Raw genomic sequence first — 43,929 nt, 5'->3', positions numbered from 1 at the left:
CTGTGGGTTATTGGTGTGGATTGATGGCCTGGTTGTGCCCTGATGTTGGTCGACGCTCCCTGGTGCGATCAGTCTGCTTCCAGTCTCATGTAAATTAAAATAACTATTCTTTGTACTTGACTTGTAGTGTGCGCTCGCGCTACATTAACTGTGTGTGAAGTTGATTGCCTCCCCCGCAGACCCCGGTAGCGTGCCAGCTCCGGGGTTTTTTAATGTCCATGATTTGGCAATGCTTTGTGGCTGTAAAATTCATGTACGCATCAGCCGCCCCATAATGCCCTCAATGCTCGATGGCCATCACCAGGTGGAAAGCTCTCCCCTTCTCTCGCTCTCGATCCTCATCGATCGCGGCGAGCCTCCAGCACCATTGGCCGGGTGCTCCTGGTGACAACTCAATCTGTCGCGCCTTTATGCTTGGCTATCCTGCCGGCACTTTCTTGGTCAGGCTGGCCACCTCGAAAATCACCCTCTCATGAAGGCCCCTGCAAGCCCATCCTGATCGCGATGATCTTTGCCCCACCAACCCCCTGAAAATTCACCAGCCCTTCAGCCTGAGCTTTCCAGCCATGATCCTGGGCATGATTCTTTGGTGCGATCCCGCCAGAAATTCCACCCTGAAACACTCGGCCTGCAGCACCTGGTCATCAACACCTGGTCAGATCCGCGAGGTGATGGCCACCACCTCGGCCTCCCCAGAAAGCCCTGCAGCCCCAGCACCTCAAAAGCCTTATTTGATCTCAAGCCCCTGCCCTCCCTCGCCTTCGCTCGATCGGGGTCAGGGTGAGGCGCCCAGGCTTGTTCCGCCTTCGCTCCACCTGCTGGCCACCTCGAAGAGCACCAGGCTCCTCGCTTCACTCGTCGACCTGGCCAGGCGCTTTGCACCTGGTGAGGCACCTGGTCTACGCCTTCGCTCCGACCAGATCCGCCTCGGCATCGCGGCCTCACTCGCAGTCGCTCGCTCAGCTGCTCGCAGCGCCATGTGTTTCGCCTTCGCTCACACAGGCCCAGCTCACCCGCGACGCCTGCAGTTGTTTGAGATCAAGAGCCTTCGGCTTTGACCCCAAGTGCCGGCGCGGCCTCGCCCTTGCTTGCCTGCCGGCATGACCAGGCTGGCCCCGCTTCGCTGGCCAGCCTGGTCGACCCGAGGCACCGGGACTCCGCATTCGCTCCGCCCCTGGCCCCGGATCAGGTTTGGGGGCAAGAGCTTTCTCTTTGCGATCAACCCCTGGTGGCCCCCCACTCCCAGTCCTGATCTCAGGATCGAGGAGGCTCGGCCCCCGGCCCTGTGCATCACCCCTCTCGACCCGGCATGACCTGGTCTGAAGAGCGAAGAGCGATTTGGTTTGGGTTCAAAATCAAAAGCAAAAATCTTCCGGGGTTTCCGGGGTTTGTGTTCTTGCCTAAAAATTCAGGAGAAAAACTTTCGAATTTTTATGTGAAATTTCCTTTAAATTATTTAAAAGAAATTTGCAAATATTTATTGATCCGAATTTAGCACATTGGTATATTAGAAGTATGGAGAGACAAGAAAGTCCTTCATAATAATAAGAAGAGAGGCAATGCCATGAACACTTTCAACACCCAAACCTCCGCCATTTCGAACGAAGAAATTCAGGCTGGTATCAACGCCATGCTCATCGAACTTCGCGATGAAGCTCGCGCCCTGAATGTAAGGGTTGGTAAATACTTGGAAGAATCTCGCCACGTTTCGCTGGCGCTGATCGATGAAGTAAAAACCCTGCGCGCCGAGGTGCTGAGTGAATCAGAGTTCGCTCTGCGCAACCGTTTCCTGGAGTGGGAGTCACCCGTTCTCCAGACCCTGGTGGCCCGCATCCGCAAAGGTGGGTTCGAGGTTCACACTCGTGGCCAGAGCGCCGGCAACAACGGCGTGTACCGCGTCTACTTCTACAAGCCTGACGACTTCGCCAAGCTTTCTCAGCGCAACAACCCTGCCCTGGCTGTAAGCGACTTTGGCGTGCGCTACATGAAGGGCAAGTGGTTCTGCCCTTCGACTGAGAGCGAGATGCTGCTCGAAGGCCTGCGCGACTTCATCAAGGAACAAGGGCTGTAAGGCCATCAGGGGCAAGGATGCCTCGCTTCACAACCCACCACTAACTAGAAGACCAAAGGTGACCGACATGAGCAATTCAAAACCCAACATAGGCTTTCTGGCTGACCTTGATGGTGCCTTGGTCACGATGATGATTGATGCGTGCAAGGCTATGGCGCTTCGCCAGAAGTGGCCAAAAACAGTCGATGAGTATCTAGAATGGTCAGGCGATGACAGCATGTACACCCTCAATCACAAGCAGTGCTGTCCTGAGGATTGTATCGACGAAATGGTGCGCGATGATTTCGATCAGTATTCGCCCAAGGATGCGGCTTTCTTTGTGCGAGTAATCCAGTGCCATAAAACACTGCACCACATCTCGAAAGAGTTTGGTCTGGAGGCTCACAGCGTAGCGCTGGCGACCCTTTATGACGTCATTCAGTTGATTGGCCTGCCTGCTCTCTATCAGACCCTGGAAGACTCTGGGCAAAACTACTTTCGCGACAGGCGATTCGCAGCTGATCTGGGCTTGTAACCCTGCAATACCCACCACCAACAACAAAAAAAAACAAAGGTGACCAACATGACCACGTTCCCAATCCTCACTCCTGCTGACCTCGCCTCGATCCCGGTGCGTCAGTTCCTGCTCTACCGCCACGGCCTTGCTACTCCTGACCTGGTCAGGGACGAGCGCGGTGTTCCCAGGATCGCCACCAGGTGCGAGTGCTGCGATGCCGTCTGCAGCTCTTCGATGCTGCGCCTGACGCTCGATGAGCAGCATGCCCGCACCCTGACGCACCTGTGCCACTCCATGGGTCTGCAGGACTACCTGCGCGAGGCCAAGCGCATGTCGAACCTGCTTATGCGCCGTCACACGCTTCAGGAAGCCATGGAGATCCTGGGCGACCCGACCGCCAGGGCGGAGCTGCTCGCTCCTACCAGGCACTGATCTGATCGGCCTGGGGAGGCACGACAATGATCACAGTGAAAAAACTCAGCCCCCGGAGAGTTTCAGTCCGGGCCCCGGAGTGGCTGGCACCGCTCCTGGTACAGGCAATTCCTGGAGCAACGCCGGCTGGCGCCGGCATGCACCTGGTGCCCGCGAGGGCATGCGTGCTGGAGCAGCTCGACCAGCTGGTGCTGATGGCCAGCCCCGTCGACCAGGCTCACCCCGACCTCGATCGGAGGCTGCGCTTGGCTCGCCGGCACGAGCAGCTGGTGCACGTGATGCCCAGCCCGCTGACTCCCGGCCTCGCTCCGCCCTCGATCCCGTCGCTCCCGCGAGCTCCAGGATTGGCCCCCGCGCCTGGCCGGGGTGAGTTCAGCCTGCAGGAGCTCGTGGGGATTCAGCAGTACCTGGACGGCGTCAGAGCGATCGGCGCCCGCCTGGCCAACCTCGACCTGGCCGCGATCGAGGCCGAGATCCTGGAGCACCAGGAACGGGCCTGGTACCGCTTCGCCGCGCAGCGGGGCTTGTCGACCGCGACCACCCTCCATTGAGCCACCAGGAACGCCCAGCAGGCCCTTCAGCCCGCTGGCGCTCCCATTCAATCCCCAAACCCCAAACACCCCTCAGAAACGCAAACAACCACGCTCCCGGCCCCGCAGGGGTGCCAGTGTCGGACAACATTCAGCAAAAAATTCGCTCGCTCGCTCGCCCGCGCAGCGGGTTTGATCGCAAAAGCCGGCGGTGCCTGCTGCATTGGTGTCGTACATGAAATATAGTTGTACGCCGTACACCGTTATAAGAGCGGCAGAGCAGCCGCCCGCTTCGCGGTCGAAGGTGCGATTCCCCCATCTGCGGAGGCAGCATGATCTGGTTTGCTGGAGACCCCCACGGTCGTTTTGAGCACATCATTCGAGCAGTAAAGGCTGACCCGCCTGCTGCAGTGGTGCTGCTTGGCGACATGGAGTGCAGCCTTCCCCTGGAGCGGATATTGAGCCCAATCCTTGACCTCACAGAGGTCTGGTTCATCCCTGGGAATCATGACTGTGATGAGCAGAGGTACTGGGACAACCTGGTCAACTCAGGATTGTGTCATCGGAATCTGCATGGCCAGGTGGCCATGATCGATGGTCTGCGGGTGGCTGGTCTGGGAGGCACGTTCGAGCAGGCGGTCTGGCTGCCTGGCTATACGGCTGGAAGTGGCCATCAAAACTACCAGGCAATGGTCGAGAGTTTCGCTGCTCGCAATGAGAGCGCTGAGATCTTTGACTCTCGCTGCCTGCGGTACCGAGCAAGCATCTTTCCTGACGACTACTTCGCTTTGGCCATGGAGAGTGCCGACATCCTGGTGACTCACCAGGCGCCGAGCTTCCATGACTACGGATACCCTGAGATCAACGAGCTTGCTGAGTTCATGGGGGTGCAGCACCTGTTCCATGGTCATTACCATGAGGATCTCAGGTACCAGGCCAGCCTGAAAGAATCCGGCTTTGATGGGTACAGCGTAGGGTTCAGGTCGATCGTGGATCTGACCGGCAGAGTGATCTACCGGCCAGAGTAGGTGCCTAGAACGGGATCATCCCTTCGTGAGCTGAGCGCACTGCCTCAGCGCGCTGAACCGACGTGACAGCCCGTTTCCCCTGTTCGACCTCCAGGCCCTTGAAGCTGTCGATCATGTCCTGCACCCATCCGTCGGTCATCTCTTCAAGGGTGAACAGGCGCTCCGTACCAGCCTTGCTGAAGATCTCGTCGACCCGGTCGATATGCTCTTGCCCGTAGACCAGAACAGTCTTGCCCTGCAGGTTGGAGTTCAGCATGAAGGCAGCACCTGGGATCTCGCAGCCGAATTCGAGCTCTGCGTCAGCAAGCTTCTGATCAGCAGCGCGCACCAAAAACCGCATTGAGTCATAGGGGCGCAGCACGGCAAGGTCAAACAGGAACTGGCTGCCAGGCTGGACGTAGAGATACGTGAATGGGTTTCCGTCAGGAAAATTGCTCATGCCGATGCTCCGTGGCAGTCTTGGGTTTTTAGTTTCACATGCTTGACATTAAACTTCAAGTACATTGACGGTGAATTTTTGATTTACACAAATAACCGAGACGAACAATTCGTCCTGGTCAGCCGCGATGGCGTTGAACTGTATGTGCGCGAAGATGATATCCCCGGTGGTGTCGATTGTGCCCAGGCTTTCGTGGATGGCCTTATGCAGCTGGAGCTGCACGAGATGCTCGATGACCTGCTCACAAGCCGGCACGACGGCGGCTACTCGGCTACGTCCGAGCCAGAGAGCTTCCTCGACGAGTTCTTCCTATCCGGTAAGGAGAAGTACGGATCGCGCTTGCGGTTCGACTACTTCGAGATCGAGCGCCTCCAGGATGGCGACCCTCGCCAGGGCACGCTTGCGATCAACTTCTCAAGGCGCTGGCTGAAAGGCAGCAGGGAGACCCCAGCAGAGCTCTCGATCGCTATCGAGCTGCGCTACCCCTCTGTCGCCCTGTACATGCCCAGGGCATACCCCTCGCCCTGGCTGATGGAGTTCTTCCGCGAGCTTGAGGCCTGTGACGATAGCTTTGATGCGATCCAAGTGGCATTCAATTATTCGGAAACCGAAGATACGGTCTGGCGCGTTGGCCTGCCCAAGCGAGACTACGAAGAAATCTCCATGACTTCGTGCATGGGTACGCTGTTTCTGCAGAATTGCTTCACCGAATCCCACTTGAACTACTTCAAGAAAATTCGCAAAGCCGATGAGGTCGGTCAGGAAGTAGAGAAATTCAGCTGGGGAAACCAGTTAAATCCAGTGAGCATTGCCATTGAAATTCAAGAAAGCCAGAGCCTGATTCCTCACCTCTGGTTTAAAGAGCGCATGGAAATTCTTGGTGAGGCTGCACAAGATATTTCTTTTGCTGGAGATTTAGGTCTTTAAAAGAAAATGTTTGCACCACCCCTTTCTCCATTCGTAAAATAAAATCATGGAAAAGAGGATATAAAAATGAAAACAGAATCCAACATCCTTTCACTCGAAAATTTCTTTGAGCATTTCAGCGTTGTGGTTGATGTGATCAAGAACCAGCAGGATCAGATCAACTCTCTCCAGGATGCCATCCAGGCACTCACTCGCGAGAACGAAGCCCTGCGTGACAAGGACGCTTCGCTTGATCGCAAGATCGACCAAGCCATAGACGATGTGAGCCACCTCACTTACATGCGCTGAATCCCCAAGAAACCTTGTTGATCTATCATCTGTGCTGCTAAAATTAATGTACAACGTAAGGGACATTAAATGCACGAGATCAACTGGTTTCCAGCTATTCGTCCAGCAGGGTTTACTCCCACTGCTGATGACGCGCTGCGGCCCCTCTCCTGCATCACTGGCTGGGGTCATCACTCCCGCCGCCTTACCAATCGAATCGCTTCCCTCAATCGAGCTTCTGCTGAACACGCAACCGTCATCGGTGTAGCCGCGATGCTCGATGGGATCTACTGCGCTATTGCGTATGTTCAAGCAGGTTCGCCGGCAACTGCCGAGCACCTGGCCAAAGCCCTGGAGGCTTTCCGCTCCAGATGCCTCACCACTTGCGAGATCTGCGGCAAGCCGGCCAGGCCATTGGTTGTTGGTGGCGTTCGTTGCCCTGGGCACGAGCACCCGAACTTCCGTCATGAGGCCGTGTTTGATCCCCGCCAGATCGCCCGGTACCGGCGCTCCTGGATGGTCTGTGCTGAGGCAAACTTTACAGGGCGCTTGATGAAACATGGTCAATGGCCTGCAATCCCAGTGTACGATCACGCCGGCGCGTGTTACGTACGCGCAAATGATGCGCCACCAGGCCAAAGGCAGATGTTCTTTGAAGCCCTGGTAGACGATGGATTCAAGCCCGAAATGCTCGGCAATAGCTGGGTTTTTCGCATTTATGGAGCACAACATGACTAAGCCGGTTGTCGTTGCTGTCGCAAACCGCAAAGGAGGTGTTGGTAAGTCCGCAACAGCTGAGTCGATCGCCCTGATCCTCGCTGAGCTGGCCCCTACCCTGATTATCGACCTCGATCAGCAAGGCACTGTCTCTTCGATCCTGTGCCCTGAGCACAAGGACGAAAACACTTCGGCGTCCCTCTACAAGAAGCCGGCGTTTCTCTCAGCTTATCCAGCCACTCAGCGTGCTGCCCTGGATACAGCTGATCGCGTGATGATCGAAAATCTGCATGTGTCGACCGCCAACAAAGAGCTGGAGGGCATCCAAAAGATGGCCACGGGGATCTCGATCTTCGGGCTGCAGAAGGCTATCTCTGCGATCAAAGACGAATACAAGTACATCGTCATCGACTGCCCGCCAAACGGCTCGGACGCTCAGTCTATGGCCCTGATGGTTGCCGACTACCTGCTTGTCCCTGTCACGCACGACATGAGCAGTATGGAAGGCGCTGATGAGCTCTTCACTGACCTCAACGTGGTGATCGAGAACAGAGACTCGGCCCCTACCATCGGGATCTTCCTGAACATTGTTTCGCACCAATCCCGCTCTGCATATGCAATTGCCCGGACAGTCGTTGAGCAGAAATACCCGCAGTACCTCCTAGATATCGAGGTGCCGCACCAGGGCACAGCAGCGACTGCTCGCTCCGCATATTTCACGACAGCAGCATACGCAAAGCTTTCTGGCCGCAAGTCGAAGCCAGTCGAAGCCCTGAAAGAAATCGTTCAAAAACTAAAAATTACTGGTGAATAAAATGGCCAAGAAACCTGCAATGGTTGTACCCGATTCTTTACTCAACAAGCGTGTAGAGATCAAAGCTCCTGAAGCTGCCACCGAAGAAAAACCTTCGATGTCTGAAGCTGAGCTGATCGATCTGCGTACGATCAACGTTTTCACACTGCGCGTGAACGATGACTTCCGCAATGACCTGAACGCCATTAAGGGTGACCTGGCCGCGTTCCGCTTTACTGCTGTTGAGTGCGTGCGTCACATAGCCTTGCACACCGTCCTGACCCCAGTGGATCAGCGATTCGCTATGGCCACGGCGGTTTACAAAGAAAGCGAAGGCCTGAAGAAGAGCAGCACGACCTTCGGCTTCAACAAATTCACCAAACTCAAGCTCGAAGAGTGCCTGGCTGAGCTCACTTCTTACAGCAAGCAGAAGGTCAACATGAACCTCAAGTTCGATGTGACTGGCCTGCTCACACAAGCGGTATACAACTTCGCCATGCTGAGCCGTGACGACAAGGTCAAGGCCATCAAAGAAGTGAAGGCGCAGTACGGTGACATGCTTCACTACCTCACACCGGCCCAGGCCGAGGCTGCTAAGCAACTGCTGTAACGAAAAAGGGGCCTTGCGGCCCCCTTTCATATCTCCTCGATCTTCACTCCGTCCTCGCCGTCCTCAGCCAGCCATGCTTTCACATCCTTGTTCGGGTTTTTGCCCTCATGGACTTCGCCGGTCTTGATCCGGGTAAAGCGTCGAATTGAGCGCACGATCTGTTTTCGACCCTGCTGCGCTGGTTCCGATGCCAGGCCGCGAGCAACCATCAGATCTGCGTCGGTAACCTGGTACTCGGCCATCAATGCAGCAAGCTTCTCCTTGAACTCCTCGATCCGCTGGACAGCCTTGTCTTCTTTCAGCTTGTTGAATTTAGCCATCGCGGCTTGAAGTTCGGCTTCTGCCCTTTGAAATTCTGCGTATTTTGACATCGAAAATTCTCCTTTAGATTTCAGGCTATCATAAAAAAACCCCGCAAAGCGGGGTCTTTATTGGCCACAAAATTTCTTAGGAGTTTGCAGCCCAGCTTCCGAACACCGGCTTGCAGCTGGTGGTGTTTGCAGTCTGGGTTTGGCCATTGGCGTCTTTCAGGTCGGCCTTGAGCTCGCGGCACGTGCTGGACGAAACAGCCGGGGTCTCGACGACTTTCTGTGCCAGCGGGTTTGCTTCGACATCCTCGATCTTGGCCAGGGCCAAGGGATTACTGGTGATCGGGGCATTGGCCTTGGCGACAGCCTTTGCAGGCGCACTGGCTTGCTTCTTCGGCGTCGATGGCAGTGCTGCATACTCAGCCACTGGCATCACGAGCTGCTTGTGGATGTAGCCAATCTGAACGCCCTTGCGACCGACCAGCACCCACTCACCAGCCTGACCGATCGCGTTGAACTGAACACCTGGTTGCAGGCCAGTGATCTTCTCGCCATTCAGGCGCGGCGCAGCGCGAACATTCGCGCTTTTCAGGGTGACGTAGGGCTGATTGATCATGCTCATGTTGCTCACCGGCTCGATCGACGCCAGGCGCTTCACTGTGACGTTTTCGGTCTTGCTGTAGGCCTTGCCGACTGTGATGTTGGCAGTTGCCCCGCTGTGCGAAGAGCGCCAGGTGGTGGTCGAGCCCGCCTTGCCATTGTCCAGGGCGTGTCGAGTGGCAGCTTCCAGCTCAGCTTGATCAGACTCATCGAGCGACTTGCCGATCATGTTGCCGGCGACACCCCCGAGGACGGAGCCGACCAGGACTGCCGCGATCTTTCCGCTGCCTTTCCCGAACAGACTGCCTACAGCAGCTCCTGCACCGGCACCGAGCATGGTGCCCATGTTTTGCTTGTTCATGTTCGCGCAGCCCGAGGTCACGGACAGGGCGATGGCCAGGGCCAGGGTGGTCAGAGTTTTAGCGGTTTTCATGCTGCTGCACCTACGTTGAGTTGAACTGTAGGAGAAATTTACGACGTACTTGAAATAACGTCAAGCACTGCGTACATGAAAATTACTTGCCTAGAGAAATGACGCCGGCTGCAGAGGCTCTCAGCTGGCTCCAGCGCTCCATATCCGCTCGCAGTGCAGCCCTGTACCTGGCGTCCTGGATCAGCTTTTCTTGCAGCAGTAGAAGATCAGTTGGGCAGTCACCAGCCTTGCTGCAGATCTCTGGCATGACCATGGCCACATGGGGTGCTTCAACCCATCGCTTGTCTTTCTTCGCGTCGTCCAGCTCGTACTTGAAGCCGTACCGGGAAGCTTCGGAGATGAAGCCGCTGTCGAATGAGAGAGCCCGCTGCATAGCCGTTGGTAGAGATTCTGCGTAGACCGTATCGATCACCCCATACTTCAAGTCACCACCGATCTCCTCTGCCAAATCCTGGACTTTTCTCTGCCGCTCGCGCTGAGTTTTGAGCAAGAACTGCTGGCCACAGTGAGTTAGCTCATGGATCACCACGGAGCTCTTGAAGAGATCGCTGTTGTCGTGGAAATGCTCTGTGAAGACGAGTGCGCAAGCGTTCGTGTTCGGCAGTCTCACGGAGTACGCGATGACCTTTCCGTTACTTGCCTGCTCTTCCCGGAGGCGTGCCTTTTCGATCGTTGCCACTGCTCCCCAGCTGACACCCAGGGCACCTGAGATCTCCTTGCCATAGCCATTGAGGTCATCCAGATAGCGTTTCGAATCCCTGGAGTCGAAGATGAAAACAGGGGCTCCAACACCAAGCTTTGACGCTATTGTGTTGACGTAAAAGCCTGCAGTGTCAGGCTTGTAGAGCGATGACTGCTGGCCACGGACGTCAAAGAACTCAGGTTTCAGGGCCAGGCCAGCAAGCACAAGCAGCAGCGGTAAGCTCACTACCAAGATGGCGAGCCATTTCAGGGTCGATTTCAGGCGGTTCATGGTCTGATCCTCAATGTACATGAAATTAAATGTACGACCATGTTTGCGATTGGTCAAGCACTGCGTACTTTGCGCTATATTGACAGTGTAAATTTATATGGTATATGGGCAGTGAATGCTGCCGCGAGAGGCCGTCCGCAGGCACCTATGACGAGATTCGATGTCAAGAGTTTTGTGATAGAATTGCCCCAAACGAGGTGATCACATGAATGAAAAGACGAAGTCCCACAAACCAACCGCCAAAGGCCAGCCCCTACTCAGGGAAGCTGGGAGCGGTCGTTTTGTGACGCTCGCATTTTCGGGTGATCCAGCGCAGTTCGAGCAGATCGAAAAGCCCGTCAACAACCGGGTAAAGGTGAAGGTGTTTCACCGTCTGGGCGGTAAGTCGCTCAGGATTCACACCGTGCGCTCTGACAAGCTCTCGATGAACTCCATGCAGAAGCAGATCCAGGAGTTGCAAGAGCATGTCCAGGCACTGCTTGATCATGACGCTGAGCGCGCCCAGGAGGCTGTTGTAGTCGACTTGGTCGACCTGGAAGGCCTGACAGTCATGAACTCGGATGTCGCCCGCGAGATGCTCGACAACCCTCCTCCGCCGAACGCCAAACTCCAGGCCTTGCTCGCACTTCGATAAGTAAGGCTGGTAAATGGAATTCAGCACCATCCCCTTCGACAAGTCGGTAGACCGCAAGGCTTTTGATTGCGGTCTTCACCCTGCCCTCAACACGTACATCGCTCAGCAGGCTGGCCAGGACGAAAAGCGCAACGTCTCCCGCACGTTCATGCTCGTCGAAGACGGCCAGCTTGTCGGCTATTACACGCTGGCCAACGCCTCGGTCGTCGAATCTGATCTCAGCGAAGAGCAGATGAAGAAGATGCCCCGGTACCCAATGCCGGCAGTGCTGCTGAGCCGTCTCGCTGTCGACAAGAGCCAGCAAGGCAAAGGAGTCGGCAAGCGACTAATGGCCGATTTCTTCCGTCGCGTGTATGCCATCTCCAAGCACTCCGGCGCAGCTTTCATCATCGTCGATGCAAAAGACGAGGCCGCAGCTGCGTACTACATAAGCCTTGAGTTCGTTGAAACAAAGACCAGCCCGCTGCGCCTGGCCCTCTCTACAGGCACTATCATTCAAGGCTTCAAAGCCCTTGAGGCTCAGCAAGCCCTGTAGCCGTAGTCGCCCTGGAGGTGCCGCGTGATCACTTCTGACAAGCCCGAGATCCTTGCACCTTGCACATCCCTGCAGCTTGGCTGCTGGAGTGCTGAGCACTGCTGCTTTACCAGCAGATTCAGGCAGATTGAGCGGCTCACCGTGGATGTGCTTGGTGATCGAGAGGTCGCCCAGGAATGGTTGCTGAAGCCCTTGCGCGGTCACAGCAATCAACCGCCATGCTGCCTGATCTACACCCGAGCTGGATATGATGCGGTCTTTACCTTGCTGATGCGTCTGCAGCATGGAATGTGCTGCTAGCAGCTCCCAGGAACCCTCAAGCCAAAAAGCCCAGCAAGCCTGACTGCTTTGCAGTCAAACCCACCAGGCTCTCTTCAACAGGGTCTTTCAGAACAGGTCGGGACTGATCGCTAGGGCGGTCTCAGCTGGGCCAGCATAGTCGCTGTCAGCAGACAGTTTCTCGCCGTACTCGGCGTTGAACGTGTCCTTCAGCGGCGCGATCGTGACCGCCTCCAGCGTGCGCACATCGCTAAAGCCGTGGTCGACCTGTTGGACGATCTTGGTTGCTGGGTCGTGCTGTTGCAGCAGCTTGATGAGGTCGCCTACGTTCATGGGAGCTTCCAGGGCTTGAGGGGTTTATCGCCAGGGCGTTTGGCGAGATGCGCGTCGATCACAACATTGGCGAAGTTTCGCAGCTCTTCGCCGGAAAGTGGATCGGCTCGATGGATGTGCGCGGGTCGCATGATTCGACCGCCATCCTGCCCGATCCAATCAAGCAGCATGAAGTGTGTGCCATCGACTTCGTTGAGGGGCCTCAGGATGCTCCAGGTCTGTGTGTTGCAAGCGTAAAAGCCTGCGTACAAGGCCAGCGCCTGGCGGAGCTCTTCGGTCTGCCGGCCCTCCTCGGTGGCCAGGTCGAACATCTTGATAGCCTCGGCCACGGCCACCCAGTACTCAGGGAAAGCTTTATGCAGGTCGGCGACCTGCCCGGTCTTGCTGACCATCTCACGCAGGAATTCGGCGCCGATCGCGCATGTCATGCGTGGGCCGTGCTCCAGGGACATCGAGTAGATCCAGAACCTGGTTGGGTTGGTGGCAATGCCCTCGACGTTAGGCTTCCAGCCGGCAAGCTCCAAGGTCTTGCTGAGTTTCTTGCTGCGCTGCTTGCTGATGTCATCCATGAGATTTTTCCAAATCTGCAATGAGGAGATCCGTTAGTGAGCTTGCCATGTTGCTGCCAATAGGCCCCGTCGTCATGCAGCTTTCAAGTTCCTCATTGCTAAATTTAATGCAGGTGAGCACTTCGAGCTTTTGGTCTGGCTGAGGCTCGTTTGCATTGGCTTTTCTGGGCATGGCAGCTCTCCGTGATTAAGTACATTTAATTTAATGTACATTGCACTTCATTGCAACCCTGGCTTACGCCCTGCTCAAAAACGACGCCCTATCTCACCTGCAGGAGATCCTCAAGCCTGGTAGTGAAATGAGGGCTAGGAAACTGAGCTCGCATCTTCCATGCCGGATCTGCCACCACCCTGGCTGTGTGCAGCGTGTTGCGACCAAAGCGCTTGTTGATCGTGTCCAGGGCTTCCATAGCCCTGCTCTGCTGCTCAGCTGTCTCGGCGCATGCAAACAGGTCTGCAGGGGTTTGTGAGGTGTGCTCCAGGTGTGTGAATACGATCCCTACGCGGCAGTAATCCCGGTCAGGGACGAAAGCCCCCTCCAGGGCCATGCAAGCAGCCTCAACCAAGATCCTGGTGTCATCGCTGGCCACCGCGAGCTTCACACCCACCTGGCCGTGGTGAGCGGGCCCGGAGTCATGCGGTGAAGTGCTGAGCGACACGCTCATGGCTTTGCACCTGGCACCTTGAGCCCGGAGCTTTTCGGCGCAGCGCGACGTGTAGGTGGCCAAGGCCTGCTGCAGCAGGTGCAGCTCTCTCACGCGGCACCCGAACATCTTTGAGCTGCCGATCATCTTTGAGGGCTCGGGACTGAGCTCCAGATCAAAGCATTGCTCGCCATCGAGCTCGCGGGATGTGCGAACCATTACGACCCCGTATTGATCCTGCAGCACGCCGCGATCGGCCCTGGACAGCCCTAGAGCAGTCTCAATCCCCAGGTCGGTCTTCAGTCGCTCCGAGAGCTTGCGACCGACCCCCCAGACTTCGTCGATCGGCGTGTGTGCGAGCAGCAGCTGCTGCCGGTCACGTGCCACCAGGTCGAGCACGCCGGCAGCCCGAGGCGAGTTCTTTGCGCGCCAGTTGGCCACCTTGCTCAAGGTCTTGGTTGTAGAGATCCCGATGCCCACAGGCATGCTGTGCCGCTGCCATAGCATGGCCTTCAGGCGCCGGCAGAACCCATCAACATCAGGCACCCCGGAGAGGTCTACAAAGCACTCGTCGACACTGTAAATTTCCTGGGAGACCACCTCGCTGGCTATCGTGCGCATGACGCGGTCACTTATGTCGCCGTACAAGGCGTAGTTGCTGCTGAAGTAAACGACGCCGAGCTCGTCGTACCGCTTTCTGTTGAGATGGAACACCTCCCCCATCTTTATGCCCAGCAGCTTGGCTTCCTTTGATCTGGCCACGACCGCCCCGTCGTTGTTGCTCAAAACGACCACTGGCCGGCCCCTCAGGCGCGGGTCAAAAATCTGATGGCAGCTGCAGTAAAAGCTGTTGCAGTCGATCAAGCCGATGACTTGCATGGCTCAAACCTCGAAATACTGTAATTATATACAGCATAAGAGGAGTCCATACATGCCTTCGTTCATACAACCCATCAAACTTGCTCCGTCGACCACCCTGCTCCCGCTGTACGGCGTGAAAATCCCTGCGGGCTTCCCATCTCCCGCCCAGGACTTCATTGAGCCCTCAATCAGCCTGGACGAACTCATGTCGATCCGTGCGCCGCACGTGTATTTGATGCGCTGCTGCGGCATGAGCATGCGCGATGCCGGCATCCTGGATGGTGACATCCTGGTAGTTGATCGAGCAGCTGTCGCAATGCCAGGCGATGTCGTCGTTGCGTCGTTTAACAACGATCCGATCGTCAAGCACGTGGAGGTTAATCAGGGGGTGATCGTTGCCTTGCGGTCTGCAAACCCTGAATACCCGGACATCGAGCCAAGGGAGGGGGATGTCGTAGAAATATGGGGAGTCGTGACTTCAAGCGTCCGGCTGCACCGACGCTAGCTGCTGTGAAAAAGCTTGGTGGTATACCTCATTTTCAGGAGGTGAACAGATTGTTGAGCCTAATCCTCATCGGGGATACTGAGATCAAGACAACAAGAGGAGTAAATCCCATGCACACCCAGACCCTGAAAACCCCCGAGCAGTACGCCAAAATCGCCCAGGATTACGCGGACACTGACCTTGAAATCTCTCGCCGGCACTTTGAAAAATCTCTGCAATTTCTGACTGATGGCGAGCCACATACCCGGCGCCGTGGCATCAAGCATCCGATCATGATCGGGGTGTACTTGAACGACGATTTCATTTACATGATCGACAAATTCACTGAGTGGGCAAAGGCTTCCGGTCGCCTCAATCCATATGCCAAGCGGCAAGATTTCATCCGCAAGGGCATCATCGAGCTGATGCTCAAAGAGCTTGATGAGAGCACCATCGCCTAACACCAAGCCTCCCAAATTGGCCCTCCCAACGCACATCACATCTCATGTACGATGAGCATTGAAATCAAGAGGGCCTGCACATGCGCATCCACATTCTTTCCGATCTTCACAACGAGTTTGAGCAGTACCAGCCTGCCCAGGTGGAAGCCGATGTGGTGATCCTGGCCGGCGATATCGACCTGCGAGAGCGTGGTGTGAAGTGGGCTGCAGACGCCTTCCCCAGCATCAAGCACATCATCTACACACCTGGTAATCACGAGTTCTACGGCGGCTCGCTTGGCCACACCCTCAACAAGATGCGCGCTGCTGCAGGCCGCGTTCATGTGCTCGATCTCGACGAGCTAGTGATCGAAGGCGTGAGGTTTCTTGGCGCTACGTCGTTCACAAACTATCGCGTCACTGGCAATCCAGCGGCTGCAGCTCGGGTTGCTCAGATGCAGATGACCGACTTTAAAAAGATTCGTAACGAGCGCTTCGGGCGCGTGCATCCCAGCGACTTCATCAGCATCGCTGACCAAAGCCATGCCTGGCTCGCAGCGAAGCTGCAGGAGGCCTTCCAGGGCCCCACAGTGGTTATCACCCACCATGCACCTGCCTTAGTTTGCCTGCAGCATGGCGGCACCTATGGAAGTGAGCTTGACGGGTCTTACAGCAACGACTGGAATGATCTGCTCGATAGCAAAGCTGACCTGTGGGTATACGGCCACACTCACGAAAGCGTTGACTTTCAGATCGGCTCAACAAGGATCGTGAGTAATCAGCGGGGCTATCCTGGTGAGCAAGCCGGGTTTCAGCCTGACATGGTTGTGACATTGGAGTATGTGAAGTGATGGAGCTTGCAAAGGTAAAAAAGCCAGGATCGTGTAAACCTGTTTTTTGACGTGTAAAGCACGTCGATTTACAAGTCAAAAAACAGGTTTACAAGCCTGCTACCTGGCTTCCAAGAATGCCCTGTCTGCTTCCTCGATCGAATCAGGGGCTATCGAAACATCTCGACCATGCAAATCAGCTTTGATCGACAGCAGCGTCAGCCCGAGCGGATCTTCCATTAACGCCCATTCGCGATCCGGGTTGAGGGAATCATGCTTGCTCAGCAGGCTACTAGCGAGCGTGTAGATCGAGTAGCCAAGCGCCGTGGCCATCGAGAGCAACTCTTGCCAGAGCCCCCAGCTCATGCCAGTCCGCGTGATCAGCACATGACCTTCGTTCAGCAGCTGTATCAGCATCAGCTGGCCAACGTGGAGCCTCCCATCCGTGCCTCTGGCACCACGCCAAAGCTCGGGATCTGCTTTGCGCCGGCACACGAAGTGGATCACTGGCAGCATCCCAATATCTGCTCCTGGGCAGATCTGCACCTGTGCCCAGAACACCACGCTTTTGCTTTCAGTGTGGATCAGGCCAACACCGTACTGCGAGTCGTCAGCAGAGCTGCGAATGAGGCGATTCCCCCTTTGCGGGCTAAACCCACCCAAACCATAGTCTGCTGCCCCCGAGTACGTCACCAGGCGCTCAAAAAGCGCTTGCTCATGCACCAGGTGGCTCATGCTGCTGTCAGCATCCGCTGAACAACAGAGGCCAAATTCCGGGCGTCATCAATGCCCCGGTGATGAGTGCCAAGCCACTGCAATCCCAATGCCCCTGCAGCGGACTTGAGCCCCATTGCGCGGCAGGCATAGACCTTTGCGTGCCAGCGCTTCAAGCTCGCATGAGCAGAAGGATCGAGCATTGCTTCGCAGCCGAGCCTCTCGGCGTCCGCGAGGAGCTGCTTGCGATCGTAGTCACCCCAGGAGCACCACTGAACACCCTCCTCGACGTACGGAGCCAGGAACGCCCGTAGCTGGCCAGCAACTTCGACATACCCAGAAGCACCGTCGATGTCGGCCTGCTCGATGGTGGTCAACTGACTGCAGAACGTGGTCAGCCGTGGATGCAGGACTGGCTTCACAAAGCTACCGAACTCCCCTACCAGCTGGCCACCAGCCTGGAGGTCGATCAGGACGGCACCGACCTCGATCGTTTCCATCTCGTCGCGTGGCACCTGCAGCTGATACAGATCTCTCTCATGCTCGATCAGGCCCTCGGGAAAGTCGTCGCAGGTGGCTTCCAAGTCAACGCACAGCAAGTACCTGGCCCCACTGACCCACTGCTGCAGTGCAGCAAGCCGGGTTGGCTTTTTCACTTCCATGTCAGCTCCGGTTCTGCTCGATCAAGTGTCGTGCGAAGGTGGCCAGGTCACTGCAATCGCCCTGCCCCTCCCGCCCGAGGTAAAAGCCTTTGATACCAAAGCTGGCAGGCCCATCACGATCGCAGCGCTGGCTGTCGCCGATCATTGCGCAGTCGGATAGGTCGAGGCTCATCTGATCGACCGTAGCTTGGTAGATGGCCTTCTCTGGCTTCATGGCACCCACTTCAAAGCTCAGGCCATAAGCGTCGAGGTCAGGTAGGAGGCGATCTACAGCTGCCCCGTAGGGCTTTGCGAGGTTGCTGCACACCGAGACCTTGATGCCGGCTTCGCGCAGCAGTTGCAGGGCTTCCAGGCCATCTGGGTAGGCCTTGATGCTGACCAGCTCTGCTTTGAGTGATTGTTCAAGCACCTGGAGCTGTTGGGCTTCCAGGGTGATCCCGAAATGCTTGGCAGCCCCCTTGAGATCGAGGTGCCGGCTCATTAGCGTGCGGATGTCATCTGCCTGCGGACGTCGGCCCTGGGCGATGCCAAGCTTGAGGATCTGCCTGAAGGGGTGAGTCGGCTGCTGGATCTGCAACAGAGTGCCAAAGGCATCGAAAATCACACCGCGAATGCGCTGGGTCATAGTCCTAGATCTCCGCTTACGAAAGCGTCTCTGATTGCGCCGCTGCAGTGCTGGAGGTCTTCGCGCTTGACGATTCCCAGCTTCACGAGTGCTGTTGCACCCTGGATTGTCTCGATGCCCTGGTAGTCCTTCAGTGACCAGGTGCTGATCTCCTGAGTGAAGATGTGATCCGCCTCAACTGAAGTGCACTTGACTGCTTCGACCTTGCCAAGCCTGGGGTTTTCGTTCCGATCGTTCTCGTCGACAACCAGCAGATAGCCCTCCTCCCCCCTGATAACGTGCGCAGAGGGCCGCAGCTGAAAGTGGCTGCGCAGCAGATCCAGGGGGAAACCCTTGCCCCTGACGGCGATCGCCGCTTCGATGAGCTCCGGCTTGCACAAATACAGGTACTGCCATTCCGTTTCGTCAGCCATGACACACCTCGGATGTACGATAGACTTGAAATTTAATGTACACATACGCGAGTGTCAATATTTGCCTAAATCCCCACCGAAATTTGGCATTCCTAGATTTATCAGGTAGATAAATTTTCGTTGTATACCTCAACTTTCTACTTGCGGAAGATTTATCAGCTTAATGCTCATAGTCGATACTTAAATTGCCAAACAAAAACAAAAGGGGAATGGCAATGAGCATCGAAAATAAAACTGAAAACCTGAACACCAAAAGCATCAATGATCAGCTGATGGCCTTGATGGTTCTTCAGGAAGCTGAGGATCGGAACGAGCTTGATCCGATTCTCGCAACTATCAGCGAGACGATGGATAAAGACGGCAGCGCACCGTTTCATCTGGTCAACAGCGTTTTCTCTCCAGCATCGATTGCAGAAATCAAAACTGCTTACGGTGATATCTGGAAGGAAATCTTCGAAAGCATCGAAGCAAAAAACAAAGAGCAAGGCGATACGCTAACTGCTGCCGGATACAGCGATGAAGAGCGCGAAAACTTTTCGCCTGAGCTTCAAGATCACTTCAACATTGTTCGTGAATTTGAGGGTCGATTCCCCACTGCAGACAACCAGAATCGCGGCGTTGTGGTTCGACTCTGGGACAGCAAAGATCAGCTTTTCGATGCTCTGTCTTCGCCTGGCGGCAAGAAAGCCCTGGAAGCCGCAAGCTGGGCCCTGTCGTTTGCCACCGGCACGGTAGTGACGAAGCTGGCCTTCCGTGGAGCTGGCCACATCGCCTCAGCCTTGGCCAACAACGAAGCCGTGCAGGACTTTGGAGTCAAGATGCAAGGTCGCATCGGCAACTTCCTGGAGCGTGCCGGCGTGCCTACCGGAGTGATCTCGGCGCGCTTCGCCGGCATGAAGGAAAACGCCAAGGCAGTGATCGGCTCACCAGCCTTCCAGCGCTATGGCAAGCCGACGCTGGCCCTGGCCGGTATCGCCATGGCTGCGTTGATGCTTGGCGAGGTCAATCACGACAAGATCGTAGACTTCGCACAGACCGGCATCACCAAGGCCACTGACCTGGCCAACGCCGGCATCGACATGGGTGGTCAGGGTCTGGAATACGCTTCCAGCGGTCTCGCCGCAGGTGCAGACGCAGTCAAACACGGAGTGGATGTTGGGCTCAGCGCTGTAAGCAGCGGTTTCGACACGGCAGTTGCCTCGGCGCACGAGCTGGGCTCGCAAGGGGCTGATCTGGCCGTCAGGAGCTTCGAGAATGCCAGCGAGCATGTTTCTCACCTCGGCAGCGCAATTGCAGGCATGGCCGTTGATGGCTACAACACCGCCACGGCGGCTGTCAGTGATGCTGTCGACGGTGTAACCGTCGCGGTGACCGATGGTGTTCACCAGGCGCGTGAATCACTGGCAGGTGGGCTCCACAGCCTTGCCGGCCAGATCGAGCCGGATACGCAGGCTTACGCCGCTGCTACTGGCACTGATGAGTTGCCAGCACCTGCCGCTCCAGAAGCCCCTGAGGCCCCTGTGGTGGCTCCAGCAGCCCCAGAAGTCGCCACTGTCACCGTGGCGAAAGGCGACTCCTTGTGGAAGATCGCACAGGCACAGTTCGAAGCGAATGGCATAGACCCAAGCAACGCGCAGATCCAGGCTGCAGCAAAGGATTTGTACGAAGCAAACCGCGAGGTTATCGGCACTGATCCAAATCGCATCTTCCCCGGCCAAGACCTGAAGATCGATCCTGCAGTGTTCGGCGCTGAGCCAGTAGCTCATGCTGTTGAGGCAGCCCCGGTTGCCCCGGCAGGCATCCATGGCCAAGTGGCCAGCCTGGCTTCGGGCGGCGAGCTGAAGACGAGCAGCTGGACTTCTGTGCTTGCAAACCTGGCTCGCGACAAGCAGCAAGCTGACCTTTCCCCTTCGATCTAATCAGGGGCAGCAAAAAAGGGGGGCTTCGGCCCCCCTTTCGTGTTGCTGCTTATGGAATGAATCGAGCCCCGTCTGCAACGAATCGATGACGCGCTCCGGGCGAGCAGTCGATCGAGAATTTGTCTGTCACCAGCCTGTACTTGCCGGCACTGACAATCACCAGATCGAGCTTCCGTGCGATGTGAGAGGCCAGGAACATCTGGCTTGCCGGAAAGTAAAAAGTCGACTCCTGGAACGGAGAAAGCCTGAGATATTCAAGCCGGCTCAGGCGGGATGCCAGCTTCGCAACCTCAAGCAGCCGATCTTCTGAAAGCAGGGGGTTACTGTCATCCTTGTCGACAAAAAAGTACGGGTAAACATCGGGCTCCCCGCGAGCGTTCAAGGCAGCAATGGCATGCCACAGCTGCTCCTGAATAACCTCGACTTCTGCTTGCTCGCGGCGAAGTAGGATGCCCCCTTCTGTGGCGTCCTTGAGCTCGAAGTACTTGTTAAAAGCCACCGCTGTATCCATTGCCTGCTCCCGTTGTCCGAGATAGGAATGTACGGCGTACATGAGGAGAAATCAACGGGGCTCAAAGGCCTAGGTCAACTCCAAGCACAACGTCGTGAAAGCGCGGCGGGAGCTGCTGAATCTGGACAGCTTTCAGCTTGATGATCGCAGCCAGCCGCTGGATCTCAGTGCGCTTTTTGAGTGTTGGCAGGACAGCATCGAGCACTTGCGGATAACGCTCGATGAGGTTCGCAGCGCGCTTGCCGTTCCCATTGCCACCGTCTGTCAGATAAGCGCCAAGGGCTGCAGCAGCTGAAGCTTCGCCGTCGAGCAGATCGATGGCATTCAGGCCATGGAGTGCTGGGTGCCAGACACCTTTCTGCAGCATTTCGTTGAGCTTGTCTGCTGCCGGCGCCCAGTCGATGACCAGGTCAGTCCAGGCCAGCTGCCTGGTGCCGAGCCGATCCACATGCAATGCACTGCAGATGCTTGGGTCAATAGAGTGAAGGCGCTTGATGATCGGCCCCTGCTGATCGTAATCGCTCCCCTCCCGGTGAACCACAGCCTCGGCCAGAGCGTGCAAGGCATAGTCGCTCTCCCCTTCAAACGTGCCGTGCGGGACGCCAAGCAAGTGTTCTATCCGGAAGCCCTCAATGTCCCAGTGGCCTGGAAAAGCAGACAGGAAGTGGGCAACCCGCACTTCAGTGACAGCCTTGGTGATTCCCGCGTCAACGTTCGGAAAGCACAACTCAAGAACGGCAGGCAGCACGCTTCGCATGTAGGTCACGATGGCTTCAACGCTATGCCCCTGCAGATGCCACAGGAAGGCGTAGCGATTGCTCATCGCCTTGATGAGCTCATGCTTCCATCCGAAAATCATGGCCTGCTTGTCTTTCCGTCGCTCACTGGCTTCCCAATCCGTAAACCAGGTGATGGCTTTGGCCATGTCTGATGTGGTTGTACCGAAGCTGAAGATCGCCCTGGAGATGCCGAATGGCATGAAGTCGAGGCTGTCTTCGACATTGGAATGCAAAGTCGCGCAAGCGCGAAGAGTGACGATCTCTACTGCTCGCTCAGCCTCATAGCCAGCGTACCGCGTGTAAGCCTCATCAGGATTCGCGTACCAGTCGTGAATACCGCTTTCTACAGCCCTGGCGGCAGCCGTGAGTACCAGGGCCTGCCAGTCGACACCCGGCTCCAGGTTGACCAGGAGAGGAACGTCGAGCGTCAGCAGGGCCTTGGCCGCGTCGAAGGGCGGGCTGTAACGCTGAGTCGATTCGTGATCCAACTGGCCATCCTTTGCCATTGCTCCGATGAGCAGCAAGTGAGCCAGGCCGCGTTTGCGCAAGTTCCGGTACTCGCTGCGCGAGAACGCCAAGTCTTCCAGTGGCTGACCTTCGTACAGCTTTTTGCCAAGGCGTTTGAGGTACGACTGTGTCTTGGGCTGCAGGTCGGCCAGGTCGAACAGGAAGGGCCAGCTTTGTGGGTTCTTCATACCAGGTGTCTCGCAATGATTGCTGCAAGGGCGCAGAGGCTGATGATTTTGGTTGCGTCAGTAAGCTCTTCCAGCAGCAGGCAGGCCTTTTCGTAAGTCGCCAGTGCTGGCTCCAAAGCACGCTGCTGAGCAGGGCTCAGCCGGTTGCTCATCAGGAAGTTCGACGCGGGCATTTCAATGCTGACCAGCCCAGCTCGCTCAAGAGCACGGAGATGTTTGATTTCGCGGATGCTTTTGAGGAGCTGGTTGATCATGGAATTGCCTTAGTCGTCGGGAAGGAAGAGTCCGTGGACTCCGCTTGTCTCAGGTTTCTTTACTGACGCACGGACTTTTTTGGGTCTTGCCCCTGCTGCTGATCTTTCTTCTGCTGCTCCTCCTTGGCCTTGGCGATCGCTTCGGCAGCTTCTTTGGCTTTGGCCTGAATCTGACCCAGCTTGCTGAGTGCATGCTGGTTTTTTTCAGGCATTACGACGACCTTGGCGCCCTGTTCGCGAGCTTGGGCATGCTGGCTGCGCATGTAGTCAGTCGTGCTAAGAGAGAGGTCGCCTGTTTTGGCCGCCGAAGGGGCCTGCTGCTGTGGGCTCTGCTGCTTCTGCTGTTCGAATTGTTCGGTCATCTTTTGCGCATCCTTGGAGAGCGGGTTGGCAGTCAGTCGAGCATTGATGTTGCTCATTTCTGCCTTGAATTCGTCTTGCTTGCGGCTAGCCATGCGAATCGTTTCTTGGGAGCCCATAACTTCCCCGCCAGTGCGCACTCGACCCCAGGAGTCAGCTTGGAAAGCCGCATGGTTCAAGGCGTACTGATTCTGAGTTTTGGCCAGATCAGCAGACTGCTCCTTCAGGTTTTTCATGGCTGACTCAAGGGCTTTGCCCTGGTCATCAAACTTGGCCTTGCCGGCAGCCAGAGCAGGATCTTTTTTGATGTCGTCCTGGCTCATACCTTCGGTCTGCTTCAGGAATTGCTCGCGGCTCTTGAGGAGTTCACGCACCTGCTCTTCAGTTTTGCTGACACCGTGTTTCTGCTTTTGAATATTGCGCTGCAGCTCGTGCTGGGCACTTTCGTGACGCGACCAGCGATCGCTGATGCCCTCACTGCCCCAGGCATTGGAGGTGAAGCGCTGAGGATTCAGAGGCTCAGGTTTTGCTGATTGGGCCTGGTTCTGTTGAGTCGACTCAGCGCGCTGCTCCGAAGTCTCGGCGCGGCGAACCTGCTGCTCTTGTGCAAGCTGTACGAGCGCTGGTCGTGGAGCGAAGCCGAACGACTGGGCTTGGCCTTGCTGGTTAGGCACGACTACTACCGTGGCTTGACCTGGAGCCGACACCGCCACAGCTTTTTGAACGCCGTCCTGGGTCAGGCCGGAATGCCCCTGCAGGAAGGCCTGCGGCTCATTGCTGTAGTCATCAAATGCACTCGCGAACTGCTTCTGAGTCAGCTGAGCAGTGGCGACGATCTCCACCTGAGTGACCTCAGCCTGGCCGGTTTCAAAAGCAGCCCCCTGCTTGCTGAATTGAAGCGAGTCGTCGTCGTGCTTGATGGTCGAGAAGGCGGCATTAACTTTGTCGCCGACCTCGAATTTCTGCTGTGCAATTTCAGCGAGGTCTGGGCGATCCCACTCCTGAACAGCGCTCTGGAACAGGTCGCGATCGAGACTCTGCTCGCCCTGCTCCTGGCGAATCAGGTCAGCCTGGCGTGCAGCTTCCTGCTGCTGAGTCTGGTCACGGAAGAACTGCTGCTCGCGCTCCTGGTCGGCCTGGAAAAGCTCCTGGCGATGCTCCTCCTGCTGCTCGAAGATCTGCTGGGTTTGCTTCTGCTGGTCGTTGTTGAAGTCGGTCATCTCAGTTCACCTCGGCTGCTGTGTTTGGGGTAACGATTGGGGTCAGGATCTTCGAGTAGATAGGCTCGACGTAGAGTCGCTCGTACATCATTTGGCCGAACTGCGGGAAGTGGTGGATGGCCTTCAGGTTGCCGCCATCCAGGTCGGCTTTGCTGAACAGTGGTGCGTGACGACGATAGTCACGAGAGAGGCTCTTGTTGCGATCCAGCTGCTCACGCTCGTTGCTCTCCGCGTCGTGGCGACCACCCTGGGTATCGATGATCGAACGATCCTGAGTACGGGCCTGGTTCATTCGCACGGCTTGGACGATGCCCAGATCGCTGATGAACTTAGGTCGCTTAACCTGGACGTCGAAAATGTTGAATGGCACCACGATCTTCAGGGGCTTTTTACGGGGCATCTGCATCACGCCACCGTAGTGATCTTCTCGATCAGCCTGGGTTGGGAATGTGTGGCTATCACCCTTGTCAAAAATCCAGGTCATGCCCGATGTTTCTTCCAGCCATTTGCCGGCACGTTCGGAGTTTTGAGGGTGGAAGATTTTGTGGACGTACTGGTGCTGCAAGTTATCGAACGACTTGTCACCAATGACATTCACGGCAGTCTCGAATTGCTGGAACAGGGTGTTGATGTGAATGCCGTAGGAGCGTGTGATGTTCGGAGCACTGCACAAATCCAGGCCCGTAGAGCTGCCGTCGTCACCATTCATGAACAACTGGGCTTCGTCGACAATGATGAAGACTGGGTGGTTGAGGGCATCGATACCCTCCTTTTTGAACCGAACCTCCCGACGCTTGCCAGAGGCGAACATATGGATCAGCAGGAAGAGCCCTACGGCGCGCATGCCGCTGTATTCGGGCGGGATGCCGTAGCCTGCGAACTTTCCCTCCAGGATCACTGACGGATCGAGGTAGCCTTTGCCGGTGCGACCTTTGGCAAAACCATCGGTGATTTCACCATCGACGAAGAAAGGAGAAAGAGCGTTCTTGTAGTTGGCTTCTACGCCGATCGCCGTTTCTGCAGCACCTGCCAGGCGCGCCCAGTCCTTGATCCAGAAATCAATGGCCATCTCCAGGTTGGTACTCCAAAGGGCGTTGCGAAGCTGCTCGTCGTTCTCCAGCTCTTCGGAGATTTCACCGATAACCTTGTACAGAAGCTCTGTGTCCCGCCCGATTTCCCGAACAAAGTAAATCGACCAAGGATTGATGTCGCCATTGTTGATGCAGTACTGCAGACCCGCCTTGGTCTTTGAATAGGCCCAGGCAAGATGAACTGCACGAGTGAGCGCATCTCGCGTTTGCTGCGCCCAGAAGTCGTCGGCCCCGGAGCCATACAGCTGCTTGCTGAGGATGATGATTGCAGCAACCGCTTCCGATGGGGTGAACCCATGGAGCAGCGGAATGCCGACCTGCCCCTCATCTACACCTACGACCGGAAAGCCTTTGGTGTCGATGCCGATCTTCTCCAGGTAGCGAAAGCCTTCGCGCCACATCGAGCTCTTGCCGCACATCATGAGGCCAGAAGTGCTCAGCCCTGCCTGCATGGTCTGCACAACCTTCTCGACGAACGCAGGGAGCCCGGATGTTTGGGTTTTGCCAGAGCCAATGCGACCTGTGGTCATGGCATTGGTCATGCTGTCCTCTGCCGAGATGTAGAGCACAGAGCCCTTCTCGACACCGAACAGCGAGCCGCGTGCTCGCGCTGTGCCGTCGGACACACCCAGGCGATACAGACGGTCACCGCGTGACAAGCGATAGTCGCGCACCTCGCACTGCTTGATCTTAACTTCCAGTGCGTTTTGGAGATCTGCCGAGTTGCCTGTGAAAAAGTCCAATGTGGCGAGGTTGAGGCCAACACTTGCCATTTGGTCAATCACGTCATCGGTTACGGTTTTGCCAACAATGACATCGTGCATAAAGGCAGCAATGCGTTTCCAGAACAGGAATGGCAATGCCACGCCGGCAGCAGTAGCCAGGTACTTGAGGATCGAGGTTGTGTAAGTGGTCGCACCACCAAAAGAACCACCCCAACTATCCATCGAGCCCGCAAACGACAGCGAGATATCTGGAGTCAGCTGGCCAATCGAGGAAGCCAACACGCCTGCCATCGCTGTGCACGCGATGAATGCCCAGGACACTGCATGACCGCGACTATCGGCATAGGAGTTGGCAATAAGGGTGTCAGTGAAGCAATGGTCAGCAAAGAACAGTGGGTCTTCACCCCAGTATGCCTTGCCCCACACGATCGGGGAGTAGTTGTTGACCGGCACCAGGTAGGCAAACGCCTCAGGGCGACCGTCATTCGGAATCACCTTCTCGCGCAATGCCTGCAGGTCGCCGTTGAGCTCAGGCTTCTTGCTATCGGAAAAGCGTTTCTCCATCTCGGCAGACCACTTTTCGGCGGTGCTGTATTGCAGGCCGAAGCGGGTTACATCGGCGATTTTTGCACTCAGCAGCACTGCTGGCTTGAGACGACCAGGAAGGCTCGGCAGGCCAAAAACTACCGCCCGTGGAAGGTCGACAAAGATGGCTCGGAAGCCCTGGCGAAGGAACTGCGTGACAGCTCCAGTTTCGACGGAATCGCTCATGTTACTTGCCCTCGGCGGTGATAGAGGTGAGGAAGTCGACGGCTTTGCCGGACTTGCTGTAGTCCATGCGGTCGAGGCCGAAGCTGTTGCTGCAGGACTCGCTGCTGCAGCTCATCAGGCGGGCCACGCGCTGACCTTTGTCTTCTGCCAGACCGATCCACACGCCTTCCACGGCGTACTTGCCAGTCGGGCGGTAGTAGACCTGCAGCAGGTTCTTGAACGGCCCTGCATCGACATCAAGGCGCATGGCGGGCTGCAAGGCGCACCCCTTGACGGACGAGGCCTTGGCCAACTCGCGCTTGTTGGATGCCTTGGCAAAACCTTCTGGCAGCTTCTGCTCTGAGGTGTCCAGCCAAGCACGCTTTGCTTCGCTCACGAGCGCGACTGCCTCATCCTGGGAAAGGGCACCAAAGAAGGCCTTTTCGCTGTGGCTGGCATTGCAGATGTCGTCGAACTTGCTACCGGCGAGATAGCTTTCACGAAGCTCTTTTCCCGACATGAGGAACACCTTCTGCGCATCCTCTGCGGAGGTTGCGCTTACACCATCCTGAAAGTTGATGAAGCGATAGAGGATGCTTTCCTGCGAGCTGCAGGAGTACCCGTTAGCAATCTTGCTAGCGCACTTATTGGCGTACGCCTGCTGTTCTGCAGCAGGGATCTTCACTGCTGCATTGAAGTCGCCGGCAGTGATCTGATCCTGATTCCAGTTCGGGTACCGGGTCGTGATCCCGTCCTGGAGAACCTTCGTGTAGCTCCCGGCAAGACGAGCAGTCATCGTCGACTGGATCGACGATTGAAGGGAGGCGATCTCCTCGCTCGAAACTGCGCGGGCCGCGAACAGGTTGCCGGCAGGCTCAAGGCGGATCGGAGTCGCATGGGTGGTCGCAGCCATGTACCCCACAACGCCCAGACCGGCCACCAGGGGCACGGTGACAATGAGCGCACCCTTCACGCTTGCACGGACAACCTCAGCCAGGCGCAGGCGGTTCACAGAGCCGACGTTGCGCATGAGCTCGGCATCGGTCTGGCATTCGTAGCCAAAAGCCCCGTCGCGGATCTGCTTCAAATTGACGAATGGCCGAGCCTCTGGCTCAACCTCAGCAGCGGCCAAGGCCCGCTGGTACCGCTCTTTCAAGCTACTGATAAAAGCCTTCATGCCCGAACCCCTAATTTGCATTGGCAATTTTTCGTCATTGCTGACGTACATGAAATATACGAGTACACTGGCACCGTGTCAACGCATTTAGCACAGTGAAAAATGGGAGGTTGGCCAGGTGATGACTGATCAGGGTGTGAGCGCACGGCAGCGTCGGGAGATCGAGACGATTGCGTCGATGATTGAGGAGGTCGTGATGAACCTGACTGCTCATCCGCTCGACAAGCGCTTCACGGACGAACAGCACGCCTTTGTGTTCAAAGGCATGGCTGGGGAAGTCCGGGTGTCATTTGTTGCGGGGGTGAGCTGGATGAAGGCCCCTGGAGGGGCCGAGATCTACAACAGGAAGGGCTTTAAGATCCCCGACCTTGATATGGCCAGGGTGGTTGGCAATCGGCTGCTAAATGAGCTGATGACCATTTACAGGCAGGTCGTGATTTCGGGCTTATGAGCCCGGCTGATCTTTCCCAAACACATCGCGATCGAAGTGACCCCAGCTGAAGAGGCGCAGCATCCGAACGATCGTGGCATCCAGGCTGAACACTACGCCGCCGACGGTGATGGAGTAGTCCTGGAACGACACCTCTTCCAAAAATGCTGGGTCATCGGCGGTGCTGATCTCCAGGGGAATGATGATGTCGTTCGAGAACACCAGGTCGTACTTCGCCCGATGCTTCCCCTCAGGGGTGTTGCTCAGGAACTCGATAAAGATGAAGTCGGCCACCTCGGCCTGCTCGATGAACTCGATTTGAACAGAGTGCTTGCGGATCTCATCCAGCTGCTGGGCCCGATGGGCGCCGTACTCTTCCATCACGCAGTAGCTGACCTTGACCAAGGGGTTGTCGTCAGAGCGATAAGCATCTGCAAGGACAGCCTCGATAAACTGCTCGGTCGCCCTCCCCTCGTAGACTGGCTGCTGATGCAAGCGCTTACCCGAGGTGTGCATCGGGTGAAAGGCAATCACCCCTGTCGCAGGGAAGTAAAAGCCCTTTTCGATGTCGACAGGCGCAGGATTTACCGCATAAGCAACATGCTGGGATACTCCTGGGGTATCCGCAATCTTAGCGCGAGCAAACAGAAAGTTGTCTCTGTAATGTTTGCCTGTCATGTTCAAGCCTCCACATCATGGAACGGGCTAAATTCGTTCGGATCGTATTCGAAATCTTCTTCATTATTGCCATAGATAGCGCGCTTGACGCTATCAATTTCTCGCTGAACTTTGTCGGCCTGTTCGTAGAAACTTTCACCAGCAATTCTTACGGTGTTTTTGTATTCGCGAGCAGACTTTAGAAGCCCTTGAATTTCAACCATGTCTTTAGTCATGGACATTTCGCGATTGATTGCCGAACAAACTGTGGCTGCGCTGAACTTCTCACCAGCGGCAATCTTTTTCTTGAGACTTTCTGGCATTCTGGCTTCGAAAGGCTCAGAAGTGTACTGATCAAAATATCTGCGACGAGGATTCTGGAAGAGCGCTTCCACAGTGCGTTTGCGAGTAGCGGTTTCCTCAGCAAACTCAAGGTCGCGGCTCTCCAAAAGGTTCACGTGCCGGTACGACTCAGCCTGGATGCCTGGCTTGCTGCCCAAGCCTGAAGCGCCAATGCTGTAGCCCATAAGCACGCCCTGATGAACGGCATTCGCACGCGGTACGCTCCGCACGGCGCACGACTTGAGGTTTCTATGTTCGTCGCACTGGAAGTAGACCTTTGGGGCGAGAAAGAAGCCGTGGGTGATTTCGACTTTCTTTCCAACATCAAGGGTGCCAAGGCCTTCACGGACTATTGCGTCCTCAAACTTGAGTTGACCCAAGCCGGTGCCGAACTTGAACAGCTTGGATGCCTCGATCGCCTTGACGATATCGTCATGTCCAATTCGGTTGCCTTGGCCATCAAGCAAGGGTACCCCGATCTTCACGCCGTCAGTGTCTGCGGAAAGGAGCTGGTAACCAGCGCTGTGGCAGGCCTCTACCAGCTGGAAAAGCAAAACCTGGCCTTTGTCCGTGATCTGGCTAGCAAATGGCCTCTGAGCGTGAGGGGAGGTCGAATCAGCCAGGCCTAGAGTGCCGTGCCGCTCAAATACTTGAGCCTTACCGTGCCGGCGCGGAAGAGCATGCTCGTACGACGAGTATGTTGTGATCTGCGCTGCAGCCCAGGCGCGGAAGAGATCATCTGGCACTTTACTATGCTTCTGCTTGAGCACGATCAGGCTGTGCTCCAGGTCTTCACGCTCAGCGCTATCGGTTGCCTTGGAGATGCGCTCCTCAAGATCCTCATGCTGCTGCAGGAAGAAGCTGAGTCGACGATACAGTTGAGGCCAGCCAACCTTTGCTCCTGCTTCGATCGAGAAGTCGGCGATTTGAGCTTTGGGAATCAAGGCCTGGGCCTTGAGGACAAATTCATCAACTCCCGACCACTCAGGGTCAAGCGACTGAAGGATTTCGATGGTTTCGATCACGTCCTCTAGGTCGTAGAGATTGATGTCGCGCTCAGGTTTCTGCCCCTGCGCGTAGCTGCCATAACCCCCACCAGTCAAAATCATCTTGATCATTTGAGCACGGGCACGGAGAAGAGCTGCAAGCTCCAAATCCCCTCTATTGGCCGCGTCGTTCGCAGCCACCCTATACTTCTCACGCAAGGCGTAAGTAAGTGAGTTGAAGAGGGCTAGAGGTGCTTGAGGCACGCCATCAACCTTCACATAGGGCTTGCCCTGAGCATCGTTGTTGACTACCGCCTTAATTCCGAGAATCGCTGCGTGACGTGATCTGTTTAGCCAGGTTTTTTCGCCAATCACATCCTTTCCGCGCTCACAAAGATAGACAACCATGTCGTCGTCATTTTCGGTCGGATAGCTGCAGTAGTATCCAAGCAGAGAGGCTGTAACAATGCCCAGTGTTTTCTCAACAAAGCGCGGGCGAATCATTCGCGAATCAAGGCCCTTTCCTTCAGTTCTGAACGGAATTGGTGGGCACTCGTTGAAGAATTTCGACTTACTTGGCGAAAACTGAACTGTGAAAGTTCCGCTTCTAAATTCAAGCATTTTCAGGATTTTTAGACGGCCACGTACAACCCACGCCAAAACTTCTTCGCCATGTTCATTGATGACTTTTTCTTTGGTCGCGAGGCCTGAGTCAATCATTACCTCGGTGGGGTAGGAGGTGCGATATGAGTGGTGCTGGAATCCGAGGCCAGCATTAAGCGCCTTGCCTCCCAAAACGTCGGGTCGGATTTTTACCCCTGACTGCGCAACCAGAGCATAAGCCGAGTTAATGTCCAGGCCTTCAACACTCGTTCCTGGATAGTTTTTCGACCCATAGCCCTCGTTACCACCCCCAAACTGACTATGGGTGTCGAATAGGTTGTCTTCCTTGTTTGTAAAGATAGGATTGACGATGTACTCAACATCGTTTTTACGCAACATAATCCCATGTCTTTGCAGCTCAGTTCCCGACTCAATTAACTCTGCTACTTGAGCATCGCTAAGGATTGTAGGGAATCCACCGCTCGTGATGGCTGCGATCTTGGTCTCTTTGAAATGATGTTTGAGGCTGTCTTTGATTTCATATGTGCCATCTGGATTCCGCTGATATTGGCTCATATACCAGTAGGACATAGACAGCGCAAAACCAGCAGTAGAGGCTGTGTTATAGCCAAGCGGGTGAAGCGTGCTCATGACCTCCTCCCCAAGGAAGTCAGCCAAGGGCTCCATCAGCTCTTTGTATGCAGAGGTGTAAGTGATTAAAGCATTGGCCAGCACAACCACGTCAGACTGAGTGTATGCAATATCATCAATAGTCTTCTTCCAGTCGGAAAGGGCCAAATAGGCAGCAGGGGAAAGCCTGTCCTTAAAGGCTTCGAGGTCAGCCAGGTGAGCATCCACCAAGTACGGCCTCAAATCTCTCAGGGTGACTGAGTGGCCTCGCTCCTTCATCCAAGAGATAGGGTCTTTGAACTGCGTAGGCAGCTCTCCCTTAACAATGGATGACCCAAGGTCTTTAAGCTTGGAAGGCATCAGCCAGTAGCTATCAACCATCTCATACTTGATGCCACCCCCTTTACCGCAAGAAAGGGTGATTCTTGGCTTATTGCTGAATGACTTGATTTCCCAGCGAATTCTTCTCTTGCGCCCGTTTACAGTGATGTAAGTGCGCATTTTCGAGTTTTTGTCGATGCCGAGGTATAGCGCAAATCCAACCCAGTCAAAACGGGAGCCGGCATGGGCCCAGCACTTGCCAACGACCCTGCTGATCTTCTCTTGCTCAGAAATGGTAATCAGACTTGCGAACGACTCAAGGATCAGTTCTTCGAGACCCTTGAACGACTTGAAGATTTTTACCTTGTCGAGATCGTCTTTGCCATACAGTGATTGCCTGTCTGGGTCGAACGACATGAACCCGCCGTGATGGAGCACGCCAGGTCGGAATTGGTAGTTCTCACCATCCATTACATCGAAGCGACGAGGCTTGTCCTTGATGTTCTGCTGAAGAACATGAACTTGCTGGCTCTTCTGAGCCTTGGGAGTGCGCCGCGACCAGACACCCTTGATATCGACTACGTCTGCCTTGTGCGTTACTGGGGTGTGTAGTTCCAGATACTGACGCTCCGCCATCAGGCGGTGCTGCTCCTGACCGTACTCACGCCCGCCCTTTGGAGGGGTGTACTCCTTACCCTCAGCCTTAGCTTTCAACCTCTCACCGCGAACCTCTGCTCGGCGCAGGGCAGCAGCTTTCTGCTTTTCCAGGAGGGTGTCAGTGTACTCGCGGCTAGGAACTGCTTTTTGGCGGGGCATGGTTCGATCTCCAAGTCTTATCTGTCTGCCATAAAACAATTATGCAACGTGCTAAATTCCGAAGTAAAGCACATTGCACATTAATTTTTCATGTGCATTCAGCGACGGGGCTTCATTCCTGGGCCACCCTGCTCAGGGCCCTGCCCTGGTGCCTTTCCCTGATCATTCGTCAGCCCTGCAGGGCGATCCTGCTGAATGCCGGCATCGACTTTGGACTGTTGGTAAGCCTCATTTCTGCTCATCGGCCTCATCAGCTGATTCAGCAAGCGCTTTGAGAGGTCGCTCAGGGAGGAACTGGCTTTGACTGCCACCTGGGCTCCGTTACCGATCCGCTTAAGCTCCTGAACCATTGCCTGGGCCACGCTCTCACCTTTCTCCAGGGCACGCAGGAAGGTGGATGCGGCAAAGCGCTTGCCCTCATCCCTGTCCTCCCGTTTGACCCTGCTGTCGCCGCGTGAAAGCCTGCTGTAGCTCTGACCAAGCTTGCTTACGCGCTCGACGTTGCGGGCAAACGTGCGACGACCATCGAGCATCAGCATCAGGCTGTTGCTGAGAGCTGCATCATGACCCGTGATCTTGTCGACCATTCGCTTCGCTGATGTGAACTCACCCGGTTTCTTCCGAGCTTCCTGGATGAGCTTGGCGGCTCGATCCATGTCGATCTTGCCGACAGTGTCCTTTCCGAGGCGCTTGGCTGAGCCAATGGCCAGGATCATCTGAAGTCCACGATCTTCCAGCTCATCCAGGCGCTTGCCAGCAAACTCGCGATACTGCTTGTGGAAGCGCTTGACTGCTTGAGCCCCGGTCTCCCCTTTCAGGGACGTCCTGAATTTCATGCCGCTTTGTTTGAGGAAGGCTGTCAGGAAGCTAACATCATATTTATCGCCGCGATGCAGATCGCGAATCTCTCGATCCAGCTTCAGAGTCGCCGATTTGATGACGACTTCGTTTTGCTGATGCAGGCGCTGGGTAGCGTAATACTGCTTAGTTCGAACAAACGCCTCCTGGGCCGAGGATCGAGCAATGTCCTCAAGCTTGTTCCACGTCAGGCCTGCTTTAACGCTGCGATCAAATGGTTGTTTGGTAATAGGGTTGAATTCCCTATTTTTCTCGATTGCAGTCAGCGTCAACTTGTAGTTATTGATCGCGACATAATGCTCCCGAAATCTCCTGTAGAAGTCAGGGTACTTGAGGGCAAAGCTTTTAGAAGTTGCTTGATCAATACCAACCTTTTCTGTGATCTCCTCCTGATAGGAGGAGTAGTTATCTTTTTGATAACCGCGCAGAAAGGATGGTGACAGTCCCTCTCCAACCAGAACATTATCCAGATGGTCACGGAAATGAAGGCTGACCTCCCCTGTCGAACCGAAGCTGCTGAACTTCTTAAGGGCTCCAGCAACGCCACGTTTTTGTGGAGGATCAATGTACTCATCCGCATCAAGTCTGCGCAGCGCTCTCAGTAAATGAGACGGGTCATTAGGATTGACCTCCAGCGTGTACTGCTCATCCTCATCCTCATCATAAACCTCAGTTCTGGCCACCCTTAAAGCATGAATGCTCTGCTCAATCGGGATTGGCTTAAAATGAGTGAAGGGTTGAGTTGCAGGGACATACTGCTCCCGGCCAAAGCTAGGGTCGAACTCTCCAACTCCCTGCTTAACGAAAGGCCCCTTTAATCGGTGAGCGAAGCCCTTGTTAACAGCGTCTTGCTGCAGGGCCTCATCCTCGTAGAGGTCATCGATTTCGGCGTACTCGGCCTCAATATCCTCTGAGGCGGGATAGTGATCTGACATTTGGATTACTCCTATTATTATTGTTGTTTGTCAGTTTCATTGGATGAATCAAGATCACGCTGGAGCATCTCCAAGCCAAATTGCTCAGCAAGATTCCTCTGCGTTTCCTCAACCCCAGCAACCACCATAACCACCAACTTCTCAAACAGATCTCTGTAGAGAGCCAGCTTCCCGTTTTCGTCCGCAGCGACCATGCGCTGAGCGATGCCGTGGGCATCCTTCGCGGCTTCCATGTACGAGATGAAGTTGGTGTTGGTTTCGACCAGGTACTCGCGGATCGTGCCAAAACTCTTCTGCACAACGCCGATATCAGATCTGGCGTTATGAATGTCGCCGCCGAGTGACTTGGTTGCGATTTGAATTTGCTCAACCTTGTCCTGGATCTCGGCCTTGACCTCCTCCTGGGCAGTATCCAGCTCGGAAATGGCCTTGCTGATTTCCTTGGAGAGGTTCTGTACGTTCGTGTAAGCCGCCCCAAGCCCTTCAAGCACTTTGTGAAAGTCACTGGCCTTGAGCTGCTCAGCAAAGCCGTCCAGCTTCTTCCTGGAGCCTTCCAGGAATGTCTCAACCTCTCTTTCGAGCAGAAGGCTCGCCTTACCAACCTCGTTTGAGAGCTTGGTGTTGAAGGTCGTCGACGCCTCTTTCAGCAACTCGATGACACCCTGCCCCTCTGTCGAGTAGTAGTTCACCATCTGCTGAACCTGCGCCTTGAGCATGGCCATCTGCGAGACGTTGTCAGCGGCATTGGTCTCAGCTTCGTGCTTGATACGCGCAGCGGCCTGCAAGATCTCCTTCGTCGAGCGCTTGAGCTCATCAGGAAGCTTGTTCATCGCCTCAACGAGATCCTTCTTCATCGCCTTGTTGACCTCAAAAAACATCTTGGTGGTCAACATGCCCTTTTCGACGCGACGAACCGAGAACTGAACCTCGGCCAGGTACATCTGGCTGGCTTCAATGCCCTGGATGACAACGTCCAACAGTGCAAGCATGCGCAAGGTGTTGCGCTCGATGCGCGTGGTGCGCATGTCGATGTGATTCGACTGCCGGCGCAGCTTCACAACCTGACCGATGGTTTTGGTCGAAGTGGTTTCGATCGAAGCCAGCTTCAGGTCAATGCCAGCTGCAACAGTGCCAAACATCTCGCGATCAGCAGAGCTCGCCCGATTCGCCTCGGCGACTGCCCCGGAGAGGCTCTCGTACTGACCTGCAGCAGTGCGCTGCTCAGTAGCCAGGATGTTGAGCAACGAAAGGGCTGAAGTGGTCTGCTCGACCAACTGGCCAGTCTTTGCGGCTGCGCTCTGATCGCTGGTCAGCAGGTTGCTGAGCGTTTCTGTGAAAAACCGGAGGGTTTCGTCAAGCTTGCCGAAGCGCTGATCGATCAACGCTTCGCGCTGCCCCGACAGCTCATCGCGGCGAGCGATCGCCGACACAAGCTTGGCCAGTTCTTCGCTGTTCTTTTCAACAGACGAGCTCAACCCGTCAACGACTGCGAGCTTTTCGCCCATACCGTTGACGGATGAAGTGAGGGTTTCGAGCTGCTGCGACTCGCTCGATGAATTCGCATCTAGGCGCTCTATGCTGGCCTTTAGCTCACCAAGCTGCGTTAGCGCCTTGTCAAGACGTGCTTGACTTTTACCTGGTTCTGCGCCAGGCTTTTTCGTGTCATTAGTCATTGCCATTTCCCCAATAGATGGTAGTGCAGTGCGGGCTCAGAGGGGTGCCACCCTCTGGGCTTTCTTTTTTTATGCGTGACCTGCGTTCATTTCGCGCTCCAGGCGCTCCATTTCGCTCAGCTCTTCTTCAGAGTCTGCAGCGCCCTTCTCGCCTTCCTCTTCCGAATTCGCCTGGTGCGTGCCAGCACCGTGCTCATCGTTTTCAAACGCCAGGTTTTCCTGGTTCTTGCTGTCGCCTTCGGAGCCGCCTTCGTTCTTGGCGTTCTCGTCTTTGCCGGAGTTGTCCTGGCCAGGTGGGGTGTCGTCACCCTCTTTTGGCAGGACGGCGGCAAGCGACGCCCAGTCAGTGAAATTCTCCAGATCTGCAATCCAGCTGGTGTCTTCGTCGAACGCCTTTACCAGCTTCTTCGAGCCAGTGAAGAACGCAGCGAAGATCATGGCTGTGACCTGAGCGCGAGCATCAACGCGACTAAGGCTGCGACCTGTGGCTTTACGCTCGGCATCTCGCAAGGAAGCAGCGAAGTACTCCACGGCAGATGCGTGATCACCAAAAATCTGGGTAGCAACACCCTCAGCTTTTGGCTTGGAATTTTTGGCCTTGCTTACCAGGCCTGCGATTTGTGCGGTACTCATGGGTGTTTTTCTCCGTAGTTTTTTCGTCCCACTAAGATCAGAATACTACGGAGCACTTGACGCTTCAAGTACGCTTGCAATTTTCTTTCAATTATTTTAAATCCGAAATTCGAGCCAAAATTCAGCTCGAATTCCTGGGTCAAAAATGCTGACGAGATTTGCTTAGGCACTGACTCTAGCCTCGGCCACGATCTTGGCGTACTCGACAAGAGCAACGTTCATGATCTCACTGTCGTTCAGATGCGGATGGACTCGGCGAAGCCCGTCGAACGACCCCAGGGCGAGCGGCGTGATGTACACGCTCATCTGCTTCTTCCGCTCTGATTCGGGCTTCGGCGGGCGCCCCGGCTTGCGGTTTTCTACATCGGAAGTCATTGAATTCATAACGTATAGCCTCCTGTCGGGCAACAACACATCATTGTTTACAGATGAGTGATGTGTTGATCAAGACATTTCTCACATTTTTTAAAGTTGCTTAATTGCCAACGTACAGAAACCACTGCCGGCCTTGCTTTTGGATCACTGACTGCTGACCCGCGATCTTAAAAAATGTCGACACCAGGTCTTTGCCGAAGCCCAGCGCAGCAGCAACCGAGTCGGTCTTGATCGCCTCGTCCGGGGGCATCTGCAGCAAGTGCTCGCGGAACGTGCTGTAGCGCTGCTTCTCGTGCGGCTTGAGACCCATCATCAAGTCAGGCTCAGGGTTTGGCTCGGGTGCAGCTGCAGGGGCAACAGGAGCCGGCTGGGAGTACTCGACGACAACAGGGGGCACGGCTGCAGCAGGAGCAGCCTCAGGGGCAACCTCTACAGCAGTAGTTGGAGAAGGCTCAGCTTGTGGCAACCCAGCCTCACGCACGGGCTCATGGGGCTCCTGGGGAGCTACTTGGGCATACACAGGCTCATCCAGGGCTTTGACTGGCTCAACAGGCGCAGCCTCAACAACTGGCTCCTTCGGTGCCTGTGCAGGAGTCAAAACCAGGGCTGGAGCAGGTGGCTTGGCAGCGCTCTCCTGGCTAACCTTCTCGCTGGCCAGCTCGGCATCGAGCACGCCCTTCAGACGAGCCAGGTAAAGCATCATTCCCGAGGTGATCAGCTCGATCAGGACTGCGGCAATGAGCATCACGCGCTCTGAGAGCGTAGTAACCACCACTACGGGTGCTTGCACAGCCATAGCCTCGCGCTTCTTGATGCTGTCGAGCAATGAAGCAGCTTGTTCGGCGCGAGCGCGGTCGACACGGGCATTGGCATCGGCATCGATCAGCATCAGTTCGCTCAGGCGGGACTGAAGCTTCACCACGTTGTCATCGATCCGGTCAGCAGGCTTGTCATAGTTCTTCAAACGCTTAATCCGGGCTTGCTCCTGAAAATCCCGGATTGTGTTCTGCAGCCCTGCCCGCTCCGCAGAGACGACAGGTTCGACAGGAGTGAGCAGGGATTGATACATCGCCCGATCAGATTCCAGCTGCCTGGTTGCTTCACCCAGGGCGTGCTCGCTGGCCAGCAAGGCAGCCTTCTGCTGCTCGGAGCTATGCACGATCGTTTGATGAATGACGAACATGACGCAGCCCGAGATCGAGGCGGAAACCAGGGCAGCAAAGAATGCTGAGGGATACCAGCGCCTGCTCAGGCAGTCACCACAAACGCCCCAGCTCAAGTAGCCAAGCGCGACTACAAGCACGCCAACAACCGCTGCAGCGATGCCAGCAGCGGGCGGGCTTTGAACGAAGAGATAGCATCCGTAAGCTACAAACCCGGTCAGGATCATAGCCAGTGAATTCGTTACGACGCTCAGCAAGCGGTGGCGTCGACGCAGTGTTGTGTAGCTCATATATACCCACTCCCAATATCCCATTCGCTCCCGGTTTTCAGTCCGGGGTTGTCCCTGGGTCAATCCCCCGTGCCAGGGGTGATATTGAAATATTAAAGGTGGATAATTGCAGGCGTCAATGCCATTTCATGTGCATTAGCTGTAAATTTCTCAATTGCATAAAAAAGGGCCTTTCGGCCCCCTTTTACGCTGCTTCCTGTCTGACCTTTCCGGTGTCTGCTCGCAAGAAACGTGGCAGGGGAATCCACCAGCAGGCTGCCCAGAGCACTACAAAGATCCCTGCGTTGCCGGCAATCGTCGCAACGGCCAGGAACGGGTATTTGATCCAGCCTGGAATCAGCCAAGTGACGAGAGTCATCGGATACGTGATGAAAATCGCAAGGGCTTCGACAATCCCCCAGTACTTCATTTTGATCACCCCGATCATCAGTACGTTGATGCCGGCAACATAGCCATCGTAAACCTCAAAGATTGTGCGCGACTCAGGATGCTTGAACGACGCAAGGATCGAGAGCGGCAGGATCACGAGCTTTAAGTAAATCCAGACAAATCCGAGCAGTCGGTTCATGGCATTGCCCTTGTACATGAAAGGTGAATCTCATTGTACATTTTTCTTTGAAAAGTCTCTAGATTTTCATTGAGAAAACTTCGTTGAATTCCTCATATTCGTGCGATTCAATCTCTGAAATCTTTGCAGAAATTTCGTCAGGCCTATGCTCCATCGCAGCCTCAATCTTGCTGCGGATAAATGCTGAGTGGCGATAGTCCAACTCACCGCGATCATTCCAGAGTTTTTCTGGGTAACCGACCGCCTTTCCAACGTCGCGGAGAAATTCAACGTCATCGACAAGGCGATTCTCGATGTGATCAATCACATCCGAGATGCTGTCTTGCTGAGTCCAAATGCCACCGGCCCCCTGAAGCTGGATGCCACGTTTGGTCTTCAAGATCTCGAAGTCGCCCCCAAGGGTTTCGGACACCCACTCCTGCGCATCATCGAGCTTGATCAGAGGCTCAATCCCACGCTGCCGGCATTGCTCCTGGATCTGCTTGTCGATCGCAATCTCGTGAGCCACCGGGTAGGGATCAGGGCCTGGCTTCATGCGCGCATGATCGACACCGAGCGTCTCGGGATTGAGATACGTGCGAATGCTGGATACCCCAGAGCCTGCAAAGCTCAGATCGAAGGATGCAAAGACCCCATCCACCCCCTGACTAACCTCCAGCTTCGTGACGGTAATCGCGCTCAACTCGCCGCCTGGAAGGTAGGGCTCCACCCGCCCTTTGGGCGATCCCAAGCTCACCCGAGGTGGCACAGGTGAAAGGGGGCGGGTCACTACTGGCGCTTGCTCATGTTCCGCCTGCGGCAGGTTGTCTTGGGTATCCATGCTGCACCTCATTTATTGATGTACTAGGTACATTATCGCTAATGCGCATGAGGCAAGGCAAGATCGCCCCTTCGCCCGCAGGGCGACTGCTTTTGATGTGAGCTTTTGCGATCAAACCCGCTGCGCGGGCGAGCGAGCGAGCGAATTTTTTGCTGAATGTTGTCCGACACTGGCACCCCTGCGGGGCCGGGAGCGTGGTTGTTTGCGTTTCTGAGGGGTGTTTGGGGTTTGGGGATTGAATGGGAGCGCCAGCGGGCTGAAGGGCCTGCTGGGCGTTCCTGGTGGCTCAATGGAGGGTGGTCGCGGTCGACAAGCCCCGCTGCGCGGCGAAGCGGTACCAGGCCCGTTCCTGGTGCTCCAGGATCTCGGCCTCGATCGCGGCCAGGTCGAGGTTGGCCAGGCGGGCGCCGATCGCTCTGACGCCGTCCAGGTACTGCTGAATCCCCACGAGCTCCTGCAGGCTGAACTCACCCCGGCCAGGCGCGGGGGCCAATCCTGGAGCTCGCGGGAGCGACGGGATCGAGGGCGGAGCGAGGCCGGGAGTCAGCGGGCTGGGCATCACGTGCACCAGCTGCTCGTGCCGGCGAGCCAAGCGCAGCCTCCGATCGAGGTCGGGGTGAGCCTGGTCGACGGGGCTGGCCATCAGCACCAGCTGGTCGAGCTGCTCCAGCACGCATGCCCTCGCGGGCACCAGGTGCATGCCGGCGCCAGCCGGCGTTGCTCCAGGAATTGCCTGTACCAGGAGCGGTGCCAGCCACTCCGGGGCCCGGACTGAAACTCTCCGGGGGCTGAGTTTTTTCACTGTGATCATTGTCGTGCCTCCCCAGGCCGATCAGATCAGTGCCTGGTAGGAGCGAGCAGCTCCGCCCTGGCGGTCGGGTCGCCCAGGATCTCCATGGCTTCCTGAAGCGTGTGACGGCGCATAAGCAGGTTCGACATGCGCTTGGCCTCGCGCAGGTAGTCCTGCAGACCCATGGAGTGGCACAGGTGCGTCAGGGTGCGGGCATGCTGCTCATCGAGCGTCAGGCGCAGCATCGAAGAGCTGCAGACGGCATCGCAGCACTCGCACCTGGTGGCGATCCTGGGAACACCGCGCTCGTCCCTGACCAGGTCAGGAGTAGCAAGGCCGTGGCGGTAGAGCAGGAACTGACGCACCGGGATCGAGGCGAGGTCAGCAGGAGTGAGGATTGGGAACGTGGTCATGTTGGTCACCTTTGTTTTTTTTGTTGTTGGTGGTGGGTATTGCAGGGGTTACAAGCCCAGATCAGCTGCGAATCGCCTGTCGCGAAAGTAGTTTTGCCCAGAGTCTTCCAGGGTCTGATAGAGAGCAGGCAGGCCAATCAACTGAATGACGTCATAAAGGGTCGCCAGCGCTACGCTGTGAGCCTCCAGACCAAACTCTTTCGAGATGTGGTGCAGTGTTTTATGGCACTGGATTACTCGCACAAAGAAAGCCGCATCCTTGGGCGAATACTGATCGAAATCATCGCGCACCATTTCGTCGATACAATCCTCAGGACAGCACTGCTTGTGATTGAGGGTGTACATGCTGTCATCGCCTGACCATTCTAGATACTCATCGACTGTTTTTGGCCACTTCTGGCGAAGCGCCATAGCCTTGCACGCATCAATCATCATCGTGACCAAGGCACCATCAAGGTCAGCCAGAAAGCCTATGTTGGGTTTTGAATTGCTCATGTCGGTCACCTTTGGTCTTCTAGTTAGTGGTGGGTTGTGAAGCGAGGCATCCTTGCCCCTGATGGCCTTACAGCCCTTGTTCCTTGATGAAGTCGCGCAGGCCTTCGAGCAGCATCTCGCTCTCAGTCGAAGGGCAGAACCACTTGCCCTTCATGTAGCGCACGCCAAAGTCGCTTACAGCCAGGGCAGGGTTGTTGCGCTGAGAAAGCTTGGCGAAGTCGTCAGGCTTGTAGAAGTAGACGCGGTACACGCCGTTGTTGCCGGCGCTCTGGCCACGAGTGTGAACCTCGAACCCACCTTTGCGGATGCGGGCCACCAGGGTCTGGAGAACGGGTGACTCCCACTCCAGGAAACGGTTGCGCAGAGCGAACTCTGATTCACTCAGCACCTCGGCGCGCAGGGTTTTTACTTCATCGATCAGCGCCAGCGAAACGTGGCGAGATTCTTCCAAGTATTTACCAACCCTTACATTCAGGGCGCGAGCTTCATCGCGAAGTTCGATGAGCATGGCGTTGATACCAGCCTGAATTTCTTCGTTCGAAATGGCGGAGGTTTGGGTGTTGAAAGTGTTCATGGCATTGCCTCTCTTCTTATTATTATGAAGGACTTTCTTGTCTCTCCATACTTCTAATATACCAATGTGCTAAATTCGGATCAATAAATATTTGCAAATTTCTTTTAAATAATTTAAAGGAAATTTCACATAAAAATTCGAAAGTTTTTCTCCTGAATTTTTAGGCAAGAACACAAACCCCGGAAACCCCGGAAGATTTTTGCTTTTGATTTTGAACCCAAACCAAATCGCTCTTCGCTCTTCAGACCAGGTCATGCCGGGTCGAGAGGGGTGATGCACAGGGCCGGGGGCCGAGCCTCCTCGATCCTGAGATCAGGACTGGGAGTGGGGGGCCACCAGGGGTTGATCGCAAAGAGAAAGCTCTTGCCCCCAAACCTGATCCGGGGCCAGGGGCGGAGCGAATGCGGAGTCCCGGTGCCTCGGGTCGACCAGGCTGGCCAGCGAAGCGGGGCCAGCCTGGTCATGCCGGCAGGCAAGCAAGGGCGAGGCCGCGCCGGCACTTGGGGTCAAAGCCGAAGGCTCTTGATCTCAAACAACTGCAGGCGTCGCGGGTGAGCTGGGCCTGTGTGAGCGAAGGCGAAACACATGGCGCTGCGAGCAGCTGAGCGAGCGACTGCGAGTGAGGCCGCGATGCCGAGGCGGATCTGGTCGGAGCGAAGGCGTAGACCAGGTGCCTCACCAGGTGCAAAGCGCCTGGCCAGGTCGACGAGTGAAGCGAGGAGCCTGGTGCTCTTCGAGGTGGCCAGCAGGTGGAGCGAAGGCGGAACAAGCCTGGGCGCCTCACCCTGACCCCGATCGAGCGAAGGCGAGGGAGGGCAGGGGCTTGAGATCAAATAAGGCTTTTGAGGTGCTGGGGCTGCAGGGCTTTCTGGGGAGGCCGAGGTGGTGGCCATCACCTCGCGGATCTGACCAGGTGTTGATGACCAGGTGCTGCAGGCCGAGTGTTTCAGGGTGGAATTTCTGGCGGGATCGCACCAAAGAATCATGCCCAGGATCATGGCTGGAAAGCTCAGGGCTGAAGGGCTGGTGAATTTCAGGGGGTTGGTGGGGCAAAGATCATCGCGATCAGGATGGGCTTGCAGGGGCCTTCATGAGAGGGTGATTTTCGAGGTGGCCAGCCTGACCAAGAAAGTGCCGGCAGGATAGCCAAGCATAAAGGCGCGACAGATTGAGTTGTCACCAGGAGCACCCGGCCAATGGTGCTGGAGGCTCGCCGCGATCGATGAGGATCGAGAGCGAGAGAAGGGGAGAGCTTTCCACCTGGTGATGGCCTCGAGCATTGAGGGCATTATGGGCGGCTGATGCGTACATGAATTTTACAGCCACAAAGCATTGCCAAATCATGGACATTAAAAAACCCCGGAGCTGGCACGCTACCGGGGTCTGCGGGGGAGGCAATCAACTTCACACACAGTTAATGTAGCGCGAG

At 55.9% G+C, this 43,929-nt stretch carries 49 protein-coding genes; 18 read left to right on the top strand and 31 right to left on the bottom strand.

Going from position 1 to position 43,929, the window contains the following annotated elements:
- Positions 1-1,564: 1,564 nt before the first annotated feature.
- From CWC48_RS30085 to CWC48_RS30065, 5 genes are all read left to right on the top strand, one after another.
- Complete coding sequence (locus CWC48_RS30085; protein WP_100520210.1) at positions 1,565-2,071, top strand: hypothetical protein; 507 nt, start codon at positions 1,565-1,567, stop codon at positions 2,069-2,071.
- A gap of 67 nt (positions 2,072-2,138) precedes the next feature.
- Positions 2,139-2,585, top strand: coding sequence for a hypothetical protein (locus tag CWC48_RS30080; RefSeq protein WP_100520211.1), 447 nt, complete (start codon positions 2,139-2,141; stop codon positions 2,583-2,585).
- 48 nt (positions 2,586-2,633) lie between these two features.
- Positions 2,634-2,999 carry a hypothetical protein gene (locus tag CWC48_RS30075; protein WP_100520212.1) on the top strand — a complete coding sequence of 122 codons (366 nt, stop codon included), beginning with the start codon at positions 2,634-2,636 and terminating at the stop codon, positions 2,997-2,999.
- Between the two features lie 137 nt (positions 3,000-3,136).
- The gene (locus tag CWC48_RS30070) at positions 3,137-3,550 is read left to right on the top strand and encodes a hypothetical protein (RefSeq protein WP_100520213.1); all 414 of its coding nucleotides are present in this window, start codon (positions 3,137-3,139) and stop codon (positions 3,548-3,550) included.
- 311 nt (positions 3,551-3,861) lie between these two features.
- The gene (locus CWC48_RS30065) at positions 3,862-4,557 is read left to right on the top strand and encodes a metallophosphoesterase (RefSeq protein ID WP_100520224.1); all 696 of its coding nucleotides are present in this window, start codon (positions 3,862-3,864) and stop codon (positions 4,555-4,557) included.
- Positions 4,558-4,561: 4 nt separating this feature from the next.
- On the opposite strand, the gene CWC48_RS30060 is transcribed toward CWC48_RS30065, so the two are convergent.
- Positions 4,562-4,996 carry a hypothetical protein gene (locus CWC48_RS30060; RefSeq protein WP_100520223.1) on the bottom strand — a complete coding sequence of 145 codons (435 nt, stop codon included), beginning with the start codon at positions 4,994-4,996 and terminating at the stop codon, positions 4,562-4,564.
- A gap of 42 nt (positions 4,997-5,038) precedes the next feature.
- Here CWC48_RS30060 and CWC48_RS30055 point away from each other — a divergent pair, with 42 nt between their 5' ends.
- The 5 genes from CWC48_RS30055 to CWC48_RS30040 all read left to right on the top strand — a co-directional run bounded on the left by CWC48_RS30055 (position 5,039) and on the right by CWC48_RS30040 (position 8,310).
- Positions 5,039-5,923 (top strand): hypothetical protein, encoded by an 885-nt coding sequence (locus CWC48_RS30055; protein ID WP_157806855.1) that lies wholly within the window; start codon positions 5,039-5,041, stop codon positions 5,921-5,923.
- 66 nt (positions 5,924-5,989) lie between these two features.
- Positions 5,990-6,211 (top strand): hypothetical protein, encoded by a 222-nt coding sequence (locus CWC48_RS30050; protein WP_100520221.1) that lies wholly within the window; start codon positions 5,990-5,992, stop codon positions 6,209-6,211.
- A gap of 69 nt (positions 6,212-6,280) precedes the next feature.
- A complete protein-coding gene (locus CWC48_RS30305; protein ID WP_157806854.1) occupies positions 6,281-6,928 on the top strand; it encodes a hypothetical protein in 648 nt (215 codons plus the stop codon).
- Positions 6,921-7,721 (top strand): ParA family protein, encoded by an 801-nt coding sequence (locus CWC48_RS30045; RefSeq protein ID WP_157806853.1) that lies wholly within the window; start codon positions 6,921-6,923, stop codon positions 7,719-7,721. The genes CWC48_RS30305 and CWC48_RS30045 overlap by 8 nt, the downstream gene beginning before the upstream one ends.
- Position 7,722: 1 nt before the next feature.
- Positions 7,723-8,310, top strand: coding sequence for a hypothetical protein (locus CWC48_RS30040; protein WP_100520219.1), 588 nt, complete (start codon positions 7,723-7,725; stop codon positions 8,308-8,310).
- A 26-nt stretch (positions 8,311-8,336) separates the two neighbouring features.
- On the opposite strand, the gene CWC48_RS30035 is transcribed toward CWC48_RS30040, so the two are convergent.
- The 3 genes from CWC48_RS30035 to CWC48_RS30025 form a co-directional block, all read right to left on the bottom strand.
- Positions 8,337-8,681 carry a hypothetical protein gene (locus tag CWC48_RS30035; protein ID WP_100520218.1) on the bottom strand — a complete coding sequence of 115 codons (345 nt, stop codon included), beginning with the start codon at positions 8,679-8,681 and terminating at the stop codon, positions 8,337-8,339.
- A 76-nt stretch (positions 8,682-8,757) separates the two neighbouring features.
- Entirely contained in the window at positions 8,758-9,579 is an 822-nt protein-coding gene (locus CWC48_RS30030) for an SH3 domain-containing protein (RefSeq protein ID WP_177409554.1), read from the bottom strand.
- A 154-nt stretch (positions 9,580-9,733) separates the two neighbouring features.
- Entirely contained in the window at positions 9,734-10,624 is an 891-nt protein-coding gene (locus CWC48_RS30025; RefSeq protein ID WP_157806852.1) for a hypothetical protein, read from the bottom strand.
- A gap of 205 nt (positions 10,625-10,829) precedes the next feature.
- Between CWC48_RS30025 and CWC48_RS30020 the strand changes: the two genes are divergently transcribed.
- Genes CWC48_RS30020 through CWC48_RS30010 form a run of 3 tightly spaced genes read left to right on the top strand, consistent with a single transcriptional unit; the run spans position 10,830 to position 12,093 of the window.
- Positions 10,830-11,258: a hypothetical protein gene (locus CWC48_RS30020; protein WP_100492534.1), complete on the top strand. Its 429-nt coding sequence runs from the start codon at positions 10,830-10,832 to the stop codon at positions 11,256-11,258.
- A 13-nt stretch (positions 11,259-11,271) separates the two neighbouring features.
- Complete coding sequence (locus CWC48_RS30015) at positions 11,272-11,793, top strand: GNAT family N-acetyltransferase (RefSeq protein WP_100492535.1); 522 nt, start codon at positions 11,272-11,274, stop codon at positions 11,791-11,793.
- A gap of 24 nt (positions 11,794-11,817) precedes the next feature.
- Positions 11,818-12,093 carry an antitoxin Xre/MbcA/ParS toxin-binding domain-containing protein gene (locus CWC48_RS30010; RefSeq protein ID WP_100492536.1) on the top strand — a complete coding sequence of 92 codons (276 nt, stop codon included), beginning with the start codon at positions 11,818-11,820 and terminating at the stop codon, positions 12,091-12,093.
- Between the two features lie 87 nt (positions 12,094-12,180).
- Here CWC48_RS30010 and CWC48_RS30005 read toward each other — a convergent pair whose 3' ends face one another.
- From CWC48_RS30005 to CWC48_RS29990, 4 genes are all read right to left on the bottom strand, one after another.
- A complete protein-coding gene (locus tag CWC48_RS30005; RefSeq protein ID WP_100492537.1) occupies positions 12,181-12,405 on the bottom strand; it encodes a hypothetical protein in 225 nt (74 codons plus the stop codon).
- Positions 12,402-12,974, bottom strand: a complete 573-nt coding sequence (locus CWC48_RS30000) for a hypothetical protein (protein ID WP_100492538.1) — start codon at positions 12,972-12,974, stop codon at positions 12,402-12,404. The genes CWC48_RS30005 and CWC48_RS30000 overlap by 4 nt, the downstream gene beginning before the upstream one ends.
- Positions 12,967-13,146, bottom strand: a complete 180-nt coding sequence (locus CWC48_RS29995; protein WP_100492539.1) for a hypothetical protein — start codon at positions 13,144-13,146, stop codon at positions 12,967-12,969. Before CWC48_RS29995 ends, CWC48_RS30000 begins: the two co-directional genes overlap by 8 nt.
- An 88-nt stretch (positions 13,147-13,234) precedes the next feature.
- Positions 13,235-14,497, bottom strand: a complete 1,263-nt coding sequence (locus CWC48_RS29990) for a Y-family DNA polymerase (RefSeq protein WP_100492540.1) — start codon at positions 14,495-14,497, stop codon at positions 13,235-13,237.
- A 52-nt stretch (positions 14,498-14,549) separates the two neighbouring features.
- Between CWC48_RS29990 and CWC48_RS29985 the strand changes: the two genes are divergently transcribed.
- From CWC48_RS29985 to CWC48_RS29975, 3 genes are all read left to right on the top strand, one after another.
- Positions 14,550-14,984: a LexA family transcriptional regulator gene (locus tag CWC48_RS29985; RefSeq protein WP_100492541.1), complete on the top strand. Its 435-nt coding sequence runs from the start codon at positions 14,550-14,552 to the stop codon at positions 14,982-14,984.
- A gap of 50 nt (positions 14,985-15,034) precedes the next feature.
- A complete protein-coding gene (locus CWC48_RS29980; protein WP_157806836.1) occupies positions 15,035-15,424 on the top strand; it encodes a hypothetical protein in 390 nt (129 codons plus the stop codon).
- Positions 15,425-15,504: 80 nt separating this feature from the next.
- Entirely contained in the window at positions 15,505-16,254 is a 750-nt protein-coding gene (locus tag CWC48_RS29975) for a metallophosphoesterase (protein ID WP_100492543.1), read from the top strand.
- 99 nt (positions 16,255-16,353) lie between these two features.
- Here the strand turns inward: CWC48_RS29975 and CWC48_RS29970 are convergent, their stop codons facing one another.
- Genes CWC48_RS29970 through CWC48_RS29955 form a run of 4 tightly spaced genes read right to left on the bottom strand, consistent with a single transcriptional unit; the run spans position 16,354 to position 18,647 of the window.
- Positions 16,354-16,968: a hypothetical protein gene (locus CWC48_RS29970; RefSeq protein ID WP_157806837.1), complete on the bottom strand. Its 615-nt coding sequence runs from the start codon at positions 16,966-16,968 to the stop codon at positions 16,354-16,356.
- Entirely contained in the window at positions 16,965-17,609 is a 645-nt protein-coding gene (locus CWC48_RS29965; RefSeq protein WP_100492545.1) for a 3'-5' exonuclease, read from the bottom strand. The genes CWC48_RS29970 and CWC48_RS29965 overlap by 4 nt, the downstream gene beginning before the upstream one ends.
- Position 17,610: 1 nt before the next feature.
- Entirely contained in the window at positions 17,611-18,234 is a 624-nt protein-coding gene (locus tag CWC48_RS29960) for an HAD family hydrolase (protein WP_100492546.1), read from the bottom strand.
- The gene (locus tag CWC48_RS29955; protein WP_100520215.1) at positions 18,231-18,647 is read right to left on the bottom strand and encodes a hypothetical protein; all 417 of its coding nucleotides are present in this window, start codon (positions 18,645-18,647) and stop codon (positions 18,231-18,233) included. Before CWC48_RS29955 ends, CWC48_RS29960 begins: the two co-directional genes overlap by 4 nt.
- Before the next feature lie 215 nt (positions 18,648-18,862).
- Here CWC48_RS29955 and CWC48_RS29950 point away from each other — a divergent pair, with 215 nt between their 5' ends.
- Positions 18,863-20,566, top strand: coding sequence for a LysM peptidoglycan-binding domain-containing protein (locus CWC48_RS29950; RefSeq protein ID WP_157806838.1), 1,704 nt, complete (start codon positions 18,863-18,865; stop codon positions 20,564-20,566).
- Positions 20,567-20,615: 49 nt separating this feature from the next.
- On the opposite strand, the gene CWC48_RS29945 is transcribed toward CWC48_RS29950, so the two are convergent.
- From CWC48_RS29945 to CWC48_RS29920, 6 genes are all read right to left on the bottom strand, one after another.
- Positions 20,616-21,077: a hypothetical protein gene (locus CWC48_RS29945; protein ID WP_100492549.1), complete on the bottom strand. Its 462-nt coding sequence runs from the start codon at positions 21,075-21,077 to the stop codon at positions 20,616-20,618.
- 61 nt (positions 21,078-21,138) lie between these two features.
- Positions 21,139-22,551, bottom strand: coding sequence for a hypothetical protein (locus CWC48_RS29940; protein WP_100492550.1), 1,413 nt, complete (start codon positions 22,549-22,551; stop codon positions 21,139-21,141).
- Entirely contained in the window at positions 22,548-22,805 is a 258-nt protein-coding gene (locus CWC48_RS29935) for a hypothetical protein (RefSeq protein WP_100492551.1), read from the bottom strand. Before CWC48_RS29935 ends, CWC48_RS29940 begins: the two co-directional genes overlap by 4 nt.
- Positions 22,806-22,864: 59 nt before the next feature.
- A complete protein-coding gene (locus tag CWC48_RS29930) occupies positions 22,865-24,385 on the bottom strand; it encodes a hypothetical protein (RefSeq protein WP_100492552.1) in 1,521 nt (506 codons plus the stop codon).
- 1 nt (position 24,386) lies between these two features.
- Complete coding sequence (locus tag CWC48_RS29925) at positions 24,387-26,972, bottom strand: hypothetical protein (protein ID WP_100492553.1); 2,586 nt, start codon at positions 26,970-26,972, stop codon at positions 24,387-24,389.
- A 1-nt stretch (position 26,973) separates the two neighbouring features.
- Entirely contained in the window at positions 26,974-28,128 is a 1,155-nt protein-coding gene (locus CWC48_RS29920; protein ID WP_100492554.1) for a hypothetical protein, read from the bottom strand.
- Positions 28,129-28,249: 121 nt separating this feature from the next.
- Here CWC48_RS29920 and CWC48_RS29915 point away from each other — a divergent pair, with 121 nt between their 5' ends.
- Positions 28,250-28,579, top strand: a complete 330-nt coding sequence (locus CWC48_RS29915; RefSeq protein ID WP_100492555.1) for a hypothetical protein — start codon at positions 28,250-28,252, stop codon at positions 28,577-28,579.
- Here the strand turns inward: CWC48_RS29915 and CWC48_RS29910 are convergent.
- The 13 genes from CWC48_RS29910 to CWC48_RS29850 all read right to left on the bottom strand — a co-directional run bounded on the left by CWC48_RS29910 (position 28,574) and on the right by CWC48_RS29850 (position 42,500).
- Positions 28,574-29,236, bottom strand: a complete 663-nt coding sequence (locus CWC48_RS29910) for a hypothetical protein (protein ID WP_100492556.1) — start codon at positions 29,234-29,236, stop codon at positions 28,574-28,576. The genes CWC48_RS29915 and CWC48_RS29910 overlap by 6 nt on opposite strands.
- A gap of 2 nt (positions 29,237-29,238) precedes the next feature.
- Positions 29,239-32,913 carry a hypothetical protein gene (locus CWC48_RS29905; protein ID WP_100492557.1) on the bottom strand — a complete coding sequence of 1,225 codons (3,675 nt, stop codon included), beginning with the start codon at positions 32,911-32,913 and terminating at the stop codon, positions 29,239-29,241.
- Positions 32,914-33,011: 98 nt separating this feature from the next.
- Positions 33,012-34,706: a hypothetical protein gene (locus tag CWC48_RS29900; protein WP_100492558.1), complete on the bottom strand. Its 1,695-nt coding sequence runs from the start codon at positions 34,704-34,706 to the stop codon at positions 33,012-33,014.
- Between the two features lie 17 nt (positions 34,707-34,723).
- Positions 34,724-36,379: a hypothetical protein gene (locus CWC48_RS29895; protein ID WP_100492559.1), complete on the bottom strand. Its 1,656-nt coding sequence runs from the start codon at positions 36,377-36,379 to the stop codon at positions 34,724-34,726.
- 69 nt (positions 36,380-36,448) lie between these two features.
- Complete coding sequence (locus CWC48_RS29890; RefSeq protein WP_100492560.1) at positions 36,449-37,012, bottom strand: hypothetical protein; 564 nt, start codon at positions 37,010-37,012, stop codon at positions 36,449-36,451.
- A 162-nt stretch (positions 37,013-37,174) separates the two neighbouring features.
- On the bottom strand, positions 37,175-37,396 hold the full coding sequence (locus CWC48_RS29885; protein WP_100492561.1) for a hypothetical protein: 222 nt from the start codon (positions 37,394-37,396) through the stop codon (positions 37,175-37,177).
- 91 nt (positions 37,397-37,487) lie between these two features.
- Entirely contained in the window at positions 37,488-38,840 is a 1,353-nt protein-coding gene (locus CWC48_RS29880) for a hypothetical protein (protein ID WP_157806839.1), read from the bottom strand.
- A 184-nt stretch (positions 38,841-39,024) separates the two neighbouring features.
- Positions 39,025-39,408, bottom strand: a complete 384-nt coding sequence (locus tag CWC48_RS29875; RefSeq protein ID WP_157806840.1) for a hypothetical protein — start codon at positions 39,406-39,408, stop codon at positions 39,025-39,027.
- Between the two features lie 58 nt (positions 39,409-39,466).
- The gene (locus CWC48_RS29870; protein ID WP_100520214.1) at positions 39,467-40,228 is read right to left on the bottom strand and encodes a hypothetical protein; all 762 of its coding nucleotides are present in this window, start codon (positions 40,226-40,228) and stop codon (positions 39,467-39,469) included.
- Between the two features lie 286 nt (positions 40,229-40,514).
- Positions 40,515-40,928 (bottom strand): hypothetical protein, encoded by a 414-nt coding sequence (locus CWC48_RS29865; protein ID WP_100520213.1) that lies wholly within the window; start codon positions 40,926-40,928, stop codon positions 40,515-40,517.
- A 137-nt stretch (positions 40,929-41,065) separates the two neighbouring features.
- Positions 41,066-41,431 carry a hypothetical protein gene (locus CWC48_RS29860; RefSeq protein ID WP_100520212.1) on the bottom strand — a complete coding sequence of 122 codons (366 nt, stop codon included), beginning with the start codon at positions 41,429-41,431 and terminating at the stop codon, positions 41,066-41,068.
- A 48-nt stretch (positions 41,432-41,479) separates the two neighbouring features.
- Positions 41,480-41,926 (bottom strand): hypothetical protein, encoded by a 447-nt coding sequence (locus tag CWC48_RS29855; RefSeq protein WP_100520211.1) that lies wholly within the window; start codon positions 41,924-41,926, stop codon positions 41,480-41,482.
- Positions 41,927-41,993: 67 nt separating this feature from the next.
- Positions 41,994-42,500: a hypothetical protein gene (locus tag CWC48_RS29850; protein WP_100520210.1), complete on the bottom strand. Its 507-nt coding sequence runs from the start codon at positions 42,498-42,500 to the stop codon at positions 41,994-41,996.
- Positions 42,501-43,929: the final 1,429 nt, after the last annotated feature.

It is taken from the genome of Pseudomonas sp. S10E 269, assembly GCF_002798465.1.
GTDB lineage: Bacteria > Pseudomonadota > Gammaproteobacteria > Pseudomonadales > Pseudomonadaceae > Aquipseudomonas > Aquipseudomonas pergaminensis.
Note: the sequence above shows the minus strand (reverse complement) of the source record. Positions and strands in the feature narration are given on the sequence as shown.

Coding starts and splice junctions, on each gene's coding strand:
- CWC48_RS30085 (WP_100520210.1), top strand. CDS start 1,565: ATGAACACTTTCAACACCCAAACCTCCGCCATTTCGAACGAAGAAATT.
- CWC48_RS30080 (WP_100520211.1), top strand. CDS start 2,139: ATGAGCAATTCAAAACCCAACATAGGCTTTCTGGCTGACCTTGATGGT.
- CWC48_RS30075 (WP_100520212.1), top strand. CDS start 2,634: ATGACCACGTTCCCAATCCTCACTCCTGCTGACCTCGCCTCGATCCCG.
- CWC48_RS30070 (WP_100520213.1), top strand. CDS start 3,137: ATGCACCTGGTGCCCGCGAGGGCATGCGTGCTGGAGCAGCTCGACCAG.
- CWC48_RS30065 (WP_100520224.1), top strand. CDS start 3,862: ATGATCTGGTTTGCTGGAGACCCCCACGGTCGTTTTGAGCACATCATT.
- CWC48_RS30060 (WP_100520223.1), bottom strand. CDS start 4,996: ATGAGCAATTTTCCTGACGGAAACCCATTCACGTATCTCTACGTCCAG.
- CWC48_RS30050 (WP_100520221.1), top strand. CDS start 5,990: ATGAAAACAGAATCCAACATCCTTTCACTCGAAAATTTCTTTGAGCAT.
- CWC48_RS30305 (WP_157806854.1), top strand. CDS start 6,281: ATGCACGAGATCAACTGGTTTCCAGCTATTCGTCCAGCAGGGTTTACT.
- CWC48_RS30045 (WP_157806853.1), top strand. CDS start 6,921: ATGACTAAGCCGGTTGTCGTTGCTGTCGCAAACCGCAAAGGAGGTGTT.
- CWC48_RS30040 (WP_100520219.1), top strand. CDS start 7,723: ATGGCCAAGAAACCTGCAATGGTTGTACCCGATTCTTTACTCAACAAG.
- CWC48_RS30035 (WP_100520218.1), bottom strand. CDS start 8,681: ATGTCAAAATACGCAGAATTTCAAAGGGCAGAAGCCGAACTTCAAGCC.
- CWC48_RS30030 (WP_177409554.1), bottom strand. CDS start 9,579: ATGAACAAGCAAAACATGGGCACCATGCTCGGTGCCGGTGCAGGAGCT.
- CWC48_RS30025 (WP_157806852.1), bottom strand. CDS start 10,624: ATGAACCGCCTGAAATCGACCCTGAAATGGCTCGCCATCTTGGTAGTG.
- CWC48_RS30020 (WP_100492534.1), top strand. CDS start 10,830: ATGAATGAAAAGACGAAGTCCCACAAACCAACCGCCAAAGGCCAGCCC.
- CWC48_RS30015 (WP_100492535.1), top strand. CDS start 11,272: ATGGAATTCAGCACCATCCCCTTCGACAAGTCGGTAGACCGCAAGGCT.
- CWC48_RS30005 (WP_100492537.1), bottom strand. CDS start 12,405: ATGAACGTAGGCGACCTCATCAAGCTGCTGCAACAGCACGACCCAGCA.
- CWC48_RS30000 (WP_100492538.1), bottom strand. CDS start 12,974: ATGGATGACATCAGCAAGCAGCGCAGCAAGAAACTCAGCAAGACCTTG.
- CWC48_RS29995 (WP_100492539.1), bottom strand. CDS start 13,146: ATGCCCAGAAAAGCCAATGCAAACGAGCCTCAGCCAGACCAAAAGCTC.
- CWC48_RS29990 (WP_100492540.1), bottom strand. CDS start 14,497: ATGCAAGTCATCGGCTTGATCGACTGCAACAGCTTTTACTGCAGCTGC.
- CWC48_RS29985 (WP_100492541.1), top strand. CDS start 14,550: ATGCCTTCGTTCATACAACCCATCAAACTTGCTCCGTCGACCACCCTG.
- CWC48_RS29975 (WP_100492543.1), top strand. CDS start 15,505: ATGCGCATCCACATTCTTTCCGATCTTCACAACGAGTTTGAGCAGTAC.
- CWC48_RS29970 (WP_157806837.1), bottom strand. CDS start 16,968: ATGAGCCACCTGGTGCATGAGCAAGCGCTTTTTGAGCGCCTGGTGACG.
- CWC48_RS29965 (WP_100492545.1), bottom strand. CDS start 17,609: ATGGAAGTGAAAAAGCCAACCCGGCTTGCTGCACTGCAGCAGTGGGTC.
- CWC48_RS29960 (WP_100492546.1), bottom strand. CDS start 18,234: ATGACCCAGCGCATTCGCGGTGTGATTTTCGATGCCTTTGGCACTCTG.
- CWC48_RS29955 (WP_100520215.1), bottom strand. CDS start 18,647: ATGGCTGACGAAACGGAATGGCAGTACCTGTATTTGTGCAAGCCGGAG.
- CWC48_RS29950 (WP_157806838.1), top strand. CDS start 18,863: ATGAGCATCGAAAATAAAACTGAAAACCTGAACACCAAAAGCATCAAT.
- CWC48_RS29945 (WP_100492549.1), bottom strand. CDS start 21,077: ATGGATACAGCGGTGGCTTTTAACAAGTACTTCGAGCTCAAGGACGCC.
- CWC48_RS29940 (WP_100492550.1), bottom strand. CDS start 22,551: ATGAAGAACCCACAAAGCTGGCCCTTCCTGTTCGACCTGGCCGACCTG.
- CWC48_RS29935 (WP_100492551.1), bottom strand. CDS start 22,805: ATGATCAACCAGCTCCTCAAAAGCATCCGCGAAATCAAACATCTCCGT.
- CWC48_RS29930 (WP_100492552.1), bottom strand. CDS start 24,385: ATGACCGACTTCAACAACGACCAGCAGAAGCAAACCCAGCAGATCTTC.
- CWC48_RS29925 (WP_100492553.1), bottom strand. CDS start 26,972: ATGAGCGATTCCGTCGAAACTGGAGCTGTCACGCAGTTCCTTCGCCAG.
- CWC48_RS29920 (WP_100492554.1), bottom strand. CDS start 28,128: ATGAAGGCTTTTATCAGTAGCTTGAAAGAGCGGTACCAGCGGGCCTTG.
- CWC48_RS29915 (WP_100492555.1), top strand. CDS start 28,250: ATGACTGATCAGGGTGTGAGCGCACGGCAGCGTCGGGAGATCGAGACG.
- CWC48_RS29910 (WP_100492556.1), bottom strand. CDS start 29,236: ATGACAGGCAAACATTACAGAGACAACTTTCTGTTTGCTCGCGCTAAG.
- CWC48_RS29905 (WP_100492557.1), bottom strand. CDS start 32,913: ATGCCCCGCCAAAAAGCAGTTCCTAGCCGCGAGTACACTGACACCCTC.
- CWC48_RS29900 (WP_100492558.1), bottom strand. CDS start 34,706: ATGTCAGATCACTATCCCGCCTCAGAGGATATTGAGGCCGAGTACGCC.
- CWC48_RS29895 (WP_100492559.1), bottom strand. CDS start 36,379: ATGACTAATGACACGAAAAAGCCTGGCGCAGAACCAGGTAAAAGTCAA.
- CWC48_RS29890 (WP_100492560.1), bottom strand. CDS start 37,012: ATGAGTACCGCACAAATCGCAGGCCTGGTAAGCAAGGCCAAAAATTCC.
- CWC48_RS29885 (WP_100492561.1), bottom strand. CDS start 37,396: ATGAATTCAATGACTTCCGATGTAGAAAACCGCAAGCCGGGGCGCCCG.
- CWC48_RS29880 (WP_157806839.1), bottom strand. CDS start 38,840: ATGAGCTACACAACACTGCGTCGACGCCACCGCTTGCTGAGCGTCGTA.
- CWC48_RS29875 (WP_157806840.1), bottom strand. CDS start 39,408: ATGAACCGACTGCTCGGATTTGTCTGGATTTACTTAAAGCTCGTGATC.
- CWC48_RS29870 (WP_100520214.1), bottom strand. CDS start 40,228: ATGGATACCCAAGACAACCTGCCGCAGGCGGAACATGAGCAAGCGCCA.
- CWC48_RS29865 (WP_100520213.1), bottom strand. CDS start 40,928: ATGCACCTGGTGCCCGCGAGGGCATGCGTGCTGGAGCAGCTCGACCAG.
- CWC48_RS29860 (WP_100520212.1), bottom strand. CDS start 41,431: ATGACCACGTTCCCAATCCTCACTCCTGCTGACCTCGCCTCGATCCCG.
- CWC48_RS29855 (WP_100520211.1), bottom strand. CDS start 41,926: ATGAGCAATTCAAAACCCAACATAGGCTTTCTGGCTGACCTTGATGGT.
- CWC48_RS29850 (WP_100520210.1), bottom strand. CDS start 42,500: ATGAACACTTTCAACACCCAAACCTCCGCCATTTCGAACGAAGAAATT.